The following is a 55,594-nucleotide window of genomic DNA, read 5'->3' as shown; positions in this document are numbered from 1 at the left end:
GCCATCTCGGGTGCATCGGCAAGAGATGTTCAGGTAATTCATGGATATCAAAATATCTGATTTCCATGGCTTCCTCTGTGGACTCTTTCAAAGTGCCGCCGATGACGTCACATTGAAAACAATTGGTAATAAAATGGCTGACTCTGCCGTCAGGGTATATAAAGGTTTGTGAACTCGGATCAGAATAAACGCCTATCATTTTAGAGACTTTCACCACTAATCCAGTTTCCTCCTCTATTTCTCTTATAATTGCTTGTTCAACTGTTTCACCAGGTTCCACATGGCCTGAAGGAATGCCCCATAAACCATTATCAGCACGCTTCATTAATAAAACGGAACTTGATTCTTTCATTATAATTCCAGCGACTCCGGCTTTCACTTGTTCTGTCCATTGGAAATCCGGTTTTTTCCGTACTTCTGCCTTTATTTCATTATCGAACAAGTCTTTCAGATCGCGGATCACAACATCCGGATTTCTAAAATCATGTTTTGCAGGAAATAAAGTATGTTGATCAGAAACTAATACGGAAGTTATGCCTATTTGGTTTGCTCCGACAATATCTGTTTCAGGCGTATCCCCGATCATAACGCATCTCTCTTTATCCTCAAAAGGCTCTAGTACTTTTTCAAATATTGAAGACGCCGGTTTTCCAATTATCATCGGCTCTTTAGCAGCTGCTGTTTTAACAGCCGCGACTATAGCGCCTGTCGCGGGAGCTGGTCCGTTAGCGGCAGGAAATGTTTTATCCCCGTTTGCAGCGATAAATGAAGCCCCGCAGCGGATGAGGTTTACTGCCTTATGCACATCCTGAAATGTAATATTTTGATCCCATCCAATGACAACAGCCTCCGCCTGATCTTCCGTAAGATCAATACCGGCCTTTTGAATTTCACTTTTAAGTTGGTCATTTCCCAATATATATGCCTTCTTTATTCCTTCACTGACAAGGTAATCAGCTGTTGCCCACCCCGCAGTAAACACTTCACCAATACTTGCTGAAATCCCCAGTTTATGAAGGCGTTTCACAATCGTTTCTCTTGTAACACAAGGATCATTCGTTAAAAAGCGAATGGCTTTCTTTTCTTCACGGAGTCGTTTTAAAGAGGCCACAGCTCCTGGTAAAGCTTTATCTCCTATATATATCACTCCGTCTAAATCAAATAAAAATACATCATAATTCTTGGAAATCATCGTAACACTCCTTAAGCGGTTGTCTCTTGGTTAATAGTTGAGCGATACGCAAAATGATTTGTAGGGCCTTGTCCTTTCCCGATTCCTAAGGGATGTTTAATGGCTGCTGAAATGAATTCCTTTCCAGTTGCCACTGATTCCGGTATGCTGTGCTGCTTTGCCAGCTCTGCAGTTATCACAGCTGAAAATGTACATCCTGTTCCATGAGTATGCTTTGTATCAAAGCGGGGAGAAACAAATTCCTCGAAGTCCTCGTCAAAGTACAAAATATCACGGGCTTCTCCGTTCAGGTGCCCCCCTTTTACGACAGCACTTTTCGCCCCGTATACCTCCACTATTTCTTTCGCCGCATCACGCATCTGCTGTACAGTCTCGATTGATTTGCCGATGATTACTTCCGCTTCCGGAATGTTCGGTGTAATAACAGTTGTTTGGGGTATTAATAATTTCTTCAAATGATCAAGGGCGTCCTTATGGAGCAGATGATGTCCGCTTTTAGCAATCATAACCGGATCCATCACATACGATTGAATATTTGCGTCTTTTAACTTTTCTGCCAGCAATTCAATAATTCCTATACTTGCAAGCATACCGGTTTTGACAGCATCCGGTTTTATATCATCCATGACACAGTCTATTTGCTGAGATATATTCTGAAGAGACATCTCCTCAAAACTTTTCACACCAAGTGTGTTTTGTGCAACAACTGATGTAATAACAGCCATTCCATATACCTTTTGTTCCTGAAATGTTTTTAAATCCGCATGAATTCCCGCCCCTCCGGAAGGATCAGTCCCAGCAATCGAAAGCGCTTTATAAATATCCTTCAACTTACACTCCTCCTTCAGGCAGGTTTCACTGCTTTAAAAATGACAAAAGGCGGATATTCCTTTTCACATTTCCAATTATTAAATTGAAACTCTTTCTCTATGGCTTTTACATGCTCTTGGTCAATATCGTTTAACGTTGGTTCTGATAAAGTTACATTTTCAAAACCTGCATGAGTTAATAGTTTATAATACATTGACTTCGGCCAATGAAAATCATTTAAAATTAAATCTGCTTGTCCCGGAACATGGAGCCATTCATTTCTTTCTTCTCCGTAAGAATATTCTTTCCCCGGTATTCCATTGCGGAAGGTTGAAAATTCAATCCCGGTTGAATCAGGATTCGTATCGAGTATGACAAATGAAGCTCCTGGTTTTAACACACGAAAAATTTCATTTATGATACCTTTGATACGCTGGTCACTATCCGTATTAATAAAAACATAACAGGCCATTGCAGCATCAACCGAGTGATCTGGTAAGAAGGAAAGATTATCGTGTTCAATTAAATGATAGTCCACATGAGGATGTTGTCTTTTTGCCTTTGCTATATCTAACATCTTCCTTGATTCATCGACTGCGATCACATTGCAGCCTATTCTGTCAGCCAGCCTATAAGCTACCTTTCCCGGACCGCATCCGAAATCCAGCACCTTTTTAATCTCCGCTTTATCAAAAGTACGAAAAACAAACTCAAAACCTAACGTTTGTTCTAAAACGTCATTATAAGCATCGAATTTACCAGCAACACTGTCTTCTTTCCATGAAGTTTTCATTGAATTTCCTCCTTTTGCTCAATTGAGAAATAATGAGACCACTTATTCCTGACGAAAAATTGATATATAGGAAGTAAACTTTGAAATAGAGAATGACCCATATCCCGTTTATATGCAATATGCTGGTATATACTGAAAAGGAAAAGAATCTGTTTCCAGTAATCAGGTAAATCGAGCATTTCAATATCGTTTTTAGTCATAGAAATTTGATCTTTCCTAAGTAATTCTTCATACTTTAAGACTGTTTCAATGGACGGCCAGTTATTTCCCTCAGGCATTTTCGGAAATTCAAATTCCGGAATATCATGGTGATTTTCAGCTTCTTCAAGCACCGTTTTCGCCCATTCATGATCTGAATCATAAATATGGATTGATCCCGCATTATGAAAATATTCTCCGACTTCTAAACGCAGTTCTCTGGCCATTAATTCCTGCATGAAGGTAAATGAGAAAAGATCACTGATCATCCCGCGAAAAGCATCATTTGCACGCATGACAGAAGACATGTATAATTCGCCTTCCCTCACAAAAAACTGCAAACCGATTGTGCAGGAAACATCTATATTTTCTGAAACGAAGAGTTCCGAAGCATCGAATATTTGAATAAATGCCCTTTTTGAATCAATATCTTCTTGTGTCAAAAGATTTTTTATTCTATTCCATTGATTTAGTTTTGCATTTCCGAATTCAAATATTTTAGGCCCATACGCAGTGCCTGTTAATGTTTTTTTATTCATTGAATATGAAGGCATTTTTTTATTGTAATAACTGATAAAATCTAAGTCGTTACTCCCCGATAAATACCATAACACTTCAGCAAAATTAAACACGATATTGGTTTTTCTTGAGGATAAATAAGTGACACGTTCTATTGGATTTTCCAGAGTCAGATGGTAGTTCAATTGTTCTCTGCTTTTTTGTCCGCGCGGTGAATTGAAAAATTCAGGGTTGTGATAGATGTCATACAGCGTTTCCGTATATGCTTCATGAAAAGTTCTCTTTCTCATTGAGATTCCGCCTTATATGCTGCAAAGATATTTTTAATGTTCTCTAATAAATCATCTGTATCTTTATAGCTGATGTACTCAACATCCGCCACTGCATTTAACCCTTGAATTAAGAAAGCATAATCCTTGTCCTTTTCTAGAAATAGCACGATCTTTTTTTTCAAGGCAGAAGCCCATCCAATTTCTATATGTGTTCCGGGAGAAGCGGGTGATCCGGGGAATGCTGCAAAAAGGTCGCAAGTGCTTATTTCATCAAAATCAATTTTAGTGCATTGAAGGGGTGTCATGAAATCTTTCCCCCACCCTTCCCGCTTGTGAGCATTATGAACCAGCCATCCTTCATTCTCAAAAAAGGAAATTAATGATTCCAGCTTTCCCCTCTCATACGTACTCATCAATCCAGTTTTCTCATCTACTAAACTTTTAAAAGGCCCTGCCAGAAAAACTTTTTTCGTCGCCACTTCATATCACCCTTTCAAAATAAATAAAGCCACTTTCCTCTATGGAAAGTGGCTTAAATATAGATAAGATAAAGAATCTCTCTAATTTTTCACTTCCCTACGCTGGTATTAACCAAATCAGGTTCAAAGGGTCAGGACGTATTGTCTCTTCTCAGCTATTAAAGCTCCCCTAGTGACTTTTTATAAATATTTACTTTAATTCTATGCTATTCCATATAAATAGTCAAACAATGACCGGCAAAAAGCGCTGCGGATATCTCTGGGATTTCCCTTCCTTGCAGCTTACCCACTAGTTTTAAAACCTTCCGGCCTCTTTTTTCCTGCCAACGAATAAGGTCACGGCCACACTCGCTGAACTGACCAAAGTCCCCAGAACGGCAGCAAGAATTGTCAAAAAGCCATGGGGAATCAGAAATCCAATCGGAATGAGGCCCGCAAACGTGAGAACGATAAAACATTGATAGACTCCGGATATGATTCTCACAACCAAGCTGCTAAAAAAGGACATGACGAATGGCGGAATGAACAAACATAAAATGATTCCGAGTGAGATCAATAAAATCATAGGCTCGTCAAAAGAAATGACACGATCACCGGGAGACTCTTCAGCCGCCGCGAATACAGCAAATATAGACATCATCAGCGTAAGAAAAACAAGAAAAAACCTTTTCAGCAACGTTATGACTCCTTTTTATAAAAACGGGTATCCTTTTTCAATCACAATAACCATTTTATGTTATCAAATGAAATAATATGAAGTCAATTGATGAATGAATAATGTAATAAACGGCTTGCTGCTGTGTCGGTCTTATATAAGGCGGAAAACCAATCCGTACAGAATCAATATTGGTTTTCTCGATGTGTTTCATCAGTTTGACGGCATCACTGGTTCTTACGGCTGAAACCCCGAACTTCAGTTCAACATCTTCAAATTTTCGCTGATTAACATACTCAATGATCTGAAGGCGCTCATCCATGCTGAGTGAATGCTGTTCACCAGTCGTGCCGCATATGAGTAACGAATGGATACCGCTGTTTTTCAAATGTTCGACATTAGGATCAAATCCTGCTGAATATAAACGTTCATCTTCATGAAAAGGCGTAGGGATAGCAATAAAATTTGCATGAGAGTGACCTCCAAGTACTATTCTTGAATATCTGCAGAGTATCATATAACACTGTCTGACATTTAAAAAAGTACAGTTTCAGATAACCCAACATGTCAGATGTAAAGGCTGACACACAAAAAAGGCAGGCAAAGAGAGCCTGCTTCATTGCTTCATCCTATAGCGATTCATTCTCTGGATTGCTTGACAAATAAGAGTAATAAGGCAAACTAAATATAAAAATTGTACTAATGAGGCGGGGTTTTATGATTTTAGATTTAAAAGGTGAAACGCACATGGATCATCTTGTGGGAATGCTGTATTCTGCCGTTAATGAAAATTACTGCCGCTTAATATCCATTGTGTCAGACATGTCACAGCAAGAGATCGATTATAAAGGACCAAATCAAACATACAATAGTACAGCTCAGCTAATAAGACACTTAGCATATGTTGATCTCAACTGGATATTTAGAATAAAGGGTGAACCGATACCAAAGCAGCTTGAAGAGAAGTATGGACCAATGTTAGATCAGAACAATAAGATCCCTTTCATTTCCGGTGTTTCATTAAAACAAATTCTCACTGATTATGAAGAAGTATTCAGCATGTTTAAGTCTGTTTGTTATCAGCTAACTGACGATCAGCTGAATCACACAGTAGATTATGAAGCAGATAAACAAGCAACCATTCAATGGGGAATATGGCATATGGCAGACCATAATAGATATCATCAAGCTCATATTAATCAGCTTCGCAAATGGTTTGAAGAGAAACAGAAACCTGGCTGTTAAAGCCGCTTTTAGGAGGAGCAAGGATAAATTTATTACAAATTCATTTTCACTGACTGCCAATCAATTAAAATGGTCAGACAAAAAACCACATTTGCTGTTGAGTAGTTGTGGAATAAAGCATCGCATCAACTGCACTATGACAAGCTGAAACGTTAATATTTTGTGTTTCAGCCATTCGATCGCTATATTTGATCATGCTGTCCCAATACGATTTTTTTTATAGTCTTTGCCGCAGCAAAGTCCTCTGGAATCCTATACTAATCTTCCGCAGCCGCTGCATCGGCCTTTGTCACATGAACTGTACCAAACGGATGGTTGGGAGGAGCGTAAATTGAATATAGTTTTAACGGCGTATTACCCGTATTAATCACATTGTGCCACGTGCCGGCAGGGACAACAATGGCATAATCATCATAGACATTTCTTCGGAAACTTAAATGATCTTTACTCTTGCCCATTTTAACTAGCCCTCGGCCTTGCTCAATCCGTAAGAATTGATCTACGTTAGGATGGATCTCCAAACCGATATCTTCTCCAATACCAAGACTCATCAAAGTAATTTGAAAATGCTTTCCTGTCCATAGGGCCGTACGGAACGTATTGTTTTGTTTTGCGGCTTTATTGATATTCACGACAAATGGTTTTGGTCCATAATCTTTCAAGAGAAGGTTTCTATCTTCGTATGAAGGATCATAGTTATTTGGAACAGTCCAATAAACAGATCTTCCATCGCTATACATCGGCACATTCACACAATAATAACATTGATGCGAAAAAGGTATATAATACATTTTTCATCCCCGCAATTTTAAATTTTTGTGATATTATCCTATGCGTTTTGTAATGAGAGTGTGCCGCACTAAGGAATTCCCTTGTTCAGCCTAAAAGACTGAAGTTAGCAGAATCGTTTTGGCCACAAAACCCGTTTGCATAAAAAATACCAAAGGCCTGTAACTCTTGGTAACACTGTTGCAGCCGAGAAACTTAAACCTGCCCGGGGTATGCACTCACCAGTCCGACAACCAAGAGATATTGTGTTTTCTGTTCCACAAGCCGATTAAAACAGCCACAGTCACATAAATGGACGTATTCAACAAAAAAAGAGCAGTAAACCCGTAAGTTACTGCTCTCCTCAGTCTATCCACCGTTCATTTGTTTTACAATGTATTCAGCATCATTTCCTACACCTTGAAGCAGCGCCGAACCTCGCCTATGCTGCCAAGGCAAACCAATAAAGTACAATCCCTCCGCAGCTGAAACACCCCGGTGATGTATAATTCGGCCTTCCTTATCCAAAACACCTTCTATTTTCATCCACCAAAGCGGATTCTTAAAACCAGTTGCCCAAATAACATTGTTTACTTCTAATGAAGATGAGTCTTTAAAAATGATTTCATTTTGCTTTCCGGCTATGACTCTTTGTTTTAAGATGATCTTCTTCTGTCTTATTGCATGTTTTAATTCATACCCAAATATGGGGTCGCCTTTCTTTTGAATGAACTTGCCTAATATTGATGTATGACTTGCATGTAAAACTCCTAATTTATCAAACCACCAAAAAATGCTTCTTTTTCCAATCCATAAAGGGAAATAAACCGGTTTATTACTGCAAGCCAAATATGTAACTCTTTCTTTGGATAATTCAACAGCTATCTGAGCCCCGCTATTCCCGCCGCCGACTACTAGTACATTCCCAGGCGCCAGTTGTTTTGAATGTTTATATTGTGAAGAATGTAATTGATGAATATGACCGGCTACATCCTTTGATATTGATGGGATGTTAGGGGTATGAAAAGGACCTGCGGCCATCACAAGATTCTTCGTTTGATATTCTTCCCGGTTTGTTTTTATTAAGAAATAGTTGTTTAATTTTTGGACACTTATTACTTCTGTCCGTAATTGGATCGGGATTTCAAATCTTTCAACATATTTTTTCAGATAAGCAGCAATTTCATTTTTTGAAGGGAGTCCATGCTTGTCTCCTTCAAGATGCATTCCCGGCAAAGAGCTGTACATTCGAGAAGTAAATAAAACCAATGAGTCATACCGGTTTTTCCAGCTTTCCCCCACTTCATGACTTTTATCCAAAATGATAAACTTTTGTTCCGACTTCTTTAGATAATATCCTACTGAGATTCCTGCCTGACCGGCTCCGATTACTATCGTGTCGTACATATGAATCCCCCCTCCGGTTTTATCTTAATTGTCAGCAGACAAAGTGAGTCCCTATCTCCTCCTTTAATGATGATGATGGTCACGCGGATTCTCAGTTTGGGCCTGACAAAGAATCGTATTGTCGTGATTATGCGCAGCTGTTTCCATTTGAATGGTTACATGTGTAATGCCTTTATCTCCAAGTTCATGTTCAATTTTGCGTAAAATACTTTCACTTTCAGAAATGGTCAGCTGATCGTTAACAACAGCGTGGCAGGAAAGAGCATTCAATCCGCTTGTGATAGACCATATGTGCAAATCATGAATACTTTGAATTCCTTCTGTCTCTTCAATTGTCTGAATGATGTCAGTGACATCGATATTTTCCGGAGTTCCTTCCATTAATACGTGAATGGAGTCTTTCGTCACATGGTAACCGCTTCTCAGAACAAGAATAGCCACAATGACACTGGCCGCTGGATCTGCCCAGCTCCACCCGAAGAAGATGATAAGGATCGCAGCCAGTATGGCACCTACAGATCCGAGCATGTCACTTATCACATGTAAGTAAGCTCCTCTAATGTTCAGGTTATTCTTTGTATCTCCGCCGTTCAGCATAATCCAAGCGACCAATATATTCACAGCTAACCCGATGATACTTATCGTCAGCATGCCGGTTGTTGCTACCTCCGGCGGATGAGAGAAACGTTTGATTGCTTCATAAATGATATAAAGGGAAATCAATATTAATGCAACACCGTTGATCACAGCTGCAAGAATCTCAAATCGTTTGTAGCCGAATGTCTTATGATGACTTGCCTTTTTTTCGGCCAATTTAAAAGCAATCAGAGCCACCATTAATGAGATTGAATCACTCAGCATATGGCCTGCATCTGACAAAAGCGCTAAACTATTGGTTAAAAATCCGCCTATCGCTTCTATTATCATATAACCTGTAATCATGATAAATGAGATCAATAAAACCTTCTTATTGGATCCGCCAGCGTGATTGTGATTGTGACCCATAGAAATCTCCTCCTTATCTAATACACTGTATTTATTATTTCTTTTCTGCTATGAAGCATTCTAACACGGACACAAAAATAACCTTATATGATTATATGCTCATATACGAATATATAGGTTCTTTACTGAAATGTCAAAATATTTTCAATGAAAATGTTTCTTATCATTAGCTTAGCTTGGGAGGTTGCATTGCTATGAAGCCGCGGATTACAGTAATTACTTTAGGCGCAGACAATTTAGAAAAATCGCTGCACTTCTATCGGGATGGCTTGGCTCTGCCTACAGAAGGAACAGCCGGTACAGATTTGAACGACTTGCAAACAGGACTGAAACTTGCCCTTTGGGACCGCAAAAACATCGCACATGAATCAAACGTTACGATAACTGATCCCGCTCATGATACTTTTTGTGGCGGATACGCCGTTCACTTCCAAGACCCCGATGGACACTTATGGGAAATCGTTTGGAATCCGCACTGGGATGCAAGTGAATAACCAAATTTTATAGCAACAATAAAAACACACCTGAATGTTCTGGTGTGTTTTTTAATTTGTTTCCCACAACGATCAACCTATTTATACGATGGCGGGATGCTTTGCGGAAAACGGAATACATTTTCGGGATCGTATTTCGCCTTTATTCTTTGAAGCCTGGCAAAGTTTGAGCCATAATATGCTTTTCCGAAGTTCTCGATATTTTGATCCGGAACATTCACATATGAACCTGTTACATATGGTTTCATCAGCTGACGCACTCTTTCAACTGATGCAAGATTCGAAGCTTCTTGTGATTTATTTTCCCAACTGGCCGTCCATTCCGTATAAAATAATGGACGGCGCCAATAGAAGGCTGTTTCACTGCTTGGAACTCTGCTTATCGCGCCGCCCCAATTGATAAAAAAGAAGTTGGTTTCTGTCCCAGTCGCTTTTTCTAAAAATTGTCTCATTACTGCAATAGGTTCTTCCGGCCAAAGATTGAGCGCCCACGCCGAGGAGAATTTAACACTCTGATCAGATCTGCCGGGAATCGGTTCGTCAGGATCTAAGAAATCTATACAATCCGGGTAGTATAGTGTTTTGATTACTGTTTGTGCCGGCGTTCCGGCATTTAATAAAGGTTTTAATAATTGAACCAGCTCCGGTTTTGAACCGAGGAACAATCCTTCCGCATGGCACAAACCATTTACTTTGCTGTAAATCTCAAGGTAGCATCCTAATCGTTCGTCTGTAAACGGCGCCCATTTTTGCCACGCTTTAAATACCGTTTCTAACTGTTCCCACGGCCAAATGATATTAAAGACGGTTGCGGTTTTAGGGGCACGGTGAACTTTGAATGTATATTGGGTGTTATATCCGAAATTGCCTCCCCCGCCGCCTCTGGAAGCCCACAGTAAATCTTCATTGCGGGAATGATTTGCTTGAATGATCCTGCCTTTGGCATCTACCATTTTCAGTGCGAGAAGGTTATCACTTATCAGGCCGATCGATCGTGAAAGCACTCCAAATCCGCCTCCCATCGTGATTCCTCCGATTCCGACGGTTGGACTGTCTCCGAACGGGGCCATAAAACCTTCCCGAGCTAAACCTTTTACAAGCGGGCCGACGTGAATGCCGGTTTGAACGGTTGCTACCGCGTTTTTTTCATCTAAGAAAACGTTATTCATGTCACTCACATCAATAACAATCCCATCACTTACCGTGGAAAGATTTTTATCCAGAGCATGGCGGCCGCTTCTGACACGCAAAGGCACATTCTTCTCACGAGCCCATTTAATAGCATTACTTACATCGTATGAATTTTGTGCAAAAACAAAGACAAGCGGACAGACATCAACATAAGGGTTCCAATTCTTAACCGCCTGTGTATAGCCGGGGTCCCCTTTGAAGATGACACGTCCCGTTAACTGTGCTGATCCCATCTATTTCACTCCCAATAAGCATTTGATTCCGATACCAGTATATGCAGGAATTGGACAAATTCTTAGACAGATGTTCTGCAAACTTAAAAATAGATACATATACGCGAAGATGATATAAAAACAAAAAAAGACAAGAGCGGCAACCTGCCGAAACTCTTGTCTTTCCTGCCTTTTTTATCATGATAGGCACTTACATTTATTGGCGGATATACCGACCTGACTATGGAAGTCCATAGAACATTATGTTTGCCCTGCCATGCGTGGTTCTGCTGAGACACCGGCTGAGCAATCTTTCTGTTTGATCCCCCGACAAGAATCTTTTTCTTTATCGTTTTTGCACCCCTGTACGGATAAAATCAATACACATTGAATCTTATCTTTTACATGATGAAAAGCTCTTATTTTTTCTTCTTGTGCTTACGTTTGCAATCATGTTTTTTCTCTTTCTTATGACGTTTTTTACATTTCGCTTTGGCTGCTAATTTTGCCGCTTCTACCTTTGCTTCTGCTGCTGCTTTTGCTGCTTCTGCCGCTCTGGCTCTTGCTTCTTCCGCCCTTGCTATGGCTTCTTCCGCTCTGGCTCTCGCTTCTGCTTCTCTTGCCGCTTCCGCTCTTGCTGCGTCGTCCGCCATATCAAAATCATGACCAAGGTCACAGGCTTCATTGTATGGCTTTTTCTTCGGAACGTACTGTTGATCTTCACCTTCGTTATAATACATTACGCCACTCCTTCTCTCATTTTTTAATCTCTACATACTATGTAAAGAAAGAACTGCAGCTTGGACTGGTATTTTGATGAACCGGCACATTTTTAGGGCAATTTTCATTTATCATTGCAACAGATTCTGGATGCTTGATGAAACTTGAATGATTTTGACGATTATCATAAACAGCTTAAAAAGGGAGACTACGAAAAAACCAAGGGGTTAAACCCTAGTTTTTTTTGTGAAAATGATAAAAAGGATGCTGCACGCTGCAGCACCCTTTTTATTGAACGATTGGAAAGTGTTTTTTGGCTTTTAGTTTGCTTGCTGTGTTTGTTTTACTGGTTCTTTGCTAAAAAGTCCGACAATGTTCCACAAGATAATAGCAGCAGCGATGATTACACGAGCCGTACTGACTTCTTGGTTAGTAAACAATTTATAGCCATATATTGATCCCAATGCTGCTATGCAAAAAATATTGAACCATTTACTCCAACGCAATTAGAAAACTCCTTATAAAATGATTACATTTCCAAACAATGTATTATAATATCAACAAAATTTTTCAATTTTTCAATATTTAACCTTAAATCATTCTTAATTGGTTTTCCTGATCATTGTCTCTAATGTCATTCGGTCTTTCGGAGTTTTGATCGTTTTTTGTTACAGGCTAGACCCAGACATCATTTTCAGCTGTTTGATCAGTTATTTCCTGCCCGGTATTCACAACACCTTTAGGTTCTACAAGCAAAATGTTACACTCTGATTCTGCATAAGGTTTATGTTCAACATTTTTCGGAATGACAAACATTTCACCTTCATTTAATTTTACTTCTCCATCACGAAATTCAATGATTAAATTACCCTTAATAACAATAAAGACTTCATCTGTTTCGTCATGCTTATGCCAAACAAAATCCCCTTGTACTTTAACAAGTTTAAATTGATAATCATTCATTTCAGCGATTACTTTTGGAGACCATTGATCTTGGAACGCAGCTAATTTCTCTTGGAAATTAATCGGTTTATATTCCATTCTTTCCCCTTCCCGTGTAAAACTCAATCATTTTACTAGTCCCAAATTAAAGGCCTGTCAACCTCAGCAGTTCTGAGGTAGTCTAAAAGCTGACCCGTATGTACAGACTCATGGTAAGCGATTCTTAATAACATGTCTCCCAGTTCGCGAATATATCCAACATCAGACCTGTCAATCTTTATATTTGTTAAATCTGTTTCGTTTAACGATTTGATGAATGACAAAAACTCGGCCCGATACGGTTTTGCGAATTCTAATTCTTCGGTTACTGTGGTAAACGTTTTTGATTCATACGGGTTTTCGGATTCCTCTGAAGACTCATTCATTTGTTTTAGTAAAATGTGATGATAAAGAAATTCCGCTTCTAATACATGTCTTATCATTTCCTTGCACGACATTGCTTCGGAATCCGGGCGCCAGTCCATTTTTTCCTCAGGTACAGCTGTCCATAACTTGATGCTTCGCCGTCTTACCTCTTCAAAATGTAAAACAATAAGGTCAATTGTATTCAAGTATTTTCCCCCTTTTATTTTTAAATAATAATTCTCCTTCTTCACGGAAAAAACCTCTTCAAATAAAAAACATATTCTTTCCCGACTCGCTGGATTGATAATCAAACCATTTTTAAGATAAGAAGATATTCATTCATCCATACAATAGACTCTGGCTGAACATATACTGAATGATAGTTTGCATCAGAAAGGAGAAATCAGCTTTGGCAAAATATCGGATCATGACCTTTGACGGGGGCGGTACATTAGGTGCTTTAAGTTTACAACTATTGAACAGACTGGCTGAAGAAAATCCGGCATTAATAAGCCGAACCCATGTATTTGCGGGAAATTCAATCGGTTCATTTACTGCCCTGGCATTAGCAAGCGGAAGATCTCCGAGGGAAACACTTCAGTATTTTGAGGATGAAATCCTGCCCGCATTCAGCACTTCCCGGCCGGGCGGACCTGTTTTTAATCAGCAATTACCATATTCCGGTTTTATTAAAGCGGTACGAAACTTTTTCCCGCCAGGCCTTCGTCTTAAAGATGTAAGAAAACGAATTGTTGTCCCTTCATTCAAATTATACTCCCCGGCACTGGATCGTTGGACGCCCGTATTATTTCACAACTTTCCCGGCTCTCCCTATTTAAATGAGAAAGTGAGTGATGTCATACTGCGGAGCAGCGGTGCTCCCGCGACACAGCGCGCCTATCAAAACTACGTGGACGGATATGTAGTGGCAACGAACCCCAGTACAGCCAGTATCGCGTTTGCGGTTGGTAAAGCCAACGTGCCATTGGATCAAATTGCGGCGCTATCCATCGGTACAGGTGAAGCCCCTACTCGGTTAAGAAGAGATACGAGGGGATGGGGAATGGTAAGTGCGGATAACATACGTCCCGAAAATCTGAAGAACCTTCCTCCAAATTGGGGAGTCCTTTTGGACAGGTCGCCTAATGAACCTTTACTGCCATTTCTTCAGATGATCTCCGGCGGAAATGGCTACTATGAATCCATGGTCAGCGCGAATCTGCTGGGAGATCGCTTTTTCCGGTTAGATCCGCGGATTCCTAACTTCTCCAAAACAGACCCTTCCGTGGTTCCCGCTGTCATTGAAATTGCAAACAAAACCAACTTACAGCCTGCGAATACATTTATAGAGAAAAACTGGAACGACAGCGCTAAATAAGCAAGAAGTTTACATCATCATACAATGAACAAAAAATACCAAGGGACTCAAACCCTTGGTATTTTTAATGCGGCTGAGAGGATTTGGACCTTCACGGGTTATTCACACGCTGGGATACTGTTTCATTTGAAGCTGAATCGGTCGGTTTTTGCTCTTTTTTTATTTTCACCGTTTCAGGCAGTAAGAAAGTAAATATTGCCGCTCCCAACAAAATAATAATTGAGAAATAAAAAGAAAGATCATAGTTACCCATTTCACTATAGAGAAAACCCGGTACATAAGCTCCCAGCGCTGATCCTATCTGATGGCTCAGGAATAACCAGCCTAAAATAAAACCAACTGAATATTGTTTAAAATATTGCGTGGCTAACATTTGAGTAGGGGCTACAGTTGCAAAATCAACTAGTCCAAACAGGGTGGCAAAAATAAGTAATATGACCGGATGATGACTATATAACAGGATACAAATTGATAATGCGCGTATGGCATATAAAAGAATAAGCATCTTTTTACTGCTCCAACGGTCTGCCGCAATTCCTGAAATGATTATCCCCAATATATTAAATCCCGCCAATACACTAACTGCGGCACTGGTTACACTTGTTGAAAATCCATGGTCATGAGAAAAAGGGATAAGGTGAGTATCCATCAGCCCTGTAGTTGTAAAACCGCATATAGCAAAAGGTAATATTAAAAACCAGAATTGTTTCTTGCAAAACACAGCCCAAACAGAAAAGCGGGCCGTATGCTGTTCACTTTCAACTCCTGCTTTCATAAAACCGCCCATAGGAGATAACCCCATCTCGCCGGGATGATTCCGTAAAAATAACAGTATGACAGGAAACACAATAACCATTAAAAGCAGACCCAAAATCACTACAGTTAACTTCCAGTTAAACCATTGAATCAAAATGAGAGAGCCGGGAACAAGAAGCATCTGACCAGCGCCAAACCCTGCCTCCATAATTCCAAAAGCAAGTCCGCGTTTTTCATTAAACCAATTTGTAACAACAACTGTTGCGGCTACATTAGATGCCCCTCCGACACCGACGGAGATAACAATTCCGTAAAGGATAAATAATTGCCATGGATGATTTACAAAAGAAGTCAATATAAAGCTGATCCCGACTACGAAAGTGCTAACTGACAAAATCATTCGGGGACCTAATTTATCAACCAGCCTCCCTATTATGGGCTGAGATATGCCATATATGATAAAACTCAGAGTGGAAATAAGTGAGATTGTTCCTCGATTCATAGAAAAATCTTTTTCCCATGGTTCAACAAAAGCTCCAAATGAAAGACGCGCGCCTTGAACCGCTAAAAAGGTGAAAAAAGTGACAAACACAATGATCCATGCATAGTGATATTTTATTCGCATCCTATCCCCCCTCACTTTATAATTCCAAATCCCAGCGCTCTTCTATTAAATTTGATCCCCATAAAGGTTTTTCTTCATGAATTTCTGTAATTTCGAATCCATTCTTTTTATACAATGGCCGGGCTGTTGACATGTCTCTTACCGTCCAAAGAAATATACGCTCGTATCCATTTTCTTTACAATATTGAACAAGTGCCTTAATCAGACGGCTGCCGACACCTTTTCTTTGAAAAGACGGATCGACTAAGAACCACCTTAACTGACCTGTTTTTTCATCGTCATTCACTAAGCCGATACAACCCGCAAATTGATTCCCGCTTTCTGCCACCCATATTTTTTCAATATCCGCTTTAAATGTATCGTGAAGATAGGATAAAAATGTTTCATCCCAGCCATGGGATTCGGCATAAAATAATCGCTGTTTCTCAATTATGTTTTTGACATCCTCTGAAGTATAATAGTCTCTTATTGAAATCGGAGATTCTTTATCATAAAAAGAATGCTGCAAAATGTTTTGAATGATTTCCATTGAATGTACAAGTTTTTCTTGTTCCTCTTTGTCTATGCGTTCAAGGATATATTCAACTTGCTGATTGGCTTTTTTCTCCAGGCTTTTATAAATACTTTTCCCTGACTCGGTGACATAAAGGAAATGGTTGCGTCCGTCTTCTCTGCATTTTTGCTTGTATATGAAGCCTTCTTCTTCAAATTTTCTGATAATTCTGCTTACATATCCTCTGTCCAGGTCTAACCTTTCTTGAATGATTTTTGCTGTACAATCGGGCGTATTATAAATTTCGTATAAAATCCTGGTTTCCGTTAAAGAGAATGGACTGTCATAAATATGTTCATTCAGAAAACCCAAAATGTCTGTATAAAATCTATTAAATTGTCTGAATGCCAAAACACGTTTTGTTTCCAAATTGTTGAACCTCCTCCAAAAGATTGACTTAAGAAACTTTTTCCATCGTAATCGAAACAGTTGCTTGAGTCAACTATTAATTTTCATCCCCTTTCAATTTGATGATTTTCTTACCGTAAAAAAACACATTGAAAATAAACGACACTGTTACATCGGAAAACAGTTACGTACCGGGATACATTCTTTTGACGTTAATATGGACATACAAAAAGTCACTTCCCATTACGTAAAGAAAGCGACTTTTTAGATTTGATTTTCAAGTTCCTTTGACAAATTTTGAAAAGGAACTTGACTATTCAGTTGTACTGTATTAAGTTTAACTATATAGTCGAACTGAATAGAGGATGAGGATATGAAACATAAATTATTACCGCTGTCTGAAACCATGCATTATATTTTATTAGCTCTGCGTGAGCCGCTTCATGGCTATGCCGCCATGCAGAAGATCGAAAAGATGAGTAACGGAACTGTTATTTTAGCGGCCGGCACATTATACGGCGCGATTGAAAACTTGAATAAGCACGGCTGGATTGAGCCTGTTGGAGAATCAGGCCGGAGAAAAGTCTATAAGATAACTGCGGAAGGAAGCGCCATTTTGAAGATGGAACAAAACAGGTTACTGCATATTTTATCCCTGCACGAAGGAAGTGAATCGAATGAAGAAATTTAAGATGTTTTTTGATATTGAAAAAGAGGAGCAATGGCTGAACGAGCAATTACAAAAAGGCTATCGCTGTACAAATATCAGCGGATTAGGAATATACACTTTCGAAAAAACCGACAAAAAATATGTGATGAGACTGGATTATCAAGATTATTTATCAAAGAAAAAATTTAAAGATTACAAAGAGATCTATGAAGACTTCGGCTGGAGTTATATAAATGGCCCTTGGGGGCTTGGAACTCGATATTGGCAAAAAGAAAATGATGATCAAAATGAAATCTTTTCGGATCGCCAATCAAAGAGTAATTATTATAAAAGACTAATGAGTTTTTCATCTTGTTTTGGGTTACTGTGCTTGTTTTATTCTTATTTGATTTACAAGGATTCAGGTTTGTATTTAGCTGAAGGTCTGTGGAGTATGGAAGGCGGAATGTTTTGGAAGGCATTTTTATTTGAAACTCCATTTGCCCTTTTGAGGTCGCTTCCCGCCCTTATGGCTGTTCTATTTGGCTGCAGTTTCTATAAAGCGTATCGAAAGTATTCAAGGTTAAAAGAACAATAACGCGGGGAAGTTACATTTAAAGAAGTAATTGAGGATCATGTATCTGCCGAAGCCGGGCGCTTTAACGGAAAAAAAGCGCCCTGAATTTGCTGATAAATCAGATGACTTATTTTGTTAATGATACATACTTATTTACAATGGCTTGAGCGAGACAGGCTGATGAATCAACAAAGGTAAGCCCGCTTCTTTTTTGATCCGTAACCATATTTAAATCCGTACATGCAATGATAACCGTATCAGCCTTTTCTGCTAATTCACGGTGTAATTCATCATATAGTGTACTAGCCTCATCGATTTGACCTTGTTTAATCTTTTCTATTATTTGATTGACATAGATTTGCCAACTATCTTGATGTAAAAAATCATAACCTTCTCTGTTTAAGGCTTCTTGAAATATTCCGGATTGAACCGTAGGAACGGTGGCTAAAAGAGCCGCTTTTTTTGAGCCTTTAGGTATTTTTTTTATGGTTTCATCAATCATGTTTAGTAAAGGGACTGAAATCGATTTTTTTATTTGATTAAAATAGAGATGTGCGGTGTTACATGGGATGGCAATAAAATCAACACCCGTTTTTTCAAGCTTTACAGCACCCTTAATAATTGCCTTTTCCATGTCCGTATGATTGAGAGGTTTATTCATGTAGAAAGGTGTCGGACAGGAATAAATCATCATATGAGGAAAATCCATGTCATGTATTGCTCCATATATTTTTTGGCACTCGTCTACTACTTTATCTACAAATGGCCCAGTAGATTTTGGTCCCATGCCTGCCAGTATTCCAATCATAATTGTCCTCCTCTGTAAAAATGTGTACGAATACGATATGATGAGTTATTCTTGTGTTTCTCATCTGAATCTGCACTCATTTCTTTTCTGGCTTTCTTCTCCTATTTTATCATTTCATTAATCGAATTATCATATCTAATTCCGCCGCACGCAGAAGAATGGCAGATACACTAAGGTTATGAAAGCTTGTTTTCATTACTATGTTTTCATGAATGATGGTTAAAAATCGGTGATTAAATTGTGCCCATATAGATTAGTAAACGTGTCATTGATGTCAAGGCATGAACTCCTAAAGGATATTTAATAACTCATTTTCAACGAAAAACTGATCTCTGTTAATTAGTCGAGATTCCAAGATATACCCCGACCAATTGACCTTTCCTTTTTTAGGAATCCCACAGGTTCCCTCTTGTTTTGATGTTGTTTTTTTTAAAAAAAGTTATTGACACAAATAAACGATCATGTTATTATTAAAAATTTGATATCTCACTTCATATATGGTAACCTTAAGTTAAGTTCCCATATATGGAGGTGGATTATATGTTTCAAATTGGCGATAACATTGTTTATCCAATGCACGGAGCAGGTACGATTGAAGCCATAGAAGAAAAACAATTCTTAGAGGAAAAACAACAGTATTATGTCATAAGAATGTCAATCAGTAATATGACAGTTATGATTCCAACGCGTAAAATATCGAGTTCAAATATACGGCCAGTTACTGATATACGTGCATTAAAACACATTATACACATTTTTCAGCATGGAGAATCAGATAGGTTACTGCCGTGGAAGCAAAGGTATATAGTAAACACGAACAAAATAAAAACGGGTGAAATACAAGAAGGTGCTGAAGTTGTACGTGATTTAATGCGAATGAAGAAAGAAAAAGCACTTAATTCAAGCGAAAAAAAAATGTTGGATAATGCATATGAATTTTTGATTAGTGAACTGGAAGTCATTAAAGGAATCACTGAAAAACAAATAAAAAGTTTCTGTTAAGGTTAATGACAGATAATTTTTCAGAATATTACGATTAGACGTTCAACCTCTTCAACTTACTTTTTAAACATTAACCGCTTTTATTACTCCTCAATCTAATCTGTTTTATTTTTTCTTCAACGAACACTTGAATTCTCGATGAAATAGTCACTTGATTTTTGTAATCCTGATTCACACTGGCACGGACAAGGAGCCGTAAGGATGGAAGAGAGGCAGGGCTTTCATTGTTTTAGGTCTAAGTGATTATTTCCGGAAGAAAAAACAACCACTCCCCTCTTTATCTTTAAGAATTTCTTACATCTCTTGCGACAGTGAATAGCAGTTGTTTATCTTCTTTTCATAAAAGAGATATGCGAATTGTAACAAAGAATAACATACAGTTACCTTGAGAACATAAAAACAAATCATTTATATATATTCCACATATCGTCAATCCGTTATGTTATACTGTAAACAATCCTTTGAGGTTTTAAACCTTTTTCTTACCTTGTAGCATCTGTCCCTACTCGAACGTTGAGTAGGGTTTTTTATTCAGTATGATACAGAGAACATAAAAAAACAGGCCCTATATAAAGAGCCTGTTTGTATAAACGATTGAAGATTAAGCAGTTTTTTGAACGTTAGCAGCTTGAGCTCCACGAGCACCTTGCTCAACGTCAAACGTTACTTTTTGACCTTCGTCTAAAGATTTGAATCCGTCACTTTGGATTGCAGAAAAGTGTACGAATACATCGTCTCCATTTTCACGTTCGATAAATCCAAAACCTTTTTCTGCATTAAACCATTTAACTGTACCTTGTTCCATTTTTGTTGCCTCCTAGTGTATTACACATTGTATTACTATCCTTGCCCAAAGTATCATCAAGACGAAAAGTCGATATTCATACTATCCTTTACACGAACAAAAATAATTCTCCTTTATCATAGCACGAAACGGAAATAACTGCAAATTAATAATATGTTCATTCATGTTTTATTTGTTAAACGTGCGGCAGGTTTTTTAGTGAGAACCTTCATTTGTAATTTAGAAGTTTTGACGGACCCCTTACCGTACTTAATAATAAATATCATGTTGAGAGGTGTATTTTTAAAAAGCCCACTCATGAAAACGAGTGGGTTTACAAAAGCTCTAACTAACCCGCAAAGGTTTTAGTCAGAGCTATTTATACGTATTTTTTTGATCCAACTCACTAAGCACCTGCTCTGTCATCAGTTCGATAATATTCATTGGAACATGATAAATCCCCTTTTTCATAAAAATAATCAGCTACTCTGATTGCAAAGTTTTCAATGTCTCCGTACATTCTTAAAAGGAAAATGCCATTAGCAATGACGCTAATGGCACCTTTGTTTCTTACTCAATAACTTATTCAGCTTCTCCCACAACTGTAAAGCGTTCATTTATATGTTTTGGATTTTCTATTTCATCCAATACTGCAATTGCATAGTCTGCATAGCTGATATAACTTTCGCCTTTCGAATTCACAAGAAGATGATCTTTTCCTGACTGATAAAACCCAGTTCTTTTCCCGTCTGGGTCAAATACCGCTGAAGGACTGATAAATGTCCAGTTAATATCAGAAGTCTCCTTTAGCTCTTGCAAGTTACGACCTTGCCCTTTAGCTGTTGGAATAAAAATCTCCGGGAAATCTGGTGTATCCATTACACTGACAGTTTTATTTTCGTCTACATAAAGACTCCCTGCTCCGCCTACAATTACGGCTCTTGTCCCCATTCCTTTTAATGCCCTAATTAATGCCCGGCCAGCATCTACATGTGCCTGTTCTTCTCCTAATGGAGCTCCGAAGGCATTAACTACTACATCTAACTTTTTTAGATCATCCGATGTCAGATCAATTATATTTTTTTCAATGATTGAGATCTTTTCCTCTTTAAGTTTTGCAGCATCTCTTACAATTGCAGTTACTTCATGTCCCCTGCTTACCGCTTCTTTCAAGATAAGACTTCCAGCTTTTCCGGTTGCACCAATGATTCCAATTTTCAATTTAAAGTCCCCCTAATCATTCAAAATTTTAAATGTAACCAAATTGATTACATGTAATAATTTTAGTTACACCTTATTTATTTGTCAATACTTTTATCATCTTGTTAATTGAGCATATTAGAGTGAAATAAACTTGTAATACATTCAGTTACAAGTGTACTATAAAGAGTGTAAAGTAATTAGGATGGTGAAGAAATCATGTCTATTAGCAGCCGTTTTGCTGTAGGAATTCATATATTGGCTCTTATTGAAATAAATGAAGACGGAATTAGCACTTCTGAATTTTTAGCTGGAAGTGTAAATACAAATCCCGCCTTAATAAGAAAAATTATGGGGATGCTGAAAAAAGCAGGTTTAGTAAATGTACGGCCAGGTATTGCAGGAGCTGAATTAGCGAAGGATTTAACTGAAATCACCTTACTTGATGTTTATAGAGCAGTAAATGTTGTTCAAGATAAAGAATTGTTTAGTATACATGAAAATCCCAATCCTCAATGTCCTGTAGGCCGGAACATTCAAAGTACAATTGGTCCAATATTTGAAATCGCCCAATCTGCCTTGGAAAAAGCTCTTGGACATATAACAATTGAGGATGTGGTAAAGGATATTATTGAAAAAGAAAAATCGGCCGATAATTGTTAAATGATTCACAGAAAATCTTTTATCAGACTGGGGATAAAAAATCAATAAAACAAAAAGGGACTGGGTTATATTGAATCCAGCCCCGAATTGATATTGATTTTTTGATTGAAAAATGGCTTTTTAAGCAGTAAGCTTGCGAGAACTTTCTTCTGGCTGATAAAACGCAAGCTGAATATACTTCCCGTCATCATATACAGAAATTATGGCGTTATCTCTTTTGTACTCATCAGAATCTGCTCGCATTTCTTTTCTGACTTTCTTCTCCTGCTTAATCACTTCATTAATTGCATTATCCTATTTACTACCGCCGCACGCAGTCAGCAGAAGGATGAAGGTGACTGACAAATCATACGACCTACTATAGTAAGTCTATAAACAAAAAATACCAAAGGTGTCAAAACCCTTGGTGTCATTGGGATCGGCCGAGAGGACTTGAACCTCCGCAGGTTATCACCCGCTGGGCCACCATCTATATTCACAAAACTATTGCTCAGTTGTCAGCATGTGAAGTAAATTACGAATTTCCTTGTTATAACTTTTAATTTCTTCTTCATTACAACCGGTTTTATCAAATACTGCATTAGGGATCATTGTGACTTTTTCTTTAAACTCATTCCCTTCAGTTGTTAACGTAATAATTACACTTCGTTCATCCTCTTTTGAACGCTCTCTTATAATAAGACCTCGCTCCTCAAGTCGTTTTAAAACTGGAGTTAATGTTCCGGAGTCCAGATATAATTCTTCGCCTAAACCTTTAACAGATATTTTTTCCTTCTCCCATAAAACAAGAAGAACCAAATACTGTGGATACGTAATTCCTAATTCTTTTAAGAGAGGATGGTATAACTTTATCATTTCACGGGAAGCTGCATAAATCGCAAAACATAGATGATTACTTAACAGTAATTTATCATTCTTCATGTTAAATCCCTCACAATATTTATATTCATTACTACACATAATAGCATAAGAATTACATTAAGTAAAATTGAATGACTAACAATTTAATTAATCATAACTTATGCAAAATCAGAAAGAATCTATCACCAATAATATGATCTCCTATTTTCTCAATGTGGTTATTATGTACACTAACTTTAAACTGCCGAAAACTGTTCTTTATTTTAGTCTAATCAATCATTTAGAGGATTTTAATTGCGAATTTCAATTGAGAACAATTTAATTTTCAAAAATTTAATTGACAACGCTTGTTATATTGATTAAAATTCAATTGTGTTAAATTTAATTTATAGGAGTGTTTGATGATGACAGTATATTTTACAGCAGAAGCTACAACAAAAGGCGGAAGAGAAGGTCATGTAACATCTAATGATCTTATTATTGATTTGGATTTAGCTATGCCAAAACCAAATCAAGTATCCACTGCTACAAATCCAGAACAATTATTTGCGGCAGGCTATTCAGCTTGTTATGACAGTGCTCTTCATTTAGCAGCCCAGAGACAACGATTAAAAATCGAATCAGCTGTTACCGGTAAAGTAAGTTTATTAAAAGATGAAAGTGATAATGGTTATAAAATCGGAGTTGTTCTGGAGGTGGAAATTCAAGGGGTATCTCAAGAGCAAGCGGAAGAATTAACACGTGCAGCTCATCAAGTATGTCCATATTCTAAAGCTACTCGCGGAAATATTGATGTACAAATCATTACAACAGCAATATAAGACGAAAGTTGCCAAGATCAATAGGTAATGGAATAAAAAAATTTTGATTAAAACATATAGGTGACCAACCTTCAAATAAGGAGTGAGATTGATGTTAAAGAAAGTACAATTAGAAAAAGCAGCTCAAGAATTTGCAGAAGCAACCGCGAACCCACCCTATCTATTCGACCTTGGACCTGAGAAAGGACGAGAAGCTGTAGATGAGGTTCAATCTGACCCAATTGATAAACTGCCAGTTGATATTGAAGATATTATGATTTCAGGAGGACCGAGCGGACAGGTATCAGTAAGAATAATGCGCCCGCAGAATGCACCTGCGCACCTTCCTGTCATCGTGTACATTCATGGGGCCGGCTGGGTATTTGGTAATGAGCATACACATGATCGGCTCATCCGTGAGCTAGCAGTCGGAGCACAAGCTGCTATTGTCTTTCCAAATTACACCTTATCTCCAGAAGCAAAATATCCGACAGCCATTGAAGAAATCTATGCAGTAGTGAAGTGGGCATCTGAAAATGGCCGTGAGAACGGCATGATTCCCGAGAGTCTAACAATTGCAGGTGATAGTGTTGGAGGCAATATGGCTGCTGCTGTCACGCTAATGGCCAAAGCACGAGGTGACTTGAATATCCGGCAACAATTACTTTTCTATCCGGTAACAGACGCTTCTTTCGATACGGAATCCTATCAACAGTTTGCTGCGGGATACTTTTTACGCAAGGACGCGATGATGTGGTTTTGGGATCAGTACACAACCAATTCGAACGAGCGTGCTGAAATTACAGCATCACCTCTGCGTGCAACTGCTGAGCAGCTTCAAGGGCTTCCACCTGCATTGATTATCACAGCTGAAGCTGATGTACTTCGTGACGAGGGAGAAGCATATGCCAATAAACTTCGTGAAGCTGGTGTTCCGGTCACTGCCGTACGTTTCCAAGGTATCATTCACGATTTCGTGATGCTCAACGCCTTAGCTAAAACTGAAGCTGCGCGCGGAGCAATTGATCTCGCCGCAACCTGGCTGCGTAAAGGGTTTTAATCCATTTATTGTTTCGTCACATAGAGACTGCTGCAAATAAATAAAAAACAAACAGATCCACTCAAATAATTGAGTGGATCGTATATTGGAATAATGGAACTTTTGATGAGCTTTTTAATCGGGCTGGTTATTATTTTGTTGTTGAGATGTCCCCCTAATTGAAAAGCTAACTCCACAACAAACTCCATTTTTTCACCACTTCACCCTCTTCATATCCAAAAAACCTTTGTTGATTAGTTAGCGTACAAGTTCTCGTTTTCTGCTTTGGACCCCATATAGAAAATAAAAAGCCAGCTCTCCTTCGGGAGAAGAACTGGCATAACAAAGCTTCTTATTTTGCTGTATTGCCCGGACCTTTTAATTTCTCTTCGTTCTTGCGTCAATGTTTTATTATTAGGACACAACCAATAAAATAATGACGATCGAGAATAGCAACGCTGCTTTTGCAAAGCAGTGAGCCCTCCAGAATATAAAAGAGCTGCAGTCATTGCTGCTCGGATAATCCCAGCTTATTCTGAGTCTGTATTTCGAGTAGTCGTTCAATTAAATGGATGTTTTTTTCATTCCTTTTCTGTTTGTTCCATTTTCCACCACAGTGAATCTTTTGGATTTTCAACAGCTTCTTGAAACTCAGCTTTAGAAGCAACTGTTGGGTATGAACCTTTTAAAGATTTACCTGAAGTATCTTTAAATAAGGTTAACACAACTATTAAGCCAATTAAACTGACTGCCAATAAATAGAAACCCGGCGCCAAATTGTTTCTTGTCACATGGGTTAACCAAGAAGCAACTAAAGGTGTTGTTCCGCCAAAAATAGAAACTGATAAGTTGAATGTCCAGGATAATGTACGATATCTAATGTCCGTATGGAACAACGTAGGTAAAGATCCTGGCATAGTACCTTCGTATACAGATAATACAATACCTAACATTAAAAGTCCTATAAATAAGAAAGTTATATTCCCCATATTAAGAAATTGGAAAGAGATAATCGAAAATACAATTCCTAATACTAATCCAATTGCTATAACTTTTTTATTTCCTAATTTATCTCCCAGTTTACCAAAAGTTAAAGCGAACGGTACCATAATAATCAATACAATTGCTGTAACCGGTGTACTTATATTATCACTTATACCAAGGTTCTCATCTAAATAAGAAGGCATATACCCTAACAATAGGTAATTGGTTATATTGAAAAATGCCACAAATACGATACATAAAAAGATATCTTTTTTATATGTTTTAATGACTTCAAATAAACCTGGTTGTTGTTCTTGGTTTTCAGAGATGTCATTTTCAAAGATTGGTGATTCATCTAAATGACTTCTCAAATATAAACCAAATAATCCTATTGGAATACTTAAGAAGAAAGGAATTCTCCATCCCCAACTATTCATTTGAACATCAGATAAAGTCCAGAAAAGTACTGTAACTAAAACAGAAGCTACTATATAACCAGATAATGTGCCGATTTCTAAACCGCTGCCTAACCTTATACGTTTATTATCTGGAGAAGATTCTGCGATATATACCATTGCCCCAGCGTACTCTCCACCCACAGAAAAGCCTTGCAGAATACGGGCGAAGAGTAATAATATAGGGGCCCATACACCAATCTGATCATAGGTAGGAAGCACACCAATTATTAAAGTAGATAAAGCCATCATTAAAATAGTAATTGTTAATACCATTTTCCGACCAAATTTATCACCCATTTTACCAAAAATAATTCCGCCTACCGGTCTAAGTAAGAAGGCAATTGCAAATGTAGCAAAAGTAAATATTAACTTTAATTCATCGTTTTGAACCGGACTGAAAAAGTTTTTACTAATAATAACTGCCAAATAAGAATATAAAGCAAAATCAAACCATTCCATCGCGTTTCCTATCCCTGTAGCAAACACGCTTTTCTTCGCTTTTTGAATGTCTACAACGTTAATTTTTTTCTTGTTAAACTTCATTTAATAATATCGACTCCTTAATTATCAAATCCACATTATACAAGCGCATAAACGGTCCGAGCATGCAGTCCCAGAATGTGTAGCGTAATGCTTCTCTAAAAGTCCGGGGGTTTCTGTTTCACCTGATGGAGAGCTAACGGCATAGTGGCTGATTGGTTCAACTGTACCTTAAAAGACTAGACTAATATCCATATCAGCGCCAAATAACATTGTAAACCAGGAAAGAAGGATGAAATTAAGTGTTTTCGCTGGTTTCCTTAACTTATTTTTGCCGATTGGGCTAAAAATAATACAAGAAGCAACAAAAAGAGAAACAGCCAACAGATAATACCAGCCTAAGCGGTTAGTGAGATATCCTTGGGCTGTGGTTGGTATTTTCTGCAGACTATTTGGAGAAATGATTCCCCTTCATACAGCTCTATTGTGAATATGATCACAATCGAAAAAAAACTTTTATTTCTTCAAAGTATCCTAAACCTTTATTTTAGATCTTCCATTACGTCTTCCAATATGTTTATTATAAGATTGAGGTCGTTCCTAAGAATTATTTACTGATTCTATCTTTATTACCCCACAATCAGGTGAAACAAAACACTATAAACGTAGCATACCTTTTTAAAACCTGACAAGCCCAACGGGGTGATAGAAACCAGGCTAAAGCCAAGCTAGTCAATGGATAGAAGAAATTTTTTTGTTTTCCCAAGGAATAACCGTCTGCGTTTAATCTAGCCCAATTAGAAAGAAAAAGAGCAGGAGTAATCCTGCTCTTTCATTCAAAACTTTAATTTGTATGAAGAATTTCATATACCTTTTCGACTTTCTTTACCTATTAATCAGTATACAGACTACAACAGAAATAAGTAGCACCGGGTATGAAATAATGGTTTTATTTTTAATCAATGATTAAATTACCCTCAATAACAGTAAATACTAATAATTGCTAAACATGATAGAAAACCCCAATATTCCTTATCTTAATTATTGTTTAATTAATTGGGATTGTAACAGTAAACTCACACTTATGGAAAGTTATACCGATAAAAAATTTTCCGACTCAAGTCTGTTTAACCAGTTGTGAACCAATGAATTAAATACATCGGTTTGTTCGATTTGCAGGTTGTGACCAGCCATATCAAGCACTGCAAAAGTTGCCCTTGGGTAATCTTCTATTAATCGCCACGCATCATGGTATCCGACTACATTGTCCTGACGCCCTGTGATAATTAGCGTGGGATACTCAAGTTTAGATGAAATATCGAAGGTAAACCCATATCCATTTTGACGAATGTTGTTTACGAATTCATAATTTGTTTGTTTAGATGGAAGTAAAATTTCATCCCGAAACCTCTCCCATTCAGTTTTACCTTGCACAATCCCCATAGAGCAAAATTCATCAGCCTCCTCTGAAGACAAATGTGATATCAAGTCGCTGTCTCTTTTTAGAACAGTCTTCTGCGGTACTACCCTTTCATCGAATTCGGGTATAGTTAATGGTGCCATCAGCAGTAATCCACGAACTGTTTCCTTACGTGAACGAACGATACCTCTGGCAATGTACCCTCCATATGAATTACCACAAACAATAAACTGTTGATCAGGAATAATCTCGTCCAAAAGACGCAATATCGCTTCTAAAACATCATCAGAGTTCTGAATAGACGGTTGTGGCTTAGAATGTCCCATACCTGGTAAGTCTATGTATATTCTCTTCCAACCGCTTCGTTTCTCGAATAACGGTTCCATTGCATGTAACATCACCTGATGGTCAAGTGTCCAACCATGCAACATAACGATCGGATATCCATCTCCAATTACTTTATGGTAAATCGACATGTATTTGTTCCCCTTCCCTGTAATCCTAATGTTTCGATATGAACATTTAATCCTTTCATGCATTTATCACAATTTTAACAAACTTTTAACTGAACTTGGTAAGTTGAACAAGGGTAATACATTGAATTTTGACAATCGCAAACTGTCATATGTGTCCGTCATATTAAAAGAATCTCTTTAATATGTTGTTCAGTGCTTTCGTCACGGCGACTATCGACAAATAAGAACCAAGCAAAGTATTGTCCAGATACGTTGAGTATTTTGATCACTTTGAACTTTAGGTAAGTGGACAGTTTGTGGGCAGTAGATCATTTAAAAATAAGCGCAAAAAAATACCAAGGATCTCTCTATTACCCTTGGTATTATTGAGATGCGGCCGAGAGGACTTGAACCTTCACGGGTTATTCACCCGCTGGGCCCTCAACCTAATGAAAACGTATCAAGTATTACATAAACCTTGTAAATAAAGCATTCTTTATCTTCATTTCCACCTGTTTTCAAAAATCACTGAAAATATTACCTTTAAATTTGTAATTTCAGCTAAGACCTAAGAAACCACTAACAAGAGAAGTAATGCAGTCTCGCCCACTAGGTGCGATAGTTTTTGCGTTTTGCGGGTATCGGAAAATCTTTGCTAGTAGCAGTACCTCAATAAGAAGATCGCAATTTCCACTTACCTAGCTATATCAAGGTTTACTTGTCTGATTTGGGATGTTTGGGGTACAAAAGTTGAGTTACAAACATTATTATCCAAAAGAACGTTTACTGTAATTATTTTACATGGTATTATTTGTATTGTGCATGCGAATATGTATGTGTAATAAATGAAATTAAAAGGAGTGCTTGATCGTGAATCTTAAATCCATTTTCAAAGGAGTAACATCGACTCTGATAGCTGGTGTAATTGTTGGAACTTGTACTATACCTGCTTTTGCGGAGTCGACTACAAGTGTATCGCCGAAAAATTATGCAGTTACAAGTGGAGTATTCAAAGCTCTAGACAAGGAGGTTTCAGAGGACACTGTTGATCAATCAAGCTGGAGTCGGGAGTTCGAATTAGATGAGAATGACGGAGCACAAGTGAACTTCTGGATTTCAAATAATGGGAGTAATGACATAAAAATATCAATTGATGGAAAAGTCTCAAGAACCATCGCACCAGGCAAGCAAGGCAACATTTCTGCTGAGGTTAAAAATGGTTGGTTCGGTTGGACATACAATTACACATTTACAGCTTCACCAACGGCTAAAGGTGGCAGTGTTAAGATGAAATATAAAATTGCCCAAAGAAATAATTAACGAATTACGGAAAGGTAATCACTTATTACCTTTCCGTAATTTCATCATTTTTTAGTTTTACAAATAGATCCTTATTTTCTGTAATTTAGAGATAAATTCACTCCAGGTTTTTCATCTTCTCTTTTTCTGGAAATAAAAGGTTTTTGTATTAAATCCTATATGATGCAAATCAAACCGATTAGTAATAACTTTCTCCAATTTTCTGCTCCTGCTTTTCTTGCTCTTTTCCCCTCAGCCTTATGAAATATTATCATGTCCTATATTTAAGGGTTATACAGCGCTCATTATCATTATTTACACCTTTTTTGATGTTTTTTCATATTTTCTGGACAGTAAATGGGAGTAAAGAAACCTTGACCACTCACCAAGATAAGTAAAATAAAAAACGAAGGGCATCAAACTAGGTGACTGACTATAAGTAAGTGGGCAGTAACAGACAAATTTTCTACAAACAAAAAAATACCAAGGATCTCTATTATCCTTGGTATCATTGATGCGGCCGAGAGGACTTGAACCTCCACGGGTTATTCACCCACTAGGCCCTCAACCTAGCGCGTCTGCCATTCCGCCACGACCGCGTGCTATGAAGCTGTCTTTCCACTAAGCATATAAGCTAGTGATGATCATCATCACTTTGAAAAGAAAGTGCGGGTGAAGGGACTCGAACCCCCACGTCGTAAGACACTAGATCCTAAGTCTAGCGCGTCTGCCAATTCCGCCACACCCGCGTGACAAGTGGTGAGCCATGAAGGACTCGAACCTTCGACCCTCTGATTAAAAGTCAGATGCTCTACCAACTGAGCTAATGGCTCGCTCTAAAAGTGATTCAAAATTTTTAAATAAAATGGCTGGGCTAGCTGGATTCGAACCAACGCATGACGGAGTCAAAGTCCGTTGCCTTACCGCTTGGCTATAGCCCAACGAAGGTAAATGGTGACCCGTACGGGATTCGAACCCGTGTTACCGCCGTGAAAGGGCGGTGTCTTAACCGCTTGACCAACGGGCCGTCTGGTTGAGAACTTATCTGGCGGAGAAGGAGGGATTTGAACCCTCGCGCCGCTTACGCGACCTACACCCTTAGCAGGGGCGCCTCTTCAGCCACTTGAGTACTTCTCCATAATGGCTCCACAGGCAGGATTCGAACCTGCGACCGATCGGTTAACAGCCGATAGCTCTACCACTGAGCTACTGTGGAATAATCAGACTTTCTTCATTATAAATGATGCGACATATTGTGTCAATAAGCAACATTTATTTTTTTGAGAAAGTATCGTTGTCTCTCAACGACTTTTATAATTTAACACAGATCATTGAGATGAGTCAAGCCTTTTTAAAAAATTCTTTTGATTTTTCCTCTGCATTTTCCGCAGGCATATCTTTCCGGGTTCATTGCCCGCTTCTTTATATACTGTTGGCCGCAGGCCGTGCAACTATACATATATGTTTTCTTTTGTGTCTTTTTGGTTTGCAGCGGCGTGCAGAATCTTGGCGCTCCGACTTTCTGAAGCAGGTCTCTGAAATCTTTGTCTCTGTGCTTGTACCCTTTTCCTTCAAGGTGAAGATGGTAATGGCACAGCTCGTGTTTGATGATGCCTTCCAGCTCGCTCCGCCCGTGTTCGAGAAGATATTTTCGGTTTAATTCGATGTTATGGGAAGACAGCATGTAGCGGCCGCCTGTCGTTTTCAGCCGGTCATTGAAAAAGGCCCGGTGACGGAACGGCTTTCCGAAATCCTGTGCAGAGATGTCTTCCGTCAGCTTTTGAAGTTGTTCGTTATCCATATGTGCACCCCGCTTTAAAAACATTGAACGGGACAATTCACCGTTCGCATACAATGTGTTAAAACCGACCTCTAACTAAAAGCTGAGGAGGAATGAGCCATGCCGAATTGGCTGATGAAACAAATGCAAAAAGCGTTTTTAGAAAAGGACAATTACCAAATCAAACTGCTGAACCAGTGCTGGTATTTCTACAGAAAAAAACACTGCTCGTAAGCAGTGCTTTTATTTTACCATAGACAGCGACACTCTGCCTTTTTGCACGTCCACCCCTTCGACCCATACGGTGACGATGTCTCCGACCGATACGACGTCGAGAGGATGTTTGACGAATTGATTGCTCAGTTTTGAGATGTGCACAAGCCCGTCCTGCTTGACACCGATATCGACGAAAGCGCCGAAGTCCACAACGTTGCGGACGGTGCCCTGCAATTCCATTCCTTCCTTTAAATCCTCAAGCTGCAGAACGTCTTTTTTCAGCAAAGGCTTCGGCACTTCGTCACGAGGGTCTCGCTCCGGCCTTGTCAGCTGCCCGCAAATATCCGCAAGCGTAATCTCCCCTATACCGAGCTCTTCAGCCGTTTCAGACAGCGGCAATGCGCTTATTTTCTCTTTTGCGTCCGCGCTTCCGATCTGATCCGCAGTGAGCTGCAGTTTTTTGAGCAGCGCCTTTGTCTCTTTATAGCTTTCCGGGTGTATTCCGGTGCGGTCGAGCGGCTCCCGTCCTCCGGGCACTCTCAAAAAGCCGATGCACTGTTCATATGTTTTTGCGCCGAGACGCGGGATTTCTTTCAGCTCTTTGCGGTTTGTAAATTTTCCGAGCTCTTCCCTTTTTTTGACGATATTGCCGGCAACGGTTTTGGATAACCCGGCTACATATTGAAGCAGCGCGGCTGATGCTGTATTGACATTCACCCCGACTTGGTTGACGACGGTCTCTACGACAAAACGGAGAGATTCGTTTAAATGCTTTTGGCTGACATCATGCTGGTATTGCCCGACACCGACGGATTTAGGATCAATTTTCACAAGCTCGGCCAGCGGGTCCTGCAATCTCCGCGCGATGGAGACGGCGCTGCGCTCTTCGACCTGAAAATCCGGAAATTCCTCACGGGCGATTTCTGATGCGGAATACACGCTTGCTCCGGCCTCATTGACGATGACATAATAAATGTCCCGCTCTGTTTCTTTCAGCACATCAACGACGAATTGCTCTGTCTCCCGTGATGCCGTGCCGTTTCCGATCGCCACAACCTCGACTTCGTACTGGTCCAGCAATTCTTTGATTTTTTTCCGGGCTTCCGCTGTCTTTTTGACGGGAGCGTGCGGGTAAATGACGTCGATTTTCAGCACTTTTCCCGTCTCATCAACGACTGCCAGTTTGCACCCCGTACGGAAGGCCGGATCGACGCCGAGCACGACTTTTCCCTTCATCGGCGGCTGCAGCAGGAGCTTACGCAGGTTTTCAGCGAAAATATGGATCGCCTGGGCGTCTGCTTTTTCTGACAGCTCTTTGCGGATGTCACGCTCAATAGCCGGCTGGATCAGGCGCTTGTAACTGTCCTCAATGGCTTCTTTCAGCGTTTCTTTCACAGGTGTTTCACGGTGTTTGATGATTTGCTTTTCTAAATAAGCTTTTATCTGATCGGCGGGCGGTTCGATCGCAATCTTTAAAATGCCTTCTTTTTCACCGCGGTTCATCGCAAGCACTCTGTGAGGAACGACCTTTTGGATCGGCTCTTCGTACTCGTAGTACATTTCATAGACGTTTTTCTCGTCATCTGCGGCTGACTTGCCTGCCGCGGAAGTGAGAATTCCTTTTTTATACGTTTCCTGGCGGATCCACTTTCTGAAATGAGGATCATCCGAGATTTGTTCGGCTATGATGTGCTTCGCGCCTTCAATGGCTTCCTCTCTTGAAGCGACTTCTTTTTCTGCACTGATATATTGATCAGCGACGTCGTGAAGGCGGTTTTCTTTCGGGAGAGAAAGAATATAGTCCGCAAGCGGTTCAAGGCCTTTGCTTTTGGCGACGGTGGCTTTTGTTTTCCGTTTTTGTTTGAAGGGGCGGTATAAATCCTCGACTTCCTGAAGCTTCACCGCTTGCTCGATTTTTTGCTTCAGCCCGTCCGTCAGCTTGTCCTGCTCAGAGATCAATCTGATGACTTCTTCTTTCCGCTGCGTCAGGTTTTGTATGTATTGCCACCGCTCGGAGATTGCCTGAATCTGCACCTCGTCCATTGAGCCGGTCTGCTCTTTTCGGTACCGCGCAATAAACGGGACGGTATTGCCGTCTTCCAGCAGGCGGATGACACTTTCGACATGTTTTTGGGATAACGCTGTTTCTTCAGCAATTTGTTTTTTCAAAAGGGCTAACGTTTCCATATCACAAAAGCCTCCATCTCTTCTTTCTTTCTCTAGTGTATCAAAAAACGGCGGAACATAAAAAAAGCAGCCTTACGATAAAAGCTGCCCGAGAATATAGGTCAAATCATCACGTCTGGATGTTGTGTACGGATGAAGTGATTTTGATATATCTTCTATTGAGTGTCCCTGCTTTAAGCAGGTGCGGATATGCGGAACCTCAAGCCCATCCGTGTAGATGATGAATGTCGCCCCTTTTTCGTATGATGACGTATACGTTTTGTATCTTTGCGGTTTGCCTGAGAGGTAACCCGAAATCGGCAGCGGATGAAAGACTTCGCCTGATGGGGAGTGCAGGAAGAAACGGACGTTGCCGATCGAGCAGTATGTCAATTCCCTTTTGATGAAATTGATTTTTAAGATGGAGGCAGTCGCCCCTCTTTTGTTTTTCATCGCTTGATTGCAGCGCTCAATGATGCTTTCCACATCCTCATCCGCATACGTTTCCACGATATCTTTAATGGCTGACGAGGATTCGTTGGCAAGAGATCCGCTGCCGAGACCGTCCGCTACCGCGCAAACTAATTCTTCTTCATTCGCCTTCATAAAAAAGCTGTCGCCGCATATGGACTTGCCTTCTTTATTTAATTGGTATACGAGAGTTTGAACATGTTCATTTTCTTCAACCTGAATCATTACATTAGCTCCATGGAGGGATCTCCAATCAAGGCCTCTCTCAGTTTTTTCACCGCTTTCCGCTGCAGGCGCGAGACGTGCATTTGAGATATTCCGAGAATGTCCCCTGTTTCTTTTTGGCTTTTATTTTGCACAAATGTTAGATCGATAATCTGTTTTTCGCGGTCGGACAGCACATGAAGCACGCTTTTGATCATCATCTGCTGGTTGACGCGTTCGTATCCTTCCTCCTGCGACCCGACGATATCTAAAATCGTGACGGTGCTTCCGTCCGCATCCGCTTCGATGCTGTGATCGACAGAAAGCGCCTGATAGCTTTTTCCCATCTCCATCGTTTCAAGCACTTCCTCTTCTGACACATCGAGAAAGGCTGCGATTTCTTCGACTTTCGGCGACCGCTGCGTCTCTGTCGTCAGCTGATCCACCGCCATTTTAATGCGCGGCCCGAGTTCTTTAATCCGTCTCGGGACGTGTACGCTCCATGTTTTATCCCTGAGGAAGCGTTTGATCTCGCCGATGATGGTCGGAATCGCAAATGCTTCAAAGGATTTGCCGACCTCGGGATCATACCGTTTAATGGCTCCGAGAAGTCCGATCATCCCGACCTGGCGGAGGTCTTCGTGAAAGCTTTTTCCTTTTGAATATTTCTTTGCCAGCATTTCGACGAGATTGGTATACACCTCGACGAGTGTTTCCTGGGCTTCTTTATTATCATGTGTTTGAAAGTCGCGTATGAGCCGATCAACTTCATCTTTAGTTAGTTTCGTAGTTTTTGATGGTTGTGCCATGATCAACTCGCTCCCCATTTAAATACTTTGTCATCGCCACGGTTACGCCAGAGTTGCTTTGAACTTTGACTTCATCCATGAGCGTTTCCATTAAATACAGACCGAGCCCTCCTTCTGACAATTGATCGACTGTGTGCGAAGGTGTGTACGGCCCGAGATCCTGCTGCTTCTGATCAAAATCAAAGCTGTCTCCCTGATCGGCGACAATGACCTCCAGCCGATCCTCAAACACACCGAACCGCACGGATACTTCTCCCTTATTTTCATCTTTGTATGCATGCTGGACAGCGTTTGTACAAGCTTCGCTGACAGCGATTTTCAAATCTTCAATGTCATCATAGGTATAGCCCATTCTGCTGGCGACTCCTGATAACGTAAGCCTGACGATTCCTACATATTCCGGTTCGGCCGGAATTTTCATCTCTATATAATCAACTGATGTACTCATTGCACGCCACCTTCTGACTTTGCCGAAATGTCGATGATGTCCTTAAGCCCCGTAATTTCAAACAGACGGACGAGCCGGTCGGAAAGATTCTCAAGCTTCAGAGAGCCGCCTTCCTTGCTCACCGTTTTAAACACGCCTACAAAAACGCCTAAACCCGTACTGTCCATATAATTTACATCTTTTAAGCAGATTCTCATGTCCTTCCCCTCGTTTGCCAGGGGCATCAGCTTTTCACGAACCACCGGAGCTGAGTATACATCGATTTCTCCAGCGATATTGATTTGTATATCTGAAAGATTCTCCTTCATATCTACCGTTAAATTCATCGTATCACCTCTGAAAGTTATCCTTACTCGTGCTAATGGCTTTTTACCCGTGCTGCTGTTTTTTTAAACCTTTCTTTTCAAAACAATTAACGTAAAATCGTCATGAAGCTGAAAGTCCTGAAGTCTCAGCAGGCTGTCGTAAATATTTTTGACCATATCCTGCGCGGAGCAATCCATATGTTCTTCCAGCATGCGCTGAATGTCGCTGCGTTCTAAGAAACCGTTTTCGGTGCGGCATTCGGTGACGCCGTCAGAAAAAAGAACGATCATGTCTCCTTCGTCCATGTGCTGTTCATATTGGCTGTAATCAAAATCCTGGGAAATTCCCAGCACCAATCCTTTTGCCTCCAGATCATAAAACTTTTTTTCTTTTTCAGAGTAGTAGAAGCCCGGTTCATGCCCCGCAGAAGCATATGTAAATTGGTGATTTTTCGTATTGTAGTTTGCGTAAAACATGGTGATAAACATGCTTGAGTCCACGTTCTGTTCTACAACGCGGTTAAGATTTTTCAGCACTTGGGAGGGGTGAATGCCGATCTCCGGAAGAGAGTCCATGGCATACTTGATCATCGACATGCACAATGCGGCGGGTATTCCTTTTCCGATGACATCGGCTATCGCGATGTTAATCGATTCCTTGTCTTTGACAAAGTGATAATAGTCCCCGCTCATTTGCTTGGCGGGGACGCTGATCGCCCCGATATCCAGCTCTTCTTCTTCAGGAATTTTTGTGCCCAGCAGCGTCTGCTGAACATTTGCGGCAATTTCAATTTCTGAACGAAGCTCCTGCTGGATATCTCTCAGACTTTGGTGTTCCTGATAAGCCATCCCGTAGCCAATCATGACTTCTATTAAAAAATCCAGCGAATGAAAAACATCTTCCGGCAGATCCGGATACAGTTCCTTTACCACTTTTCGGTGGATGCTGATGATCTCCTCCGGAGGAACCTGATGTTCAATCGTTTTTCGGCTGAATTTTTGGGCTTGATATAAAGATGTTTCTGTTAATTCGGCTATATATCGGCTAAGCAGCTGATGATACCGCTGCTCTATAACCTCCCTGAAATCCACGTTCTAACCTCCTACCGAAGCCATTTTACGGCTTGAATCTCTGTTCCTTCCTCTGCAACAGATTGCAGGCTGAATTCGTCCATCAGCCTTTTGACGCCCGGAAGTCCCGCTCCCAGTCCGCCTGACGTTGAAAAGCCGTCTTCCATCACTTTACGGATGTCGGGGATTCCGGGTCCTTTGTCTTCTGCTATAATTTTAAGGCCTTTTTTCCCTCTGTCGTTTACTTGTTCTATGCTGACCTGGCCCTTGCCTGCATATAAGTAAATGTTTCTGGCCAATTCTGAGATAGCCGTCGTGATTCTGGCCTGGTCCACCGTGCCGAAGCCTAATTCCTTCGCAACGTTGCGGCCAAGCTGTCTGGCGGCTACGATATCCCATTCTGTCATGATTTTCACACAGGATTGGTCGTTCATCGCTATTCCCCCAATTCCCGCTTCAATGTCTCAAGCCCTTGCTCTAAATCGAGCGCCGTTTCGATTTCCTCAAGTGAGATTCCGAGTTCAATCAATGTGACCGCCACAGCCGGCTGAATTCCCGTCAATACGACCTTTGCACCCATCAATTTAGACATGGTGATGACATCGCCGAGCACTTTCGCGATAAATGAATCGATCATGTCAACGGATGTCAGGTCAATGACGACCCCGTTTGCGCCGGTTTCATAGATTTTGTTCAGCAGATCTTCTTGAAAATGCAAAGCTGTCTGGTCGTCAAGCTCCCATTGGATGGATACCAATAAGCAGTTATACAGTTTCAGGATCGGGATTTTTGGATGTCTCACAATGTTATTCCCCCAATGAAACGATTTTTCGATTTGTCATTTCAAGCGCTGTTTGAATTCCTTTTTGAAGGGTATTCTTCGTAATAACCTGCGACAAATCAATTCCCAGATTAACGATCGTCTGCGCGATTTCCGGACGGATTCCGACGAGCAGACATTTCGCGCCGACAAGCCGCACCGCTTCTGATGCCTGAATAATATGGTGCGCCACCATCGTATCAACGACCGGCACGCCCGTAATATCAATTAATACAACCTGTGAACGGTGCTTTACGACGCCGTTTAACAGATTTTCCATAATATGCTTTGCACGCTCCGTATCAATCGTCCCGACAAGCGGCATGACCGTTACATGCTCAAATACCGGGATCAGCGGAGCCGACAATTCCTGAAGCGCGATTTTTTGCAAAGTAACCGTTTTTTCCCAGGAGATAGAATACTGATTTAAAATTTCCGTGTTGATCGGATTGAAAAAGCTGTCTATTTCCAAAATCAAATCTGCTCTGTCCTGATCGGCCATATTAAGGTCGACCATCGTTTCGTAAAGCAGTTTCCAAAACTCTGACAGGGTGGCTGAAAGAAGTTTCAGCGACAGGCCGAGCTGAACGGCGCGCAGTGCGAGTTCACTGATCTGCTCTTCCGTAGCCTCGTCATTTTTTGTCGATAATAAAAGAATGTCTATATAGTCTTTACAAATGTTTTCACATATGTGATTCGTAAGCTGATAGTCTTCCTGATTGCCTACTTCTTTTAGTTTGGCTGTCCAAGTATCAAGCAGTTCATCATGCTGATCAATAATGAACTGATACACTTTCTGATTCGACATGGGTTTCACTGACCTCCCGACACAAAACAACAAATTTTGTTTGATTATCTCTTTATTATAGCGCTTATGTTTTTCGAAAACAAAAAAAGTTGCTCTATATGAGCAACCAAAATATGACTAAAAATCAATGAGTGCCAAACTGATTTGCAGGGCTTCATCAACCTTATCCATCATTTCATCATCCAGATGAGTTATTTTATCCGTTAATCTTTGCTTGTCAATCGTCCGAATTTGCTCCAGCAAAATAACGGAATCTCTTTCAAAACCGTAGCGTTTTGCATCAATTTCGACGTGGGTTGGTAATTTCGCTTTCTGTATTTGGGCTGTTATGGCTGCAACAATAGCAGTCGGGCTAAAGCGATTTCCGATATCATTCTGGATCACTAAAACCGGGCGTACGCCGCCTTGCTCTGAGCCAACAACAGGAGATAAATCAGCAAAATAAACATCGCCGCGCTTTACAATCAAAATGATTATCCTCCGCTGACTAAGCGCTCAACGGTCGTTTCTGCTTCGCACTCAGCATAGTGAGCCTCAGAAGAGATATTCAAGTTGATTTTCGCCATTTCCATATACCCGCGTCTCATCAAATCACGGTTATGGCGAGTCGTCCGTTCGCTGACATACGCTCTCACTGCTTGTGATATCAGTTCGTTTCTGCTTCGTTTCTCCCGCATCGCTACACCATCCAATTCAGCTACTAAGTTTTCGGGCAAGCTGATTTTCATTTCGGTTCTTGCGCTGGATTCAGACAAAAAACATACACCTCCACCAAACTTACGGATACGACCAATTCATCCATCCAGACATAATGATACCATTATTCAAACGTCAAGCAAAGCTGTTTTATAAATTCTCTTTTTCCGGATGACGGCTACTTGTTTGTATTATCTTGCAGTAAAGGATTTCTTACTTCCATTATACTCTCATTTTCCAAAAACATACGGGGAACGCGGGAACTAATGGTACAAGGGACCTCGTAATTAATCGTCTCAAGCCGCCCTGCGATTTCATCCATCGTGATCGTTTCTTCCTTCTGGCTGCCGATCAGGGTGACTTTGGTGCCCGGCGGATAAGAGTGATCTAATTCGACCATCAATTGATCCATGCAGATTCTTCCCGCGATGTTCAGCCGTTTGCCGCCGATCAGCACAGACGTGCCGCTCAGCTTGCGGAGCCACCCGTCTGCATAGCCGATGGGAACCGTTCCGATCCATTGATCCTTCTCTGCCGTATATGTTGCGCCGTAGCTGACGCTTTCCCCTTTGCGGATCTTTTTCACATGGGATAACACAGAGTGCAGCGCAAAAGCCGGCTTTAATTGAAACGGAATTTCGCTTTGGATGTCAGCAGAAGGACGAAGCCCGTACATACTGATGCCGAAACGAACCGCGTTAAAGAAGCCTTTTTTAAGGCGAAGTCCGGCGGCGCTGTTCGCGCAGTGCACCATCAATTCTTTTAAAGGGAGCGGAGCGATCAATGTTTTAAAGCGGTCAAACTGGAAGAGAAAATAATCTCTGTTTTTCTCATCCGCGGTAGCAAAGTGGGTGAAAACGCCTTTACAGACTAAACCGGGATTTTGGCTGAGGATTTTTAACACGCTTTGGATTTCTTCCTCCGTTTTGACTCCGAGTCTGTTCATGCCGGTGTCGACTTTCAGATGAAACGGCAATGTCGCACTTCCGAGGTGGCGCGCAGCTTCCTGAAGCCATTCAACAGAATACCCCGTGAGTGTTACGTCATACTCGGCAGCTGCTTGTACATATTCGGGCGGCACGGCGCCAAGCACGAGAATCGGCGCTGTAATGCCCCGTTTTCTCAATGAAATCGCTTCATCCAGTATGGCTACGGCAAGACAAGAGGCACCCGCTTCAAGCGCGGCTTTCCCAACTTCCAAATCTCCGTGGCCGTAAGCGTTCGCCTTTACAACCGCCATGAGATGGACGTTTTGCCCGATGTGTTTTTTCATATGCGTGACATTTTCTTTAATCGCGGACAGGTTGATTTCCGCCCACGTTTCTCTGTAAAAGGATGCTGTGTTCATTCGATACACTTCCTAGCATTATTTTCAATTCATATTGTTATTATCATACTAAAATTATTCTGCAAAGTGAAATGGAATCAAAAAAGAGACCGACAGCGGCGGCCTCTTTTTTGACATTATTTTGACGACTGTCCCTGCATGCTTTTGGCGGCGGCCACCATTTCATCTTTTGTCAGATCCTGTGATGACAGAAGATAATCGACTCCGTCATATGTCCACGTTAAAGACGTATCAGATAATGCGGCCACCGTGAAGCCGAGATTAACCGGTTCGCCTTTCAGCGTGACGGCAGAGGCGGCTTTTGCGATATGGGCTTTTTCTTGAATAAGGGTGAAGGATTTTTCTCCGCCGTAAGTCATGACGATTCGTTTGCCGTCCGCCGTTGAAATATCTTTCTCTTCAAGCTTTTTGACGCCGGCCGGCACTTGAAGCGGTGTTTTGACCGCAAATGAATCAGACGGCTTGGCGCTTGTGGCGACGTCCATCTGGGAAAGCGTCATATTTTTCTTCTCGTCAAAAGAGTCTTTATCAAACGGCTTGTTGAATTCAAAGCTTTTGAATTCGACTTTTACCATCACTTTCCGGTCTGTATCCATCACTTTGACGAGCGACGGGCTCATGTCCTTTTTGTTGAAAGTGATTTCCTGAGTCGGCAGCATTTTGTTGTGCTGATAGTTTGTTTTTGTTTCAAACGTGTACTTTTTATCTTTGGCGGAATAGACGGCGTCTTTGTCATGCTGCACGTCCTTTACAAGTGACTCAAACAAATATACTTGGCTGCTGTTATTCGGCCAATCGCTTTGGAACCTGAAGCTCTTATTTAAAGACGGCGTAAGGACAAAGACTCCGTTGGCGTTCCGTAAAATGACTTGGTTTTGGTCTTTTTTCGGATTTTCCAGATAGACCCGGTACAGGGAAGGTTTTTTATGCCAGATTTCCACATTGTATACTTGCGGATCACTCCCCGTCTGAATGGTCATTTTGGCTTTCGCTTTGTACGAGGTGTATTCTTTCGCCTTCTTATCTAAACCGTTCACGATATCTTCCTGTGATTTTTGGCCGCAGGCCGAAAGAATAAGGACGGCAAGCAGTCCCGTTAAAAGCAAAACAAAGCTTTTTCTCACCTTTTTTCAACCCCTTCTTCTCAATTGATGTAAAGGGAAGAAATCGCTTGTTTGACTTTAACGGTACGCCCTGAACGGACGGACGCGTACCATAAAAGCCTCAAACAACTTGTCTCCCTTAATGCACTATCAAATATATGAAGGGGTTTCGGCTAATATGCAGACTAGCGTGACAACCTTTCAATCACGACCTGTGCCGCGGCGTATTCTTTTGTATGGGTAATGGAGACGTGAACCGCCGCGCCGTCCAGCTTGGCGCAGGTCAGCACCGGCTTGCCCGCCGTGTCGTTTCCGGTTTCAATATCCTGAAAGCTGAGCTCTTTGCCGATACCCGTTCCGTATGCTTTCGAAAAGGCTTCTTTTGCCGCAAATCTTCCCGCGAGAAATTCAATTTTCCTTTTGTCCGACAGCAATGTAAAACGGGCGTATTCAGCCTCCGTCAATATTCTTTGCGGAAACCTCGCCTGCCGGCTGAGCATGTTTTCAATTCTGTGCAGTTCAACGTTGTCGATTCCGATTCCGAAAATCATGTGAATTCCTCCTAAAAGTCCGTACTAAAAAACGGTTTATGTCATAAACGTGTTACTATATATGTAACAAATCAGATGCAAAGGGGCTTGCGATGTTTATACGTACGGAAAATTTCCAGACTTTTATCAGACGTTATCCGGCCGTCAGCTGTATCTTGGCGCTGCAGGCGTTCTTGTGGCTGTTTTTCAGTATGCCGCTTCATTCCGTCATGATGTGGTCAGATGCAGTGACCGGCTATAATTACGGCGTTTCCTCGGGAGAATGGTGGCGGCTGGTGACACCGATGTTTTTACATGCGAATTTCACTCACCTTTTGTTTAACTCCATGTCTCTCTTTTTATTCGCGCCCCCGCTGGAGCAGATGCTCGGAAAAGTCCGTTTTTTGATTGTGTACATCGCATCGGGCATTATCGGCAATATCGGCACGTATCTTGCCGAACCGCTTGATTATGTGCATGTCGGCGCATCCGGCGCGATCTTCGGACTTTTCGGCGTGTATGTGTTTCTGACTGTTTTCCGCAAGGAGCTGATCGGCCGGGATCAGTCGAAAATGATTATGACCCTGCTTATCATCGCGGTACTGTCGACGTTTATCAATTCTAATATTAACATTATGGCGCATTTGTTCGGACTGGCAGGCGGATTTTTGCTTTCCTTTTTATGCGTGCAGCAAAAAAAGCGGCGGTATTAACCGTCCGCTTTTTCATATGAATACCAGCGCCCGATGCGTTCGGCATCTTCCTCGCTGACATCCTTCAGCATGACATGCTCCATGTGGTGAGCTGATTTCACTGCGGTAGCCACAGATGCGAGCCGCCTTCTTTTTTGCAGAAAGGAGCGGCTGACTTCAAACATCTGCATTCTTCTTCTCAGCATAATCGTGGTCGTCTTCCCGAGCAGCCGTGTGGTGAGCTGCAGCCGGCCGCCGTTTAAGCACCATGACGCGCTCTTAAATGAGGCGTAGCCCAGCACCAGTTCGACGGGAAGCACAAGGAGCGATGCATATCCCCACGGTTTAAACAGAATACAAAGCGGAATGATCACGAAAACCGAGAAGATAACGGAGCGGAATAAATACCGGCGCAGCGCCCTTTTCGGCAAATGATTCCGATTTTCTTCCAGTACGTAATCCGGTGTGAAACCGTTCAGCATCACACCGAGCTTTGATTTGCGGATGATCGGAAACAGAATCGTCTGAGCTCCTTCTTTCTCATTCCCCGCACTCCCGGCGCTGACAATCGCAACCGTCGCGTATCCGAATAACTGCCTGATCACATTTTCTTTAATTTTAATGGCTTGGATTTTACGGAGCGGGATGGTCACTTGATGTTTTTCAATAATTCCTCTCGTAATGACCAATTCGTGTTCCTTTTTTTCTATCTTAAAGTTGGCATGCTTGATCATCATACCGGCGATGCTTAACAGCCAGGCGATGAACAATCCTATGAAAATGATCACGGCGTATATGCCGATGCTCGCATGCTTGAGAAAGGAAAACCGGTCATAGAGCCAGTCCATCGGAAGTACTTCATCAATCTGAGAAAAGAGGGCGAATACCGCCGAGATGATGACACCGATTCCCCCGGATGTTGAGGCGGCCATAAGCAGCTCACCTACAGACAGGCGGTAAACGGATTGCACATCTTCCCCGCGCATCGGCTCCTGCTCCGCTGCGGTCTCCCCTCGTTCTTCTTGCTCCGCTTTTTGCTGAAAAACAGCCGCTCTGATCCGTTCCGCCTCTTCCACCGTAATGGCGGATAAGACGGCTTCGGCGTCTTTCCCGTCGCCGGCCGTTTCGATTTGAAGCTTAACAAGCTTAAACAGCTGCTGAATGATGCCGGCACTCGTATTCATTGATTGAATCCGGTCAATGGAGATGTATCTCTTTTTCGTAAAAAACAAGCCTTCTTCAATTCTGAATTCTCCGTCCTCAATCCGGTATGTAAATTTTCTCCACTCGATCACACTTGCCGTAATCAGCCAGATAAGCAGGACGGCGAGCGCAATGCCTCCGTAAAAGCGGATGAAGTGGTTGGAATTAACAATATAGACGAGAAAAAATGGCAGAATAATGTTTTTAATGGTTTCGATAATAATATGGAATAAGTTCAAAATCACGGCCGCCGGGTGCAGACGTTTCGGCTCAGACATCATCTTCCGTCACCCTTGCCAGACGGGAAATGGAATCCCTCAGCCGGTCAGCTTCCTCCATATCAAGCGCCGGAATGGAATGAACGGTTGCCGCCGTGGAGATTTTGACTGAGGCCAGACGGTACCTTCTGAGGAGCGGGCCTTGTGAAGTATCTACGTGCTGCACCCTCACCATCGGCACAATGACCCGTTTAACTATAAAAATGCCGGATTGAATATCAATTTCATTTTCATGGACCTCATAGCGCCAGATCCTGTGCCTGATTTTCGGTATGGCATAGACGGATATCACTGAACCGATGACCCAAATGATGCCGAGGACTCCGGTGATCCAATACGGCCAATGGAAGAAATGGCTTAAAACAGCTGCTGCTATAACGGCCAGAAGACAGAAGGCGGACAGGATGATTTCCTGAAGACGCCAGACTTTTAAGCCGCTTGGACTGATTCGATTTTTTGGCTGTGCTCTCAACATACCTACCTCCCATTTTTTATCATACATACAAATACGGCTGATTTGCAAAAAAGATTCACTTTCCGGCATATCAAAAAAAAGCGAACCCCGTAAAAGGGTCCGCTTCCTGTGTTTTAGTATGATTTTTTCTGGCGTCTGTCACCTGAAGAACGGCGGTCGCTTGAGCGTTTTTTATCGTAGGAAGAACGGTTGTTGTTTTTCCCTTTGCCGCCGCGGTAGCCGCCGCCTTGGCCGTCTCTGCGCTTAGAAGTACGCTGGTTTTTATAGCGTTTGCTGACCATCGGCGCTTCATCAGTGAGGCGTACAGGCGTGCTGTCCGGCTCTTTTGTCGCCATTTTAATGGCTGCAGCTACAACTGTCACTGCATCATGATCTTCTAACAATTCCGCAGCTGCCGTCATGTAGAAGTTCAGGTTGTTTTCGCTGATCGCCGTACGCAGACGGTCAACCGTCACCTGCTGCTGACCTTCTAATGCTTCGTCAAGCGTCGGCTCTTTCATGCGGTCCATTTTGCGTTTTGTCGTTTGTTCGATCGCGCGAAGCATGTTTTTCTCACGCGGTGTGATAAACGTCATCGCCATACCCGTTTTTCCTGCGCGTCCCGTTCTTCCGATACGGTGAACGTAACTTTCAGGATCTTGAGGCACGTCAAAGTTGTAAACGTGGGTAACACCTGAGATATCAAGTCCGCGGGCAGCAACGTCAGTCGCTACAAGCACTTCGATCGCACCTTCTTTAAACTTGCGGAGCGCTACCATACGCTTCGCCTGCGTTAAGTCGCCGTGAATTCCTTCAGCCGCATATCCGCGAAGGTTCAGCGCTTCCGTCAATTCGTCAACACGGCGTTTTGTACGGCCGAATACGATCGCAAGTTCCGGAGACTGAATGTCAAGAAGACGAGTCAGCGTATCGAATTTTTTGCGCTCCTGCACTTCCAAGTAGAACTGCTGAATGTTGGACACAGTCATTTCTTTCGCTTTTACTTTTACGTGTTCCGGCTCAGTCATGAAACGCTCTGCGATCCGTTTGATCGGCGCAGGCATTGTTGCTGAGAATAAGAGCGTTTGGTGGTCGCTCGGCACGTTTGAGAGAATGGATTCAATATCATCAATGAATCCCATGTTCAGCATTTCATCAGCCTCGTCCATGACAACCGTGTTCACGTTGTTTAAACGGATCGTGCGGCGGTTGATATGGTCAAGAAGACGCCCCGGCGTACCTACGATGATATGCGGGTTTTTCTTCAATGCGCGGATCTGACGTCCGATATCCTGACCGCCGTAAATAGGCAGCACTTTCGCACGCTTATCTTGTCCGATTTTATATAACTCTTCAGATACTTGAATGGCTAATTCACGGGTTGGCGCGATTACGATTGCTTGAATATTAGGAGACTCGGGGTTCATTTTTTCAACAAGGGGTATACCGAACGCAGCTGTTTTACCTGTACCTGTTTGCGCTTGTCCGATGACATCTTTATTTAAAAGTCCGAGCGGAATCGTTTGTGCCTGAATCGGTGTTGCTTCTTCAAATCCCATACGATTGATTGATTTCATGAGATCAGAACTTAATTGGAAATCTTGAAACGTTATAGTCAAATTATTCAAACTCCTTCTGATTGCTGTTTCAGTAATGTCGTGATTTACCACTAAAAACTGCCCTTTCATCCAAAGGACAGGATCATACGTATACAAAGCCCGAATTACTTTACGTTTAATCTTACCATTACACTATGTGTTTTTCAATAAGGCGAGATGGTCAGGCGGCCGGAAGCGGCCTGACCGGATTCTTCCCGCGAACGAGGCCGGACCCCGCGCCGGACGGGATTTCCCAGCCGGCGGCCTTTCTTTTTCATACGGACAGAATTATTTCACCCTGAATTAGTTTCTTCATTTTTGTATATTTTTATGATGCTGATCGGTATTTTTTCAGTTCTTCTCTAATAAATCTTTAACGATTTCTTCGAGCTTCATACCTCTTGATGCTTTAAACAGAAGGAGATCGCCGGAAGCGGTCTTTTCCTGTATGGCGCAAAGCAGTTCTTTTTTGTCAAGATAATGGCTGACGCGCCCTTCTTCAAAATGCCGGCGCGCTCCGTCAGCGATGAATGCGCCGAGTGTGCCGTAAGTAAATACATGGTCGATTTCCGCCGGATTGATCGCAGCTCCGCATTCTTCGTGGAATGCTTTTTCTTCATCACCGAGTTCAAGCATATCACCGAGCACGAGCATTTTCTTCCGATAGCCTTTCATCGTTTCGATTAATTCGACCGCCGCTTTCATTGACGTCGGGCTCGCATTATACGCATCGTTTACGATCGAGATGCCGTTTTCCGTTTTGACCAGTTCCAATCTCATCCCCGTCACCTTCAGGCGGCTCAGTCCCAGAGCGGCATTTTCCGGCGTAATGCCGAAATAGATGCCGGCGGCGTATGCAGCCATGGCATTCATCACATTATGTCTGCCGAGAACGGGAATAAAGAAAGAACGTTCGATCCCGTCGATATTGAAGTACGTGCCTTCTTCCGCCTGTTTTATTTCTTTCAGACGGAGATCATTGTCAGCGCCTGCGCCGTATGTCGTTGTCCGGCAAGTGTACGCCTTTTCGCGGAGCAGCGGCTCATCCCCGAAATAAAACAGAACACCGTCTTCCCGAAGTCCGTTTATAATTTCAAGTTTCGCCTCCGCAATTCCTTCTCTTGAGCCTAAATCCTGCATGTGGGATTCGCCGATATTGGTAATGACGGCAGCTTCCGGTTCAGCAAGACGGCTCAGAAAATCAATTTCGCCTCTCGCGCTCATTCCCATTTCTAAAACGGCGATTTCTGTATCTTCAGGCATGGCAAGCACGGTCAGCGGCAGGCCGATATGGTTGTTGAAATTGCCGGCGGTTTTGTGAACGCGGTACTGAGTGCCGAGAACGGCGTGAAGCATGTCTTTCGTTGTCGTTTTTCCGTTGCTCCCGGTCACCCCGATGACCCGTGTGCCGAGTTCTTTCAAATAAGCTTTCGCCAATGTCTGCAGCGCCTCCAGCGTGTCATCGACAAGGATGACAGCACGCTCTTCCGGCGGATTCGGTTCAGAGCGGTCCCACAACACCGCGGAAACGCCTTTTTCGAATGCTTGCGGCACAAAAGTGTGGCCGTTAAAATGCTCGCCTTTTAAAGGAATGAACAGCTGATTTTTTTCCAAAGTCCGCGTATCGGTTGCGGCGCCCTCAATCATTGTTTGTTCAAATACAGGATTTGTCAGTGTGCCTTTGACCATGTCGGCGATTCGTTTTACAGTTCGCTTTATCAAAGGTGGCACCTCGCTTTCTGAAAATGTTGTCTGTTACGGGAAAAGACACTGCCCCTTCAGGCAGTGTCCGTCTTCATTAAAATGTATGTTTAATCAGCTGTTTTTCGGCATGGCGTTCTTTTGCCAGCTCAACCAGCTGTTCGATCAGATCACTGTAATCTACGCCTGCTTCTTTCCAAAGCAGCGGGAACATGCTGAATGGCGTAAAGCCCGGCATTGTGTTCACTTCGTTAATGAGCACTTGACCGTCATTGGTCAGGAAGAAATCGGCGCGGACAAGGCCTGATCCGTCAATCGCTTTGAAGGCTTTAATCGCCATCTCGCTGATTTCCGCATATTGTTCATCCGTCACTTGCGCGGGAATCATTAAATCCGTGTCGCCGTCTTCATATTTCGCTTTGTAATCGTAAAAGTCGGTTTTCGGCGCGATTTCACCGACGGCGGAGCATTTCGGTTCGTCATTTCCGAGCACGCCGATTTCGATTTCTCTGCCGGCGATTCCTTCTTCCACCACAATTTTCCGGTCATACTCAAAAGCCAGTTCGAAGGCTTTTTCAAGCTCTTCACGGTTTCGGCATTTGCTGATTCCGACGCTTGACCCGAGGTTCGCCGGTTTGACGAAGCACGGATATCCCAGCTCCTCTTCAACCTGCTGTAAGCAGCTGTCCGGCGTCTGTTTCCAGTCCTTTTTTAAAAAAGCGGCGTACTTCGCCTGCGGAAGCCCCGCTTGAGCAAACAAATGCTTCATGATGACTTTATCCATGCCGGCTGATGATGCAAGCACGCCGTTGCCGACATAAGGAACGTTCAGCAATTCCAGCAGACCCTGAATCGTGCCGTCTTCACCGTTCGGTCCGTGGAGAAGCGGAAATACGACATCGATCGGCGCCTTTTCGTCAGGCGACGCTTCTGGAAACATTTCCCGGTTCAATGCTGATAGAGCGAAACTTTCACCGTTTTGTTCCAGCTGAAGCATTTTCACGTTGGAAACCGGCTCAGTCAGCAGCGGGCCTCTTTGCCATTCTCCTTTTTCAGTGATGTAAATCGGATGTATATCAAACTTCTCAGTATTAAGCGCTTTTGTTACAGCTAATGCTGTCTGCAGCGATACATTGTGTTCGGCTGACTTTCCGCCGTACACCAATCCTAGACTTGTTTTCAATGGATATTCCCCCCACAACAATTCATCTTTACTATCTTATCACTTTCCTCAGAAAATGATCTAATTATTTTTGGGCATTCTGAATATGAAAGCATTTGTATGTAATTCCTTTTTATTTTATATTAAAATGGCATGGAAAAGGAGATGTGTCATATGAAAAAAATCAGTACAACAGAACAATTTAATGAACTTATTCAATCCGACAAGGAAATCATCGTGAAATTTTTCGCTGACTGGTGCCCTGACTGCACGCGCATGAATATGTTCATCGGCGATATTTTGGAAGAATATAATCAAAATGATTGGTATGAGCTGAACAGAGACGAGCTCCCTGAGCTTGCCGACAAATATCAGGTAATGGGCATACCGAGCCTTCTGATCTTTAAAAACGGCGAAAAGAAAGCGCATCTTCACAGCGCAAACGCGAAAACGCCCGAAGAAGTCACAGAGTTTTTATCACAGCATATTTAATTCGTTTCACGATCTTTGTTTATGACTTCAGGCTCTACATGAACATGGACATGAGTCACATCATGTTCATGTTTTATTGCATATTCGACTTCATCGGCTACTTCATGGCCTTCTTTCACAGACAGTCCCGGATCTACCGTAATGACCATTTCCACATGAACCGTGCTCCCCAAATACCTTGCTTTCACATCCTTCAGCCTGCTGACCTCTTTTATTTCTTTCACTGTGTGTTTATACGGCTCCAAATCTTTCAGATCAAACCCGTCCGTTAATGAGTGGGAAGCATCTTTGAAGATGTCCCATGCCGTCTTACAGATGATAATTCCGATCAGAAAGGCAATGACCGGATCAATCCACGGCAGATGAAGCCGGGCCGTTAAGACGCCTATAAACGCCCCAATACTGACATAGGCGTCAGAACGGCTGTCTTTCGCCGCCGCATGAAGCGCAGAACTTTTAACCCGATCCGCCAGACGGCTGTTATATACATACATGCCGTACATGACAATCGCGCTTCCGAGCGCCGTCCATGCCGCAATGAAGCTCGGCTCGGCCTCCGTTCCGCTGACAATCGCCTTTGCTCCTCCGATCAGCACTTCAATACCGACCGCCATCATAATAAAAGACGCAATTAATGAAGAAATTGTTTCAGCCCGATAATGTCCGTAGGCATGATCACTGTCCGCGGGGCGCTGGGAAATCCGGAGCCCGATCAGCACAGCCAGTGATGCGACAATATCCGTGGCATTATTTAACCCGTCCGCTCTGAGCGCTTCGGAATGATAAATAAGACCGATCACCAGTTTGACGGCGGCAAGGATGAGGTACGCGGCGATATTAAGAATCGCGCCTTTTTCGCCCCGTTTTAAGTTTGCCGTTTGATCATTCATGCAAGGACTCCTCCATTCTCATTCATAGTATGGATGGAAAAGCGGAAAAATAGCAGCTTTGATCTGACCAAATGCAATATTCGACAGCATTATTCCCCGGGAAACTTTTGTCGAAAAATTGGCGGTATTTTTCCTTTACATATGAATATGTCCATTGTATACTTTCATTAACTGATAATGATTCTCAATATCATTTGATTAGGAGGGTAATCATGAGGTCTTCTCCTCAGCTCAGATCATCCGTTGAAGGACGAAAAAAACATCTGATCCATTTGCTGATCAATAACGGAATATACAAAAAGTCGGAACGGCATTTATATGAATTATCGCTCGGAGAATTAGAAAGCGAATACAAATATGTAAGGAAGGTGCGGGCTCATGGCGAAACGTAAAATAAAAACATACGAACAGCTGATAAAAGAAAACAAGGCGGCCATTATGAATAATCAGAAGCTGATGAATGTGATCTATGACAGAATTGACCGCAAGCATCAAAAACTGCTCCGGCACAACAGCCATACATAAAAAGAGCCTTTTTCAGGCTCTTTTTTTTATTGCTCAAAGGCTTCCGCCGCTAATTTGCCGATGACCGCATCGTCCATCGGCGGATTGTGAAGGCCGGCCCGGGCATCCCGATAATACCGCTGAAGCGGATTATTTCGCTCCAGGCTTTTTGCGCCGGTGATTCTCATTGCTTTGTCAACAACAGAAAGGACGGCATTTGTCACAATATGTTTTGCCGCACCGAGCTCGCTTTTGATGAAAGGGCGGCGTTTCGGGTCATCATACATTTGCGCCGCCGTGAAGAGAAACTGTCTCGCTTTTAACAATTCAAGCTCCATTTCCCCGACACGCTGCTGAACGGCCGGCACGTCTTTAATCGGTCCGTTCAGGCTGTTCGGCGAATATTCGGATGCAAACCGGACGGCATAGTCCCTTGCCGCTTGAGCGATGCCCAGATAAGCAGCGGGAATGTGAAGCAGCCAGCCATTCACTTTCGCCGCTCTCGGCCCGCTGATAAGCTCCACAAGCCGCTCGTCACTGACCGTGACATGATCTAAAAGGAGATCATGGCTTCCGGTCGCCTTCATGGCAATCATATCCCATGTTTCTTCGACTGAAACGCCTGCCTGATCTTTATGAATGAGAAAAACACCGGTCGTTTGTTTTTCTTCAATCCATGCCGTCACAAGCATATAATCCAAAGTCAGCGAAAGGGTTGTAAAGGTTTTTCGGCCGTTCAGCACCCATTTTCCGTCTTTTTTGACAGCGGAGGTGCCGGGTCTTCCTCCCCTCGTCGGACTGCCGGTCTGCCGTTCCGTCGCTGCCCTGTTCAGGACGGCTCCCTTTTTCACCTCTTCTGTGATAAATGAAAAGACATCTTCATCCCAGCTGTTTCCTTCTCCGAGCTCACCCATGACGGATAAATGCCAGCCGATCCCGAGAGCGACGGCCGCGTCTCCCCGCGCCAGCCGTTCCTGAAACAGCACCATATCATAAACGGAAATGCCTGCACCGCCGAAGGCCTCAGGTACCGTTAACGCCGTATATCCCGCGTCGCGCAGTCTTTGAATTTTCTCGGCGGGAAAACGGCCCGCCTCATCATCAAGCGCGGCTGTTTTTTGAAATTCGTCTGCAAGCAGGCCGATTTTTTCCATCCATTCCCGCTGCCGTTCATTCTGTATCCATAAAGACACTGGAATCCCCCCATTATAATTCCGATAAAGTTAATAAGTATTATAGAGATTCAAGTCTCGTTTCGCAACTGTGAGGCTGTACAAAAAAAACACGCTATTCCATGGAATAGCGCGTTCAGACTGCTTCCGGGCCGCGGTCCTGCTTGAGCCCGAGATAAATCAGCATATATGTGAGATAACCCATCGTCATCACAAGCCCGCCAAAGAAAAAGCTTGAAAAAATCGGCTCTTCAAACGCGGTAACCGCCGCAAGCACGATCCAGCTTGCATACAGGTAGATGATGAAATAACGGAATCCCGTCTTCATTTTATATAAGAGAAACAGCCCCACTGTAGAAAACAAACCCAGCGCAAGCCTGAAATAAACAAGATGTTCGAATTGAAACATGAATGACAAAAAGGAAAAACCAAGCAATAACACAATCGGTAATGCGGTAATAAAATTTCTCAAGTGAGCACCTCCGTCATTACCTTTATTATAAATCAAAATAGCATAAATTATTGATTTATCGTGATCTTTTTCACAAAAATGTCATTCCTTTACTTTATACCCGAACATCTCGTTTGCAAAAGCTCCACCAAGCAACGGCTAAGAAGAATACGATATGGATAATGATAATGCCTGCGGAAAATAACGGCGTCATTCCCGCAAACAGCGGTTTCGCCCCGCTCATATATTGCGTCAGGTCAGTATTTGCGAACAGCAGAAAACTTCCCCATTTGTTTTGGAAGAGCGACATAATCGTCACGAGTGATTTTGCGCCGTACAGCACGATAAATGACAAAATGACGGCCGTTGCGCTGTTTCGGAATACAGAAGAACACAACAAGCCAAAGCATGCCATCGCAAACGCCTCGACCCAGTTCGTGCCGATTACTTTCAGGGTGTTCATCAGAAGCGTCCCTGATTCAGATGTCACCGACACTCCGAAGAAAGCCATGCCGAACAGCAGAGACAGAATATAGTACGCCGCATACAGGTACAAGCTGACCAAAAATACGGTAATGAGTTTAGATACAAAAATCCGCTCCCGCTTTACCGGACGGATCAACAAAAATTTGATCGTTTTCTTATCAAATTCAGCGGAAATGATCGTTGCCGCGATCACGATTGTTAATGCCTCAAGCAGAATATTCAGCCCGGGGGCGTACGCCATATAGCCGATGAAATTCTCCTCCGTTCCGGAACTGATGACAAGCCGTTTAATGACAAGCGCCATAATAAATTGGAGAACAGCCATCAGAATCAGCGCCACTAATGAGACTTTTCGGTTAAAGAGTTTCATATGCTCATTCGCTGTCAATTTAAACATTCGTCTCCCCCTCCTCTTGAAGCGCCGTCGTCACTTTCATGAATTCATCCTCCAGCGATTCCGCATACGGCATGATGGAATACACGAGAAAGTCTTGTCCGACGAGCGCACGGTTTAATGCCGGGATGTCCTTCTTCGCTACGGTGACGGTAATGCTCCCGCCGTTTTTCTCCGGAACGAATTGCTGCTGGGACAGCCATTCGAATGCTTCGTCAGCCGGCTGAATGTCGAGGATGGCTTTTTCTTCTTTTTCCGCAGCGCCGCGCAGAACAACCTCTGTTTTGATCTCACCTTTTTGAATGATGATGACACGGTCGCAAAGGTCCTCCACTTCACGCAATAAATGCGTCGCAAAAAGGATGCTCGTCCCTTCAAGCTCCGCGAGTTCCTTTAAGTGATCGCGGAAATCCTTCATTCCGCCGGGATCAAGCCCGTTTGTCGGTTCATCTAAAATGAGCAGATTCGGACGGTGAAGAATGGCCTGTGCAATCCCGAGACGCTGACGCATGCCAAGGGAATACGTTTTAACTTTGTCATGAACGGCATTTGTGAGCCCGACCCGCTCGATGACTTCCTGAAGCCTGTCCTCTTTGATGTTTTTGTGCATGTTGGCAAAGTGCTTCAGATTTTCCCACCCCGTCAGGTACGGGTAGAATTCAGGATTTTCCACGATCGCTCCGACGGATTCAAGCGCTTTTTCGAAATCAGCATCGTGCTGAAAGCCGTTAATTGTAATCGTGCCGCTGTTTTTCTTTAAAAGGCCGACGATGATTCGGATAAGTGTGGTTTTTCCCGACCCGTTCGGACCGAGCAAACCGATGATCTCGCCCTGCCTGACATCCATGCTGATGTTTTTTAAAATGTGCTTTTTGCCTATTGTTTTGTCAAGGCCT

Annotated in this window: 64 protein-coding genes, 7 tRNA genes, 1 pseudogene and 1 riboswitch (2 of these 73 running past the window's edge); of the genes and pseudogenes, 15 read left to right on the top strand and 57 right to left on the bottom strand. The window is 42.0% G+C overall.

Translation table 11 applies throughout. The features are described 5' to 3' along the window. The 7 genes from ACWJJ4_RS13355 to ACWJJ4_RS13325 all read right to left on the bottom strand — a co-directional run. On the bottom strand, window positions 1-1,192 hold the 5' portion of the coding sequence (locus ACWJJ4_RS13355) for an HAD-IIA family hydrolase (RefSeq protein WP_326375111.1). 44 nt of this gene lie to the left of the window's left edge; only the first 1,192 of its 1,236 coding nucleotides appear in the window; the start codon lies at window positions 1,190-1,192; the stop codon falls past the left edge of the window. Between the two features lie 11 nt (window positions 1,193-1,203). Further along, the gene (gene thiD / locus ACWJJ4_RS13350) at window positions 1,204-2,022 is read right to left on the bottom strand and encodes a bifunctional hydroxymethylpyrimidine kinase/phosphomethylpyrimidine kinase (protein ID WP_454021691.1); all 819 of its coding nucleotides are present in this window, start codon (window positions 2,020-2,022) and stop codon (window positions 1,204-1,206) included. Between the two features lie 14 nt (window positions 2,023-2,036). Continuing rightward, the gene (locus ACWJJ4_RS13345; RefSeq protein WP_014417013.1) at window positions 2,037-2,795 is read right to left on the bottom strand and encodes a class I SAM-dependent methyltransferase; all 759 of its coding nucleotides are present in this window, start codon (window positions 2,793-2,795) and stop codon (window positions 2,037-2,039) included. After that, the gene (locus ACWJJ4_RS13340) at window positions 2,792-3,802 is read right to left on the bottom strand and encodes a thymidylate synthase (RefSeq protein ID WP_454021690.1); all 1,011 of its coding nucleotides are present in this window, start codon (window positions 3,800-3,802) and stop codon (window positions 2,792-2,794) included. Before ACWJJ4_RS13340 ends, ACWJJ4_RS13345 begins: the two co-directional genes overlap by 4 nt. Continuing rightward, window positions 3,799-4,263 carry a TIR domain-containing protein gene (locus tag ACWJJ4_RS13335; protein WP_014417011.1) on the bottom strand — a complete coding sequence of 155 codons (465 nt, stop codon included), beginning with the start codon at window positions 4,261-4,263 and terminating at the stop codon, window positions 3,799-3,801. Before ACWJJ4_RS13335 ends, ACWJJ4_RS13340 begins: the two co-directional genes overlap by 4 nt. A gap of 77 nt (window positions 4,264-4,340) precedes the next feature. Beyond that, a riboswitch (TPP riboswitch) is annotated at window positions 4,341-4,444 on the bottom strand. Between the two features lie 114 nt (window positions 4,445-4,558). After that, window positions 4,559-4,939: a hypothetical protein gene (locus ACWJJ4_RS13330; RefSeq protein ID WP_014417010.1), complete on the bottom strand. Its 381-nt coding sequence runs from the start codon at window positions 4,937-4,939 to the stop codon at window positions 4,559-4,561. A 55-nt stretch (window positions 4,940-4,994) separates the two neighbouring features. Beyond that, window positions 4,995-5,435 (bottom strand): dihydrodipicolinate synthase family protein, encoded by a 441-nt coding sequence (locus tag ACWJJ4_RS13325; RefSeq protein WP_094247897.1) that lies wholly within the window; start codon window positions 5,433-5,435, stop codon window positions 4,995-4,997. A 200-nt stretch (window positions 5,436-5,635) separates the two neighbouring features. Between ACWJJ4_RS13325 and ACWJJ4_RS13320 the strand changes: the two genes are divergently transcribed. Then, window positions 5,636-6,163: a DinB family protein gene (locus ACWJJ4_RS13320; RefSeq protein WP_230014740.1), complete on the top strand. Its 528-nt coding sequence runs from the start codon at window positions 5,636-5,638 to the stop codon at window positions 6,161-6,163. 257 nt (window positions 6,164-6,420) lie between these two features. On the opposite strand, the gene ACWJJ4_RS13315 is transcribed toward ACWJJ4_RS13320, so the two are convergent. The 3 genes from ACWJJ4_RS13315 to ACWJJ4_RS13305 all read right to left on the bottom strand — a co-directional run bounded on the left by ACWJJ4_RS13315 (window position 6,421) and on the right by ACWJJ4_RS13305 (window position 9,343). Next, window positions 6,421-6,954, bottom strand: a complete 534-nt coding sequence (locus ACWJJ4_RS13315; RefSeq protein ID WP_070081417.1) for a cupin domain-containing protein — start codon at window positions 6,952-6,954, stop codon at window positions 6,421-6,423. Window positions 6,955-7,300: 346 nt separating this feature from the next. After that, window positions 7,301-8,338 carry a flavin-containing monooxygenase gene (locus tag ACWJJ4_RS13310; RefSeq protein ID WP_146283796.1) on the bottom strand — a complete coding sequence of 346 codons (1,038 nt, stop codon included), beginning with the start codon at window positions 8,336-8,338 and terminating at the stop codon, window positions 7,301-7,303. 63 nt (window positions 8,339-8,401) lie between these two features. Continuing rightward, window positions 8,402-9,343, bottom strand: a complete 942-nt coding sequence (locus ACWJJ4_RS13305) for a cation diffusion facilitator family transporter (protein WP_454021689.1) — start codon at window positions 9,341-9,343, stop codon at window positions 8,402-8,404. A 194-nt stretch (window positions 9,344-9,537) separates the two neighbouring features. Here ACWJJ4_RS13305 and ACWJJ4_RS13300 point away from each other — a divergent pair, with 194 nt between their 5' ends. Beyond that, on the top strand, window positions 9,538-9,837 hold the full coding sequence (locus ACWJJ4_RS13300; RefSeq protein WP_094247206.1) for a VOC family protein: 300 nt from the start codon (window positions 9,538-9,540) through the stop codon (window positions 9,835-9,837). A 77-nt stretch (window positions 9,838-9,914) separates the two neighbouring features. On the opposite strand, the gene ACWJJ4_RS13295 is transcribed toward ACWJJ4_RS13300, so the two are convergent. From ACWJJ4_RS13295 to ACWJJ4_RS13275, 5 genes are all read right to left on the bottom strand, one after another. Beyond that, a complete protein-coding gene (locus ACWJJ4_RS13295) occupies window positions 9,915-11,261 on the bottom strand; it encodes an FAD-binding oxidoreductase (RefSeq protein WP_077721848.1) in 1,347 nt (448 codons plus the stop codon). A 398-nt stretch (window positions 11,262-11,659) separates the two neighbouring features. Then, window positions 11,660-11,980, bottom strand: a complete 321-nt coding sequence (locus ACWJJ4_RS13290) for a hypothetical protein (protein ID WP_070081414.1) — start codon at window positions 11,978-11,980, stop codon at window positions 11,660-11,662. A gap of 300 nt (window positions 11,981-12,280) precedes the next feature. Next, entirely contained in the window at window positions 12,281-12,466 is a 186-nt protein-coding gene (locus tag ACWJJ4_RS13285; RefSeq protein ID WP_015388652.1) for a hypothetical protein, read from the bottom strand. A 169-nt stretch (window positions 12,467-12,635) separates the two neighbouring features. Next, a complete protein-coding gene (locus tag ACWJJ4_RS13280) occupies window positions 12,636-13,001 on the bottom strand; it encodes a cupin domain-containing protein (RefSeq protein WP_044802983.1) in 366 nt (121 codons plus the stop codon). 35 nt (window positions 13,002-13,036) lie between these two features. Further along, on the bottom strand, window positions 13,037-13,513 hold the full coding sequence (locus ACWJJ4_RS13275) for a DinB family protein (protein ID WP_070082684.1): 477 nt from the start codon (window positions 13,511-13,513) through the stop codon (window positions 13,037-13,039). 203 nt (window positions 13,514-13,716) lie between these two features. Between ACWJJ4_RS13275 and cotR the strand changes: the two genes are divergently transcribed. Then, window positions 13,717-14,685 (top strand): sporulation hydrolase CotR, encoded by a 969-nt coding sequence (gene cotR, locus ACWJJ4_RS13270; RefSeq protein WP_070081413.1) that lies wholly within the window; start codon window positions 13,717-13,719, stop codon window positions 14,683-14,685. A 91-nt stretch (window positions 14,686-14,776) separates the two neighbouring features. On the opposite strand, the gene ACWJJ4_RS13265 is transcribed toward cotR, so the two are convergent. Then, the gene (locus tag ACWJJ4_RS13265) at window positions 14,777-16,066 is read right to left on the bottom strand and encodes an MFS transporter (protein WP_146276168.1); all 1,290 of its coding nucleotides are present in this window, start codon (window positions 16,064-16,066) and stop codon (window positions 14,777-14,779) included. Window positions 16,067-16,082: 16 nt separating this feature from the next. Beyond that, the gene (locus tag ACWJJ4_RS13260) at window positions 16,083-16,988 is read right to left on the bottom strand and encodes a bifunctional helix-turn-helix transcriptional regulator/GNAT family N-acetyltransferase (RefSeq protein WP_077721846.1); all 906 of its coding nucleotides are present in this window, start codon (window positions 16,986-16,988) and stop codon (window positions 16,083-16,085) included. Window positions 16,989-17,340: 352 nt separating this feature from the next. Here ACWJJ4_RS13260 and ACWJJ4_RS13255 point away from each other — a divergent pair, with 352 nt between their 5' ends. Beyond that, window positions 17,341-17,658 (top strand): PadR family transcriptional regulator, encoded by a 318-nt coding sequence (locus ACWJJ4_RS13255; protein WP_014304415.1) that lies wholly within the window; start codon window positions 17,341-17,343, stop codon window positions 17,656-17,658. Next, window positions 17,645-18,214 carry a DUF2812 domain-containing protein gene (locus tag ACWJJ4_RS13250; protein WP_454021688.1) on the top strand — a complete coding sequence of 190 codons (570 nt, stop codon included), beginning with the start codon at window positions 17,645-17,647 and terminating at the stop codon, window positions 18,212-18,214. The genes ACWJJ4_RS13255 and ACWJJ4_RS13250 overlap by 14 nt, the downstream gene beginning before the upstream one ends. A 106-nt stretch (window positions 18,215-18,320) precedes the next feature. Here the strand turns inward: ACWJJ4_RS13250 and ACWJJ4_RS13245 are convergent, their stop codons facing one another. Then, a complete protein-coding gene (locus ACWJJ4_RS13245) occupies window positions 18,321-19,001 on the bottom strand; it encodes an aspartate/glutamate racemase family protein (protein WP_454021687.1) in 681 nt (226 codons plus the stop codon). 540 nt (window positions 19,002-19,541) lie between these two features. Between ACWJJ4_RS13245 and ACWJJ4_RS13240 the strand changes: the two genes are divergently transcribed. Next, window positions 19,542-20,003, top strand: a complete 462-nt coding sequence (locus tag ACWJJ4_RS13240; RefSeq protein ID WP_060563139.1) for a CarD family transcriptional regulator — start codon at window positions 19,542-19,544, stop codon at window positions 20,001-20,003. A gap of 601 nt (window positions 20,004-20,604) precedes the next feature. On the opposite strand, the gene cspC is transcribed toward ACWJJ4_RS13240, so the two are convergent. Then, window positions 20,605-20,808: a cold shock protein CspC gene (cspC, locus tag ACWJJ4_RS13235; RefSeq protein WP_003156143.1), complete on the bottom strand. Its 204-nt coding sequence runs from the start codon at window positions 20,806-20,808 to the stop codon at window positions 20,605-20,607. A gap of 561 nt (window positions 20,809-21,369) precedes the next feature. After that, window positions 21,370-22,008 (bottom strand): NAD(P)-dependent oxidoreductase, encoded by a 639-nt coding sequence (locus ACWJJ4_RS13230; RefSeq protein WP_101562752.1) that lies wholly within the window; start codon window positions 22,006-22,008, stop codon window positions 21,370-21,372. Window positions 22,009-22,206: 198 nt separating this feature from the next. On the opposite strand from ACWJJ4_RS13230, the gene ACWJJ4_RS13225 reads away from it, so the two are divergent. Next, window positions 22,207-22,650: an Rrf2 family transcriptional regulator gene (locus ACWJJ4_RS13225; protein WP_025853722.1), complete on the top strand. Its 444-nt coding sequence runs from the start codon at window positions 22,207-22,209 to the stop codon at window positions 22,648-22,650. 120 nt (window positions 22,651-22,770) lie between these two features. Here the strand turns inward: ACWJJ4_RS13225 and ACWJJ4_RS13220 are convergent, their stop codons facing one another. Together ACWJJ4_RS13220 and ACWJJ4_RS13215 are read right to left on the bottom strand one after the other, a co-directional pair. After that, window positions 22,771-22,935: a cystatin-like fold lipoprotein gene (locus ACWJJ4_RS13220; protein ID WP_370649026.1), complete on the bottom strand. Its 165-nt coding sequence runs from the start codon at window positions 22,933-22,935 to the stop codon at window positions 22,771-22,773. Window positions 22,936-23,133: 198 nt separating this feature from the next. Further along, on the bottom strand, window positions 23,134-23,571 hold the full coding sequence (locus ACWJJ4_RS13215; protein WP_003156155.1) for a MarR family winged helix-turn-helix transcriptional regulator: 438 nt from the start codon (window positions 23,569-23,571) through the stop codon (window positions 23,134-23,136). Between the two features lie 341 nt (window positions 23,572-23,912). Here ACWJJ4_RS13215 and ACWJJ4_RS13210 point away from each other — a divergent pair, with 341 nt between their 5' ends. Together ACWJJ4_RS13210 and ACWJJ4_RS13205 are read left to right on the top strand one after the other, a co-directional pair. After that, the gene (locus ACWJJ4_RS13210; protein WP_416406080.1) at window positions 23,913-24,332 is read left to right on the top strand and encodes an organic hydroperoxide resistance protein; all 420 of its coding nucleotides are present in this window, start codon (window positions 23,913-23,915) and stop codon (window positions 24,330-24,332) included. Window positions 24,333-24,423: 91 nt separating this feature from the next. Further along, window positions 24,424-25,371: an alpha/beta hydrolase gene (locus ACWJJ4_RS13205; protein WP_060563134.1), complete on the top strand. Its 948-nt coding sequence runs from the start codon at window positions 24,424-24,426 to the stop codon at window positions 25,369-25,371. A gap of 560 nt (window positions 25,372-25,931) precedes the next feature. Here ACWJJ4_RS13205 and ACWJJ4_RS13200 read toward each other — a convergent pair. The 3 genes and pseudogenes from ACWJJ4_RS13200 to ACWJJ4_RS13190 all read right to left on the bottom strand — a co-directional run bounded on the left by ACWJJ4_RS13200 (window position 25,932) and on the right by ACWJJ4_RS13190 (window position 29,168). Further along, window positions 25,932-27,335, bottom strand: coding sequence for an MFS transporter (locus ACWJJ4_RS13200; protein ID WP_060563133.1), 1,404 nt, complete (start codon window positions 27,333-27,335; stop codon window positions 25,932-25,934). A gap of 38 nt (window positions 27,336-27,373) precedes the next feature. Beyond that, window positions 27,374-27,740, bottom strand: a pseudogene (locus ACWJJ4_RS13195) (BCCT family transporter); the annotation flags it as partial. A gap of 624 nt (window positions 27,741-28,364) precedes the next feature. After that, window positions 28,365-29,168 carry an alpha/beta fold hydrolase gene (locus ACWJJ4_RS13190; protein WP_326359012.1) on the bottom strand — a complete coding sequence of 268 codons (804 nt, stop codon included), beginning with the start codon at window positions 29,166-29,168 and terminating at the stop codon, window positions 28,365-28,367. Between the two features lie 849 nt (window positions 29,169-30,017). Here ACWJJ4_RS13190 and ACWJJ4_RS13185 point away from each other — a divergent pair. Beyond that, window positions 30,018-30,467 carry a hypothetical protein gene (locus ACWJJ4_RS13185; protein WP_326359014.1) on the top strand — a complete coding sequence of 150 codons (450 nt, stop codon included), beginning with the start codon at window positions 30,018-30,020 and terminating at the stop codon, window positions 30,465-30,467. Between the two features lie 494 nt (window positions 30,468-30,961). On the opposite strand, the gene ACWJJ4_RS13180 is transcribed toward ACWJJ4_RS13185, so the two are convergent. The 8 genes from ACWJJ4_RS13180 to ACWJJ4_RS13145 form a co-directional block, all read right to left on the bottom strand. Then, window positions 30,962-31,045 (bottom strand) — tRNA-Leu (locus tag ACWJJ4_RS13180). A 68-nt stretch (window positions 31,046-31,113) separates the two neighbouring features. Continuing rightward, a tRNA-Leu gene (locus tag ACWJJ4_RS13175) sits at window positions 31,114-31,195 on the bottom strand. Window positions 31,196-31,203: 8 nt separating this feature from the next. After that, window positions 31,204-31,279, bottom strand: a tRNA-Lys gene (locus ACWJJ4_RS13170). A 33-nt stretch (window positions 31,280-31,312) separates the two neighbouring features. After that, a tRNA-Gln gene (locus tag ACWJJ4_RS13165) sits at window positions 31,313-31,387 on the bottom strand. Window positions 31,388-31,398: 11 nt separating this feature from the next. Then, window positions 31,399-31,473: transfer RNA gene (locus tag ACWJJ4_RS13160), tRNA-Glu, on the bottom strand. A 19-nt stretch (window positions 31,474-31,492) separates the two neighbouring features. Next, window positions 31,493-31,583: transfer RNA gene (locus ACWJJ4_RS13155), tRNA-Ser, on the bottom strand. A 4-nt stretch (window positions 31,584-31,587) separates the two neighbouring features. After that, window positions 31,588-31,662, bottom strand: a tRNA-Asn gene (locus ACWJJ4_RS13150). A 135-nt stretch (window positions 31,663-31,797) separates the two neighbouring features. After that, window positions 31,798-32,247, bottom strand: coding sequence for a SprT family protein (locus ACWJJ4_RS13145; protein WP_369614647.1), 450 nt, complete (start codon window positions 32,245-32,247; stop codon window positions 31,798-31,800). Between the two features lie 99 nt (window positions 32,248-32,346). Between ACWJJ4_RS13145 and cmpA the strand changes: the two genes are divergently transcribed. Next, window positions 32,347-32,460, top strand: coding sequence for a cortex morphogenetic protein CmpA (gene cmpA / locus ACWJJ4_RS13140; protein WP_003156164.1), 114 nt, complete (start codon window positions 32,347-32,349; stop codon window positions 32,458-32,460). 9 nt (window positions 32,461-32,469) lie between these two features. On the opposite strand, the gene ACWJJ4_RS13135 is transcribed toward cmpA, so the two are convergent. From ACWJJ4_RS13135 to acpS, 14 genes are all read right to left on the bottom strand, one after another. Beyond that, window positions 32,470-34,629, bottom strand: a complete 2,160-nt coding sequence (locus tag ACWJJ4_RS13135; protein WP_172614470.1) for a Tex family protein — start codon at window positions 34,627-34,629, stop codon at window positions 32,470-32,472. A 72-nt stretch (window positions 34,630-34,701) separates the two neighbouring features. After that, the gene (locus ACWJJ4_RS13130; protein ID WP_230014744.1) at window positions 34,702-35,304 is read right to left on the bottom strand and encodes a PP2C family serine/threonine-protein phosphatase; all 603 of its coding nucleotides are present in this window, start codon (window positions 35,302-35,304) and stop codon (window positions 34,702-34,704) included. Beyond that, window positions 35,304-36,092, bottom strand: a complete 789-nt coding sequence (gene sigB, locus ACWJJ4_RS13125) for an RNA polymerase sigma factor SigB (protein WP_003156171.1) — start codon at window positions 36,090-36,092, stop codon at window positions 35,304-35,306. Before sigB ends, ACWJJ4_RS13130 begins: the two co-directional genes overlap by 1 nt. After that, the gene (rsbW, locus tag ACWJJ4_RS13120; RefSeq protein WP_003156173.1) at window positions 36,058-36,540 is read right to left on the bottom strand and encodes an anti-sigma B factor RsbW; all 483 of its coding nucleotides are present in this window, start codon (window positions 36,538-36,540) and stop codon (window positions 36,058-36,060) included. The genes sigB and rsbW overlap by 35 nt, the downstream gene beginning before the upstream one ends. After that, window positions 36,537-36,866, bottom strand: a complete 330-nt coding sequence (gene rsbV / locus ACWJJ4_RS13115) for an anti-sigma factor antagonist RsbV (RefSeq protein ID WP_003156176.1) — start codon at window positions 36,864-36,866, stop codon at window positions 36,537-36,539. The genes rsbW and rsbV overlap by 4 nt, the downstream gene beginning before the upstream one ends. A 63-nt stretch (window positions 36,867-36,929) precedes the next feature. After that, the gene (locus ACWJJ4_RS13110; protein ID WP_003156177.1) at window positions 36,930-37,937 is read right to left on the bottom strand and encodes a PP2C family protein-serine/threonine phosphatase; all 1,008 of its coding nucleotides are present in this window, start codon (window positions 37,935-37,937) and stop codon (window positions 36,930-36,932) included. Window positions 37,938-37,948: 11 nt separating this feature from the next. After that, window positions 37,949-38,350 carry an anti-sigma regulatory factor gene (locus ACWJJ4_RS13105; protein WP_003156178.1) on the bottom strand — a complete coding sequence of 134 codons (402 nt, stop codon included), beginning with the start codon at window positions 38,348-38,350 and terminating at the stop codon, window positions 37,949-37,951. 2 nt (window positions 38,351-38,352) lie between these two features. Continuing rightward, entirely contained in the window at window positions 38,353-38,718 is a 366-nt protein-coding gene (gene rsbS / locus ACWJJ4_RS13100; RefSeq protein WP_003156180.1) for an RsbT antagonist protein RsbS, read from the bottom strand. A gap of 4 nt (window positions 38,719-38,722) precedes the next feature. After that, a complete protein-coding gene (locus tag ACWJJ4_RS13095; RefSeq protein WP_003156182.1) occupies window positions 38,723-39,544 on the bottom strand; it encodes an STAS domain-containing protein in 822 nt (273 codons plus the stop codon). Window positions 39,545-39,661: 117 nt separating this feature from the next. Further along, a complete protein-coding gene (gene ndoA, locus ACWJJ4_RS13090) occupies window positions 39,662-40,012 on the bottom strand; it encodes a type II toxin-antitoxin system endoribonuclease NdoA (protein WP_003156187.1) in 351 nt (116 codons plus the stop codon). Between the two features lie 5 nt (window positions 40,013-40,017). Then, entirely contained in the window at window positions 40,018-40,299 is a 282-nt protein-coding gene (gene endB, locus ACWJJ4_RS13085) for a type II toxin-antitoxin system antitoxin EndoAI (protein WP_003156188.1), read from the bottom strand. 119 nt (window positions 40,300-40,418) lie between these two features. Further along, window positions 40,419-41,588, bottom strand: a complete 1,170-nt coding sequence (gene alr, locus ACWJJ4_RS13080; RefSeq protein ID WP_454021686.1) for an alanine racemase — start codon at window positions 41,586-41,588, stop codon at window positions 40,419-40,421. A 116-nt stretch (window positions 41,589-41,704) separates the two neighbouring features. Further along, a complete protein-coding gene (locus ACWJJ4_RS13075) occupies window positions 41,705-42,712 on the bottom strand; it encodes a LolA family protein (protein ID WP_003156191.1) in 1,008 nt (335 codons plus the stop codon). Between the two features lie 164 nt (window positions 42,713-42,876). Then, window positions 42,877-43,242, bottom strand: coding sequence for a holo-ACP synthase (acpS, locus tag ACWJJ4_RS13070; RefSeq protein WP_454021685.1), 366 nt, complete (start codon window positions 43,240-43,242; stop codon window positions 42,877-42,879). A 92-nt stretch (window positions 43,243-43,334) separates the two neighbouring features. Here acpS and ACWJJ4_RS13065 point away from each other — a divergent pair, with 92 nt between their 5' ends. Then, window positions 43,335-43,934 carry a rhomboid family intramembrane serine protease gene (locus tag ACWJJ4_RS13065; RefSeq protein WP_003156193.1) on the top strand — a complete coding sequence of 200 codons (600 nt, stop codon included), beginning with the start codon at window positions 43,335-43,337 and terminating at the stop codon, window positions 43,932-43,934. On the opposite strand, the gene ACWJJ4_RS13060 is transcribed toward ACWJJ4_RS13065, so the two are convergent. The 5 genes from ACWJJ4_RS13060 to ACWJJ4_RS13040 form a co-directional block, all read right to left on the bottom strand. Then, a complete protein-coding gene (locus tag ACWJJ4_RS13060; RefSeq protein WP_146283806.1) occupies window positions 43,931-45,397 on the bottom strand; it encodes a PH domain-containing protein in 1,467 nt (488 codons plus the stop codon). The two genes, ACWJJ4_RS13065 and ACWJJ4_RS13060, sit on opposite strands and share 4 nt — an antisense overlap. Further along, entirely contained in the window at window positions 45,387-45,866 is a 480-nt protein-coding gene (locus ACWJJ4_RS13055; protein ID WP_003156195.1) for a PH domain-containing protein, read from the bottom strand. Before ACWJJ4_RS13055 ends, ACWJJ4_RS13060 begins: the two co-directional genes overlap by 11 nt. A 116-nt stretch (window positions 45,867-45,982) precedes the next feature. After that, window positions 45,983-47,467, bottom strand: a complete 1,485-nt coding sequence (gene cshA / locus ACWJJ4_RS13050; RefSeq protein WP_003156196.1) for a degradosome RNA helicase CshA — start codon at window positions 47,465-47,467, stop codon at window positions 45,983-45,985. Window positions 47,468-47,797: 330 nt separating this feature from the next. Next, the gene (locus ACWJJ4_RS13045) at window positions 47,798-49,168 is read right to left on the bottom strand and encodes a UDP-N-acetylmuramoyl-tripeptide--D-alanyl-D-alanine ligase (RefSeq protein ID WP_454021684.1); all 1,371 of its coding nucleotides are present in this window, start codon (window positions 49,166-49,168) and stop codon (window positions 47,798-47,800) included. A 76-nt stretch (window positions 49,169-49,244) separates the two neighbouring features. Then, window positions 49,245-50,330, bottom strand: a complete 1,086-nt coding sequence (locus tag ACWJJ4_RS13040) for a D-alanine--D-alanine ligase (protein ID WP_003156199.1) — start codon at window positions 50,328-50,330, stop codon at window positions 49,245-49,247. A gap of 153 nt (window positions 50,331-50,483) precedes the next feature. Between ACWJJ4_RS13040 and ACWJJ4_RS13035 the strand changes: the two genes are divergently transcribed. Then, the gene (locus ACWJJ4_RS13035) at window positions 50,484-50,801 is read left to right on the top strand and encodes a thioredoxin family protein (protein ID WP_003156200.1); all 318 of its coding nucleotides are present in this window, start codon (window positions 50,484-50,486) and stop codon (window positions 50,799-50,801) included. Here the strand turns inward: ACWJJ4_RS13035 and ACWJJ4_RS13030 are convergent. Next, window positions 50,798-51,691 (bottom strand): cation diffusion facilitator family transporter, encoded by an 894-nt coding sequence (locus tag ACWJJ4_RS13030; RefSeq protein ID WP_007410221.1) that lies wholly within the window; start codon window positions 51,689-51,691, stop codon window positions 50,798-50,800. The genes ACWJJ4_RS13035 and ACWJJ4_RS13030 overlap by 4 nt on opposite strands. A gap of 212 nt (window positions 51,692-51,903) precedes the next feature. Between ACWJJ4_RS13030 and ACWJJ4_RS13025 the strand changes: the two genes are divergently transcribed. Continuing rightward, window positions 51,904-52,083: a Fur-regulated basic protein FbpA gene (locus ACWJJ4_RS13025; protein WP_003156203.1), complete on the top strand. Its 180-nt coding sequence runs from the start codon at window positions 51,904-51,906 to the stop codon at window positions 52,081-52,083. After that, window positions 52,070-52,216: a Fur-regulated basic protein FbpB gene (fbpB, locus tag ACWJJ4_RS13020; protein ID WP_003156206.1), complete on the top strand. Its 147-nt coding sequence runs from the start codon at window positions 52,070-52,072 to the stop codon at window positions 52,214-52,216. Before ACWJJ4_RS13025 ends, fbpB begins: the two co-directional genes overlap by 14 nt. A 26-nt stretch (window positions 52,217-52,242) precedes the next feature. Here fbpB and ACWJJ4_RS13015 read toward each other — a convergent pair whose 3' ends face one another. The 4 genes from ACWJJ4_RS13015 to ACWJJ4_RS13000 all read right to left on the bottom strand — a co-directional run. Beyond that, window positions 52,243-53,388 (bottom strand): acyl-CoA dehydrogenase family protein, encoded by a 1,146-nt coding sequence (locus tag ACWJJ4_RS13015; protein WP_063174887.1) that lies wholly within the window; start codon window positions 53,386-53,388, stop codon window positions 52,243-52,245. Window positions 53,389-53,503: 115 nt separating this feature from the next. Next, a complete protein-coding gene (locus ACWJJ4_RS13010) occupies window positions 53,504-53,839 on the bottom strand; it encodes a hypothetical protein (protein WP_070081397.1) in 336 nt (111 codons plus the stop codon). Between the two features lie 94 nt (window positions 53,840-53,933). Further along, window positions 53,934-54,701: an ABC transporter permease gene (locus ACWJJ4_RS13005; protein ID WP_058906579.1), complete on the bottom strand. Its 768-nt coding sequence runs from the start codon at window positions 54,699-54,701 to the stop codon at window positions 53,934-53,936. Then, window positions 54,694-55,594, bottom strand: the 3' portion of a protein-coding gene (locus ACWJJ4_RS13000; protein WP_069013422.1) for an ABC transporter ATP-binding protein. Its footprint extends 26 nt past the window's final position; 901 of the gene's 927 nt are visible here — the last part of the coding sequence; its start codon lies beyond the right edge, outside the window — the gene reads right to left on this strand; it ends in the stop codon at window positions 54,694-54,696. The genes ACWJJ4_RS13005 and ACWJJ4_RS13000 overlap by 8 nt, the downstream gene beginning before the upstream one ends.

This window comes from Bacillus sp. JK62, assembly GCF_053663455.1.
The sequence above is the reverse complement of the archived record's forward strand: the minus strand, read 5'-3'. Positions and strand labels throughout refer to the sequence as shown.

Coding starts and splice junctions, on each gene's coding strand:
- ACWJJ4_RS13345 (WP_014417013.1), bottom strand. CDS start 2,795: ATGAAAACTTCATGGAAAGAAGACAGTGTTGCTGGTAAATTCGATGCT.
- ACWJJ4_RS13340 (WP_454021690.1), bottom strand. CDS start 3,802: ATGAGAAAGAGAACTTTTCATGAAGCATATACGGAAACGCTGTATGAC.
- ACWJJ4_RS13325 (WP_094247897.1), bottom strand. CDS start 5,435: ATGATACTCTGCAGATATTCAAGAATAGTACTTGGAGGTCACTCTCAT.
- ACWJJ4_RS13320 (WP_230014740.1), top strand. CDS start 5,636: ATGATTTTAGATTTAAAAGGTGAAACGCACATGGATCATCTTGTGGGA.
- ACWJJ4_RS13315 (WP_070081417.1), bottom strand. CDS start 6,954: ATGTATTATATACCTTTTTCGCATCAATGTTATTATTGTGTGAATGTG.
- ACWJJ4_RS13310 (WP_146283796.1), bottom strand. CDS start 8,338: ATGTACGACACGATAGTAATCGGAGCCGGTCAGGCAGGAATCTCAGTA.
- ACWJJ4_RS13305 (WP_454021689.1), bottom strand. CDS start 9,343: ATGGGTCACAATCACAATCACGCTGGCGGATCCAATAAGAAGGTTTTA.
- ACWJJ4_RS13300 (WP_094247206.1), top strand. CDS start 9,538: ATGAAGCCGCGGATTACAGTAATTACTTTAGGCGCAGACAATTTAGAA.
- ACWJJ4_RS13295 (WP_077721848.1), bottom strand. CDS start 11,261: ATGGGATCAGCACAGTTAACGGGACGTGTCATCTTCAAAGGGGACCCC.
- ACWJJ4_RS13290 (WP_070081414.1), bottom strand. CDS start 11,980: ATGTATTATAACGAAGGTGAAGATCAACAGTACGTTCCGAAGAAAAAG.
- ACWJJ4_RS13280 (WP_044802983.1), bottom strand. CDS start 13,001: ATGGAATATAAACCGATTAATTTCCAAGAGAAATTAGCTGCGTTCCAA.
- ACWJJ4_RS13265 (WP_146276168.1), bottom strand. CDS start 16,066: ATGCGAATAAAATATCACTATGCATGGATCATTGTGTTTGTCACTTTT.
- ACWJJ4_RS13255 (WP_014304415.1), top strand. CDS start 17,341: ATGAAACATAAATTATTACCGCTGTCTGAAACCATGCATTATATTTTA.
- ACWJJ4_RS13250 (WP_454021688.1), top strand. CDS start 17,645: ATGAAGAAATTTAAGATGTTTTTTGATATTGAAAAAGAGGAGCAATGG.
- ACWJJ4_RS13245 (WP_454021687.1), bottom strand. CDS start 19,001: ATGATTGGAATACTGGCAGGCATGGGACCAAAATCTACTGGGCCATTT.
- ACWJJ4_RS13240 (WP_060563139.1), top strand. CDS start 19,542: ATGTTTCAAATTGGCGATAACATTGTTTATCCAATGCACGGAGCAGGT.
- cspC (WP_003156143.1), bottom strand. CDS start 20,808: ATGGAACAAGGTACAGTTAAATGGTTTAATGCAGAAAAAGGTTTTGGA.
- ACWJJ4_RS13225 (WP_025853722.1), top strand. CDS start 22,207: ATGTCTATTAGCAGCCGTTTTGCTGTAGGAATTCATATATTGGCTCTT.
- ACWJJ4_RS13215 (WP_003156155.1), bottom strand. CDS start 23,571: ATGAAGAATGATAAATTACTGTTAAGTAATCATCTATGTTTTGCGATT.
- ACWJJ4_RS13210 (WP_416406080.1), top strand. CDS start 23,913: ATGATGACAGTATATTTTACAGCAGAAGCTACAACAAAAGGCGGAAGA.
- ACWJJ4_RS13205 (WP_060563134.1), top strand. CDS start 24,424: ATGTTAAAGAAAGTACAATTAGAAAAAGCAGCTCAAGAATTTGCAGAA.
- ACWJJ4_RS13200 (WP_060563133.1), bottom strand. CDS start 27,335: ATGAAGTTTAACAAGAAAAAAATTAACGTTGTAGACATTCAAAAAGCG.
- ACWJJ4_RS13190 (WP_326359012.1), bottom strand. CDS start 29,168: ATGTCGATTTACCATAAAGTAATTGGAGATGGATATCCGATCGTTATG.
- ACWJJ4_RS13145 (WP_369614647.1), bottom strand. CDS start 32,247: ATGGATAACGAACAACTTCAAAAGCTGACGGAAGACATCTCTGCACAG.
- cmpA (WP_003156164.1), top strand. CDS start 32,347: ATGCCGAATTGGCTGATGAAACAAATGCAAAAAGCGTTTTTAGAAAAG.
- ACWJJ4_RS13135 (WP_172614470.1), bottom strand. CDS start 34,629: ATGGAAACGTTAGCCCTTTTGAAAAAACAAATTGCTGAAGAAACAGCG.
- ACWJJ4_RS13130 (WP_230014744.1), bottom strand. CDS start 35,304: ATGATTCAGGTTGAAGAAAATGAACATGTTCAAACTCTCGTATACCAA.
- sigB (WP_003156171.1), bottom strand. CDS start 36,092: ATGGCACAACCATCAAAAACTACGAAACTAACTAAAGATGAAGTTGAT.
- rsbW (WP_003156173.1), bottom strand. CDS start 36,540: ATGAGTACATCAGTTGATTATATAGAGATGAAAATTCCGGCCGAACCG.
- rsbV (WP_003156176.1), bottom strand. CDS start 36,866: ATGAATTTAACGGTAGATATGAAGGAGAATCTTTCAGATATACAAATC.
- ACWJJ4_RS13105 (WP_003156178.1), bottom strand. CDS start 38,350: ATGAACGACCAATCCTGTGTGAAAATCATGACAGAATGGGATATCGTA.
- ACWJJ4_RS13095 (WP_003156182.1), bottom strand. CDS start 39,544: ATGTCGAATCAGAAAGTGTATCAGTTCATTATTGATCAGCATGATGAA.
- alr (WP_454021686.1), bottom strand. CDS start 41,588: ATGAACACAGCATCCTTTTACAGAGAAACGTGGGCGGAAATCAACCTG.
- acpS (WP_454021685.1), bottom strand. CDS start 43,242: ATGATTTTCGGAATCGGAATCGACAACGTTGAACTGCACAGAATTGAA.
- ACWJJ4_RS13065 (WP_003156193.1), top strand. CDS start 43,335: ATGTTTATACGTACGGAAAATTTCCAGACTTTTATCAGACGTTATCCG.
- ACWJJ4_RS13060 (WP_146283806.1), bottom strand. CDS start 45,397: ATGATGTCTGAGCCGAAACGTCTGCACCCGGCGGCCGTGATTTTGAAC.
- ACWJJ4_RS13035 (WP_003156200.1), top strand. CDS start 50,484: ATGAAAAAAATCAGTACAACAGAACAATTTAATGAACTTATTCAATCC.
- ACWJJ4_RS13030 (WP_007410221.1), bottom strand. CDS start 51,691: ATGAATGATCAAACGGCAAACTTAAAACGGGGCGAAAAAGGCGCGATT.
- ACWJJ4_RS13025 (WP_003156203.1), top strand. CDS start 51,904: ATGAGGTCTTCTCCTCAGCTCAGATCATCCGTTGAAGGACGAAAAAAA.
- fbpB (WP_003156206.1), top strand. CDS start 52,070: ATGGCGAAACGTAAAATAAAAACATACGAACAGCTGATAAAAGAAAAC.
- ACWJJ4_RS13005 (WP_058906579.1), bottom strand. CDS start 54,701: ATGTTTAAATTGACAGCGAATGAGCATATGAAACTCTTTAACCGAAAA.